We start from the raw sequence: 57671 nt of genomic DNA, 5'->3' as shown, positions 1-57671 counted from the left end.
ATTGTTTACGCGAATATTGATGATCAGCAGTTTGTCGGCAAAATTCATGCGGATTCCGATATAGCGATGGGCCAAAAGATTAAACTGAACTTTAATTTGACGAAAGCGCATTTCTTTGACCCTGCCACTGAAAGCCGCATAAGATAGAAGGGAAATTGCCGAATCAGCCTTTCCCGGCCCGGTTTCTAGCTGCCGGTAACCGCAGGGCAAATCAATTTTAAAAGACTGAAAAACGACCATTTTACTAGCAGGTAAAATGATCGTTTTTTACTTTTAGGATTAATACCCACTCTCTGCTTTACAACAGCGCTGCTCCGATTAATCCTGCGTTTCCTTTATTAATGCTTCCTTGCACTCGCCCTTTTTTATGTTCAAAAAACGGTAAGCCGAAATAGCTGTCGACCAATGCAGCAATTTCTTTCACAATCTGGGGATGGTGGTTCATCACGCCTCCCCCAAGCACAACTACATGGGGGTCCAGTAAAAGAATGAAGCTGTGGATTTTTTGTGCGATTTCCTGTTGCCATTGTTGTATAATCGGCACAACTTCTTCGTCTTGCTCATAATATTGCTGCAAAAATTGCTGTAGTGTAGTATGATTGCGGTTTGTTTTTTCCTGCAGCAGCTTTGCCAGCCAAGGCCCTGCACATTGCTCTTCAAAATACGCGCCTGTTTTAGTTAATGAAAAGCCGACTTCTCCCGGTATTCCTGCCCCCCGCAAAAATTTCCCTTCATGAATCGTGCAGCAAGCAATCCCCGTGCTGATCGTTAAATAAATTAGCGTCTCTTGCTCAAAATGCCGTATTTTATATTCGCCATTTGCCGCTGTCATCATATCTGTTTCCATATGAATCCCCGCTTTTGGATACACCGCCTGCAAACGCTGCACTAACGGAAATTGGTTCCACGGCAAGTTTTGCTGATGTACGACAATGCCGTGCTGTAAATCCAAAATTCCGGGCAATCCTACGGCAACTTTAGCCACTTCTCCTTCTTTGTTCTGTATAAGCTTATTGAATCCGTCAATCATTGCCTCAAATAAAGCTTCTGACTGCTGCGGGCTTGCAACTTCCAATTGCTCAATAATGTGCTCCGGTTTTTCCTTGCTTGAAATCCCCAATGCCAGCTTAGTACCCCCGATATCAGCGCTTAAAATCCACATCCTCATCCACCTGCTTCAAAAAGATTCCATATTTTTTCCAAACAGTATATCCCAACTTTTCGTAAAAGGCAATCAAGTCGGTCCAGTCGATAAATAATGTCGCTTTTCCGCGTTGCTGTAAATAGTACTCTGCCGCTTCGACAACCGCTCTGCCCAACCCGTATTTGCGGTACTTTTCGTCGATGCCTAATGGGCCAATGCCGCCTAAATTGTCAAATTGCTCTGCCCAATTATAATTCGGTCCTTTCCAAGCGCTTTGCTCGTCATTTATACGGCAAAAGCCAACAATCTTCCCTTCCCATTTCACGACTACATAATCCCGGCCAGTTCCCCCATGCTCGAAGTAATCATGTGCTTCAAATGTCCATCGTCCAGGGAAGGCATTTGATATAAAATCGATGAATTGCTGCTGCTCCTCTTTTTCCAGAAGAACAAACTGCACCTTGTCCTTTTCGGGAAGCGCTAAAGGTTTCGTCACTTTTCTTGTGAAATCCGCGCTCTCTACAAGCCGCCTATAGCCGAATTTCTCCGCAAACGCAATTCCAGCCTGCTCTGTCAGCGGAATTCCGCATAATAAATGCCCTAAATCCCCGCCGATTTGTATTTTCCTCACATTATTTTTTATAAGTGCCTGTTCTGCATATTCATAAAGCTCTGTCGCAATTTTTTGCTGCCGATAATCAGGGTGCACAAGCAGCATTTGAATCCAGCCATGTGCTTTGTTTAATGCAACATCATATGTATCATGCCACATTTTCGCAATGACAATGCCAACTACTCTCCCATCCACCTCTTTTACAGCACTTCCCTCCCGTAAAACATATGGAGACCGCCATATGTTTTGCTCAAGCAAACGGTCTGTCAGCAAAAAATCAGGTAAACACTGATTCCATAAATCCAAAATTTCCTCATTAAATTTCTTAGTCAATTGCTTTAGCATATCATTCCCCTCCAAACGTTTCTTCCATACGGCGAATCGGATCATCCACAATCGACATATCCCATTCAACAACATGCCCTTGCTCCAGCAACGATTGTTTTATGTCTTCATATGCCAGTTGCTGGACAGGTTTGTGCATATGCAGCGCCTGTGCAGCGATTGTGCCTGCAACTTGACCAAGCATCATGAATACAGGCTCCATGCGAATGGACCCATACGCAATATGTGAGGCGCTTAAGCAGACCGGCACGATTAAATTCGTGCATTCTTGCTGTTTTGGCAATAATGCGCGCAAATCGATTGCAAAAGGCTTCACCGGAATTTGAATGTCCCCTTCATTAACTACCCGTCCATTCAATACAACCCGGCGGCAATGGTGCGAATCCATATGAAAGGAAGCGACCGCGACCGGCTGCTCGCACACGCGATATTGAAGTGCGTTATGCTCCGTTATGCAATATTCCCCGATCATTCTGCGTGCTTCGCGAATATAAAGCTGCCTTGGCCAATGATTCGTCTCTAAAAACTCGTCCGCCGGCAAGCCCCATTGCTGCACCTCCTGTCGAACATCGGCCGGCACTGCCTCATCATTTACCAAAAAATACAAAAGCCCCGCCACATATGTTACGTGCTGCTGAAAAATTTTCTCGCGCAATGAATAGCTTCCATCTGGAAAAGCATAATTCTTGCCGATAAAATCGGTGGAAAAAGCGCCATAGTTATTTAAATCTGTTTTGCCGTTCATCAAAGGCGTATGGAGCTTCATCGCATCCCAGTGCCCCGCCTGTAAATAGCGCAGCAATAATGCATAGTGCTCTCGATTATAGCTTTCCGGTTTTGGGAAAGGAACTTTATTTTTCTTCGTTAAGCAAACCCGAAAATTATATGCCTGGATCCGTTGATCGCCCGCACCGTTTTGCTCTGTTGCAGGCTCATCGGAAATCCCATACAGCAAACCGCTTTCAGGTTCACCTTCCACAATATAAGGATCGATAAATCGTTCAAATTTATGATGCTGTGTACCGAATTGCACGCCATTATATATTTCTTTGTATACTGCGTTCGCTTCTCGTCCAACAATATACGAAACCTTTGCATTTGCCATCAGGTCCCCTTCATAGCTTGCATCGATAAATTGCTGTGCTTCGTATGTTGTGCCATCCGTCATCCTGACTTGCCGGATCGCTTTATTTTCCTTGACGACCGATTCGATGAATTGCTCTGTTTGTACATCGATCGCAAAATCCGCCAGCCATTTTTTAAAGATGCCCTCTGCTACATGGGGCTCAAAACGCACACATTTTTTCAAACCGTAATGTTTGGCAACCTCTTCGTAAAATTGCTTCGCCAAACCTCCTAAAGCTTCTTCCGCCCCCAAGTCTGTTGCCCCTAAGCCACTCGCCGTCATACCGCCGATAAAACGGCTGCACTCGGCAATACGCACATTATAGCCTTGCTTCTTTAGTGTAATCGCTGCCGTAATGCCTGCGGGTGTCGCTCCGTATACAAGTACATCCTGCTTCAAATGTAGCTTGCGCTGTGTCTTTTCCCGATAATAATAAACAGAATCCCACATTATAATGCCTCCCAGCGTTCCTTAGTCACTTGCACAACCTGTTTTACAGCTTCCGTATAATGCTTCAACGGTGCTTCCACATTTGTTTGTTGAATTAATAGTTCTACTTCTGTAAGCATATTAATGACTTCCGCCTTCGCTTCCGGATTTTTTGCTTCCACAACACGGCTTGGGAAAAAAATTGTATTGTATTTACTATGCTTCCCAAGCATTCTCTCCATTTGCCGTGCGAATTGCTGCATCTGTCCCGATAACAAATGAGGGACGGTTTCAGCATGCTCCCAAAGCGACCGTGCAAAAACAATATTGTTCAGCTGTTGATATTGCTGATATTCATAATGCTCCATATGTCGTTGTTCCTTCGCAGATTTATGCAATGGCACTACTAAGTTCACCATTCCATTGCAGCCGATTTCCCTATAGCGTTCCACATCCGCTGCAATTCGATCAAACAGCAGCGGGAACAATTCACTAAGCATAAAGTGGTCGCTGTAATATTCGAAAACCGTAATCGATCTGTCTGTTGCTTGCCGCCAATCGATCAGGCTTTTCCATGCACGCAAATCACGCTCGGATTCATAGCTTTCTGTATAATCGCGCCCCCAATAAGCGTATAGAATATCGGTTGCCCCTGCTTTCTGCTGCTTGCGTTCAAGCATTTCCCAGCTTAAACCCGCATTATAAACAATATGCTCCACTTCTACTTGCAGGCTTGCTTCCTGCAATGCCCGCTGAAGCTTTTCCGTAAAGCCAATGTAGCGTGTCAAAAATAATGCAGCTTCATCCCCCTTTGCCCCGACATCTTCCGGCCATAATGAAATGCGGCGAATGACCGCTTCACGTCTACAATAGGAAACGATGAGCCGAATGACTTCCTGCTGCGCTTGTTCATCCTGCAGAAAGTCATGATTTTTCATTGCATATGCAGCTGTAAATTCTGTTTCCTTGCCGATCAGATCATTGACCGCCCCATCTGCTGCCGTTTTCCCCGCTATTTCAATGCCTTTTGCCTTTGCGATTAAATAGCGTAAACTATGTCCGCCGAGCGTTACTTCAATTCCTCGTTTTTGAATTTCCTCCGAAAGTGCCTCTTTTACTTCATCCCACAGGAAAAACGTGAAAAACACTTCATTCAATCCATTTTTCGTCCCTACGTCGAGCATTCTTTTTAAAAATAAGATGTCGTCAATTGTCTCAAAAACATTGCCGCGGCGAGAAAATTTCGGCTTGCCTATATATGTTTCCTCTATACCTTCCGCCTCGATTTTCCGGTGCTGCTGCAAGTCGAAAAAAACGATGCCTTCCACTTTTTCGATGAAGCGATAAACTCCGTACAGCAAAGCCCGGCTAGAATTGCCTCGAATTAAATAGGAATCCTTGCAATGGATGATCTCAAAGCCGTCATCAGCTATTTCAGTGTCATTACGCTCAAATTTCACGCGCTTGCCGCCTTTGTAATATCTTTTCAGTTCATCCAATGCAAACTGCTCGATTGCATTTTTGGTGGTGAATGATGTATCCATCAGCTGATCCTCCCTGTCATTGTTTCTATTAATTTAACAAAAAGGATACCCGAAAACTGAGCATCCTTTTAATTGATTTATATTGTTACCGCTTGCTTTTTTCTATTTGATTCATATGCAGCAAGGGCGATTTCCAATGACTTCAGCCCATCATACGCGGAAATAAGCGGCTTTTCGCCCCGTTGGATTGCTTGTACAAAGTCGACGATTAAATCGAAATCTGTATCGTTTCCGCTATATAAATGTGCAATGGACTTTTCGCCTTTACTATACAAATTCAGCTTTTCATTAAACATATCCACTTTCCGTGCCGCTTTTGTACCGATCACTTCAATCGTCACATCACCCCAAGTCGGAAATTGCGGGAAGCGCGACCAGCTTGCATCATGCGAAGCGATTACGCCATTTTCAAAAACAATTGTCATAATGCCCGCATCATCCGTATTCAGCTCTGTGAAATAGCGGCTCGCAAAGGCGCTTACTTCCTTAGCCTCGCTTCCCATATACCAGCGCATAATATCCACCATATGCACCGTATGATCTAATACCGCTCCACCGCCCGCCAACTGCTCATCAATGAACCAGCCGCCTGGATTTTGTCCTCGATTTGTCGAGCGGATGGCAACAATATCGCCCAGCTCGCCTTCCGCAATCGCTTTTTTTAAATCTTGAATTGGCGCACTATAGCGTACCGGATAGGCAATGGAAAGCTGGACATCATTTTGCTCACAAACAGCAATCATTTCTTTTGCATCTGCAATCGTCGTGGCAATCGGCTTTTCGCATAAAATATGCTTTTTCGCTTTTGCGGCAGCAATAACCATTTCCTTATGCAATACATTTTCGCTGCATACTAGCACCACATCGATTGCCTCAGCTAAAAATGATTGCATATCGTCAAAAAACGGGACATGATAAAGCTCGCTTGCCTTTTGACCGCGTAAAACATCCGTGTCATATATCGCGGTTAATGTCGCCCCAGGTATTCGCTTAATCGCATCTGCATAGCTTGTCGCATGAATGTGCGCAAAACTCATTATCCCGATATTCATCGCTTCCCACCTCTTTGCAATAGCTCCCGAATTTCCTCGAGCTTATTATCATAGCTGGTATCCCACAAAACGGCATATGCCATAATCGCCTCCATATTTTTATAAAGCGTGCGATTGTTGCTTGCATCTCCCGTCATTTGCAAACTATCAAACTCCAAAATGTGCAGATGGCTGCTCCATTCAAATTCAATGCGCTCAGAACCTGTCATATATTCTAAATGCGCCATTACATTGTCGCCGAATTCACAAAGAACAATTGTATAGGATGTGTTTCCGCGCTTACTTGACCGAACTGTTAAATGATCGGCCGGGCCAAACCATTCAGCCAATGCCAGCATATCTTCTTCAATTGAAAAGCATTCCATAGTCGTCCTGCGGAAACGAATGACACCTTTTATTGCATCATGCTCCTTTAATACTTTGTGCAATTGAAGGGCAAAGGAATATGACCATAGATCAAAATAAACAAGCCCAGCCGGCGGGGCAGGCGAAAATGGATTGTAAGCCCCTAATGTGGGACGATGCAAAATTGTCACGTCATTTGGTTCATTGCCCGTTTGCGATGTAAAGTTATACAATGGCGACTGCATCAATATATGCTTCTTATGAGGTAAAACAATTTGTATCATTTAATCACCTACAGTTTAATTTCTTGTCGTGTTGCTGCGGATTCATAAATCGCGGTCAGCATTTTCATTACGGCAACACCATCCTCCACAGGGGAAATGGGCTGTTTGCCTGTTAAGCAACACTCCACAAAATGATTGATTTCGTTTGTAAACGCCCCTGTAAAATCAAAACCCGGCATATCGATTTGCGGCGTCACATTTAATATCGTTTCATGCCTTTCCTGTACAATGACAAGCTCAGGCTCAATTTCCGCGCCTCCCTTTTCACCGTAAAGCTTCACACTTACTTCATCCTGCTTTGCCTGTAATGTAAAGCTTACATCAACAAATAGCGAAGCTCCATTTTCAAACCGGATCAACGCATTGGCCAAATCCTCGACATCGTTATGTTCTGCATTGAAATCAGCCGCTTTGTAAAAGGACAAGTTTTCTATATGTGCACGATTCCCCAGTTTTTTATATGTATTCCCTGTAACGGAAATCGGTTTTGGTTTCCCCATCAAATACCAGCAAAGATCAATCATATGCACACCTAAATCCATAAGTGGGCCACCGCCCGATTTTGAAATATCGCTAAACCAGCCGCCTGGATTTCCTAAACGACGCAAGCATGATGCCTTTGCATAATAAAGCTCGCCCAATTCTTCCGCATCAATAAACTTTTTCAAAACGCCTACATTGGAAGCGAAACGACGCACATAGCCTACCTGCAAAATTTTATTCGACCTTTTCACCGCCGCTTCAATTGCATATGCTTCTTCCATCGTGATGCTTAACGGTTTTTCAAGCAGCACATGCTTGCCGCTTTCCAGTGCTTTAATTGCAAGCTCGGCATGGGAATTATTCCATGTACAAATGCTGACAGCGGCCATTTCGTCATTTGCCAGTAAATCATCCACATCCGTATATAAGTTTGCTGCTTCATATTTTTCACCCAACGTTTGGAGTCTGTGCTTGTTTTGATCACAGATTGCGGCAATTTCAACTTCCGGATTTGCAAAATACGGGCCTAAGTGGAATTCTGAAATGGAACCGCCGCCGATTACACCAACTTTCAGCATATTAGTTTCCCCCCGTATAATCGATAATTGCTGTCAGTGCCTCATCTTTTGCCAACTGTTCATAAATATTCGCCGATTGCGCAAACGGGATTTGCAGCTGCACAAAATCTGCAACATCAATCGCTTTTCTTTCTAATAAACGAATATACGCCGCCAAGTTTCGTCCTTCTGTCCATCGAACATAATGATAAGGATAATCGATAGCGTCCTTTTCGTAGCGCGCATCATAACGCCCAGGGCCCCCTGCACGGGAAATTGTAATAATGGCCTCTTTGGCGAAAAGCTGTTCACGGTTAAACTGTGGCTCTACGTCTCCGACAATGACAATCCGCCCTTGTTTGCGCACCCACTCCAAACTTCGCGCTGTCGTTTCGGAATGTTTGCCGCCCGCGCATAACAGGACTGCATCGGCACCTTGACCGTTTGTAAAAAGCTTGATATGCTGCTCCATTTCGTTCAAATCCGAAAAAGCCTCAATCCCGGCAGCATCCTTTAACATCGCTGCACGTTTCATGTTAGGCTCATAGCAAATGACGTCATAGCTTGCCGCCGCGCAAATTTTGGCAATCATTTGACCAAGCACACCAAGCCCGATAACAACTACCGACTCGCCAAATTGAAGCTGTGCCTGACGTATTGCATGTATCGCTATCGTCCCGTGTGCCGCCAATGAAGCATGCGCTAATGCCACATTCGCGGGGCATTTTGCAACAAGCGTCTCAGGCACGACCATTAGCTCCATATGGCCAACATACGGCGCACCATAGCATGCAACAATATCACCGATTCGCACATTGGCAACAGCTTCGCCAATTGCTCTTACAACTCCGACCGCACTATAACCTAGTTGTCGTACGCTATCCTTGCTTCCTTCTATCAGCAAACGCTCCGTGCCAGGAGAAACAGCTGTATATTTTGTTTCGACGAGTACACCTGCCGAAAATAATGTTGGCTGTTCAATTTCCACTATTTTTGCCGCACGATTATGTGCTTGTAGAGCTCTCATATTACTCACCTGATTTCCATTTCGATAAATTGGCTTGTACGAATGCATCATCATGTAAATGCGGATACATTTCGTACACTCGCGTAATTTCCTCCGACTGTCCTTCGCTTAGTACTTCATGTTCCGCCAAACACCAATTCCCTTTTAACAATCCTTGCCGCGCCAGTACTTCATTAATACCCGCTATGCTTCCTTTAAAGGCATGAGCCGGATCAAAAAAGGCTGCATTTGCATCAGTTACTTCAATCGCTTTTGATAGCCAACTGGAAGGCTGCTGCGCATTTTCGCGAATCGCTTTAATCTCTTCAAAATATTGTACAGCTGTTTTTGTCCAAACAGACCAATGTCCGAGCAGGCCGCCGACAATGCGTTTTTTTACTGTTTCACCATTTATCGTAAATGCATATTCAGATAATAAGTCAACGACGATGTTATCATCATTTCCTGTGTAAAGTGCAATATCATCACGGCGTTTGCTGTTGCAAACCGCACGTACGACATCCAATGTTTGATAACGGTTAAACGGGGCCATTTTAATTGCATGTACATTATCGATATTTGCCAGCTCATGCCAAAATCGATATGTAAACACACGCCCCCCAACAGAAGGCTGCAAATAAAAACCGATAACAGGGATGATTTCCGCCACTTCCCGTGTACGTTCCAGCAATTGCTCTTCCGTCAACTCCGCTAAACCGCCCATGCTTAAAAGCGCTAAATCATAGCCGAGATTTTTCAAAATCACCGCTTCCTGTACGGCTTGCTCAACAGGACCGCAAACACCGCCGATTTTAATGAAGGAATCGGGCACATTCGCTTTTGCCATTTCGTCGATCGCAAGCGCCAATACACGCTCATATAAATTAAACCGGGGATCGCGTATTTCAAATTGCGTTGTATGCACACCTACTGCCAATCCGCCTACACCGGCTTCAATATAATATTTAGTCAACGCTCGTTGGCTTGCTTCGTCCAATGACCTATCTTCATTTAATGCCAGCGGGTGTGCAGGGATGAATGCGCCATCGAATAATGCTTTCTTCACTACCTCTTTCATATTAAAACGCCCCTTTACGCTCTTGGAAGTGTGTCGGCTTATTTATCGTTTCGCCATCCGCCTGCACCCAATTTGCCACTAGATCAAGCATTTGCTCCAATGTTACGCGCGGATAGCCGAATAATTTATGTGCTTGATAGGCCGTATTTATTAATGCTGTCGGCTGCTCTTCGCCGACAATTTTCGCTTCTTTATTAAAACGTTTAGCAAATTGGTTGGCTAGCCAGCGTACCGATAATGTCTCCGGGCCTGTTACATTTAGGATTTTCACCGGCGATTCGCAATGCAGCAATGAACGGATCGCATATTCATTTGCATCCCCTTGCCAAATGACATTGACGCTTCCCATCGTGACATCTACCGGTTCGCCATTGTAAACCGATTTTGCGATTTCCAGTAGCACTCCATATCGCAATTCATTCGCATAGTTTAGTCGGAACATTAACATTTTCGTATGGAAGCGATTCGAAAAATTTGTGAAAATCCGTTCACGCCCTAATGTGGACATTGCATACTCGCCAACCGGTTCTGGCACGATATCTTCTGAACAGTTGCTTGCTGTCACTGGCGAAAACGGATAAATATTTCCAGAAGAAAAAACAACGATATTGGAATTTTTGTATTTATCAGCTACACGTCCTGGCATATACGTATTCATCGCCCATGTGACATGCTCATTGTTCACTGTTCCGAACTTGTAGCCCGCCATAAAAATGACATTGTTGACGTTCGGCAATTGCGCCAATTGTGCTTCATCCAACAGATCGCAAGTAATTGTTTCAATTCCGGCTTGCTCCAATTCTTCCTTCAGTTCCTTATTCGAAAAACGGGCTGCACCGATAATTCTTTTTTCAATTCCCGCTTCCATCGCAGCGCGTTTTGCCATTTTCGCCAATGTCGGCCCCATCTTGCCTGCGATACCTAAAATTAAAATATCTCCATCTATTTTTTTCATATCTTCCACAAGTGCTGCAGAAGGGTTTGTCATAAATTCCTCTAATTGTTCAACCGTTTGCATTAAATACACCCCTTCTAATTTGAATATTCTTACTTTTTTTCGTAAAATTATATTAGTATGAGTTTTGGAGGCATCTACATGACGAATCACAACAGAATATATACCTCTCAAAGTTTAATAGGAATTATCACTCCCGAGATTATGCTATTAAGGATTAAAGAATGTTTGCGCGGATTTCCGAATATCCAGCCCCAATACTTTATTCTTGAAGATTTTTCGCTTACAGATGAATTAAAATTATTTTTGACTCAGCATGAAATACTCGTCATTGCTGATCCTTATATTTATCAACAACTGAAAAACTATGAATCTTCATTGCATTTATATCAATTAAATACCCGCGCGATCGAGCTTTATCAGCTGTTGTTAACACATCAAATAAAACAGCAGACAAAGCAATATTGTTTTGATTTTATGCAACAGAGCGATATATTGGCCATCACTCACCAGTTTGAAGAAAAGATAGACTACGTTTTTTCCAAAGGCAAAGCGACAGAGCATATTGTCCAAAATCATATTTCCTATGCAGCACAAGGTTATTTTCCTGTGACAACGATTGCCGCCGTTTTTAAAAGGCTTTGTGAACAAAATGTCGAATGTGAATACTTGATCCCAAAGAAACAGGAAATGATTGTCGCATTTGAACGAGTTCTTCTTGCGAGTAAAAGCCGGCAAAATAAAGAAAATCAAATCGTCTATGGGATTATCCAATTCGAAACGATCAAGCCTCAAGATCAATCGAAAGTAAAACAAATTTTGCAGCAGTTCGCACAACAAATGGATGGTCATCTCATTATGCTGAACGCTTTGCAATATAGTTTTATTACGACACGCGGCCAGTTTGAACGCGAAACACTCGGATACAAACATTTGCCGCTCCTCTCGCGCTTTAAAGAAGAATTGCATATTAACTGCACAATCGGGATCGGCTTTGGCATTAACGCCTCTGATTCAGGACGCCATGCAAAACAGGCATTGTACCAAGCAAACGATAACGGTCCGAATGTTTGCTATATTGTACGCGAAGATAATCGTGTCATCGGTCCTATTGAGACAACCGTTTTTATCAATTATGAACAGTACCCTCTTGCCATTACTGATCTGCAGCTGCTCGAGCGCGCGGAAAAGGCTGGCATGTCAGCTTCATATATTTCAAAACTGATGGGACGGATTACAAAGCATCAAAAATATATTTATACAGCAGATGAATTGGCGGAAACACTGCATATTACTTTGCGCAGTGCAAACCGCATATTACTGAAATGGCTGGATGCTGGGCTAGTCGATATTATTGGGGAAGAAAAGGTAGCCCATCGAGGTCGCCCTAAGCGCATCTACTACATGCAGTTTTTGGAAGAACTCAAAAATCAGTAATCGTTTTTGCATGCTGTGTTATCTTTTCAAGCGCACCGATAATCTGAAGTGTATCCGATGGCTTAACCGGGCTGCTTTTAGTTTCGAAAAATTGCTCCATTTCATCGACAATCCGGTCATAAAAATGAAAGTCGCCTTCTTCAATCGTGCACCATTCACTCAATTCGGCTGAATGGGCAACAAATTGAAAGCTTTGGCGCTGTTGCAAAAAGCCTCGAATTGTTGAAACGGTGCGGTCTTCGAAAGTCAATGTAATGAAGTGCTCGGCATGCTGTTTGTGCACAATCGCTTCTTGTATTGATAAATTCTTTAATGCACTTATTATTTCCAATGCATGGATACCGTAATAAAAATAATCATCTTCATGGAGCATCGGGAGCGGGGCAATGATATCCACCGCTTTGATGCCCCTTTTTTTAGCTCTTTGAACACAATCGGCAAATCTTAGAGCCGAACTGCTCATTAACGGAATCCCCCGTTTTTTGGCAAGCTCGATGATTTTCAGTGCCTCGGCACCATTTTGCGCTAAAGGTTTATCGATAAAAACAGGCTTGTTCCATAAAGATAATTGCTCAAATTGTTCAAAATGCTGGTCTGCATCCACCGAAGTGATTATAAAAGCATCACAGTATTTTTCCATTTGTTCAATTGATTCCATAAAGAGCACGCCATCTTGCCTCATTTGTGTAGCGATGGAATCAATTCTTAAGCGGCTCAGCTCAAGCTGAGAGCCCCCTTTATATGCGGCAATTTGATGGCCCTTTGCGATAAGTTTTCTTGAAAAGGCAACTGCATGGGACGAATCTGTTCCAATTACGCCTATTTTCATACAATGCCCCCTTATTTAATTCCTGACATCGTAATACCTTCCGTGAAATAACGCTGGAAGAAAATGAAGATTAAAAATGTCGGGATGAACGAAATTGTAGCTCCCGCCATTTCTACACCAAAGTTTCCTTCCTTACCGAGCATCGACGCTAGACCGACTGTTACAGGGAACATCTTTTCATTTGTTAAGTAAATCAACGGCTGGAATAAATCATTCCAGTTTGCTATGAATGCGAATGTCCCTACAGTTGCGATAACCGGGAACGATAAAGGCAAAATAATTTTGAAGAAAATTTGCCAGTCATTCGCTCCGTCGATATATGCCGCTTCTTCCAAGTCTTTCGGGATTCCCTGCAAAAATTGACGGACGAGAAATACACCCATAATTGCCCAAAGTTCCGGAACGATTAATGCCCAATATGTATTAATCCAACCAAAATCGGCAAACATTATATACTTCGGAATGATGAATAATTGCTGCGGGACCATAATAACCGCCATGAAAATCCAGAATATCGCTTCTTTGCCCCAAAACTGTTTCTTTGCAAAAATATAGCCTAATAAAGCGGCAAAAAGCATTTGTGTGATTACCGGAATAATCGTAATGACAATCGAGTTCCAAATCCAGCGAATGAATATACCGTTTGTGAAAATTGTTATATAGTTTTGGATAGAAGGATTTGTCGGCAGCCAGAATAGCGGATCAACTTGTGCTTGCTTTACTTCTTTCAGCGAACCAAACACCATAATGATAAATGGCATAATGAAAACGATCGCCAAAATCGTCAATGCTGTATACGAGATTACTTTTTTCATTTGTATGCTCCTCCCCGCACCAGCTTAATAGTAATTCGGATCTTTACCAATGTATTTGCGCTGAATCAACGAAATAATCAATATGATAAAGAATAGAACATATGACAACACTGCTGCATAACTTAAATTTAAGCTTGTAAAGCCTTGGTGATATAAGTAATACACGATTGTTGTTGTAGCATAGTTCGGTCCGCCATTCGTCAATAAGAAGGCCGAATCGAAAATCTGGAATGAACCGATTGTCGTAGTAATCGCTACATAAAAGTGAATTGGCTTTAACATAGGGAATGTAACCTTCCAGAATACCTTCCAGGAATTCGCCCCATCAATGCGGGCCGCTTCGTATAGCTGACGATCGATGGATTGCAGCCCCGCATAGTAGTAAATCATCGTTGTGCCCGCCACTTTGAAAATACTTAATCCTGCCAATACAATCAACGCCTGCGAGGAGCTTGACATAAATAGCTGCGGGTCAATCCCGACAAAGCCGATCAAGTAGTTGATGAAGCCATCTTCTGTCCCGCGGAACAACCATCCCCAAATTCCCGCGATGATTACGAATGACGTAACAACAGGCAAGAAGAACAAGCCTTTGAAAAACCCTGCAAATTTGACGCCTGAGTTAATAATCAATGCCAATATCAAGCCTAGCGACATCGTTGGAATGATATAGTAGATGGAAAACTTCACTGTGTTCCATATTGCTTTCCAGGCGATTTCATCATCAAATAATGCTTTCCAATGTTTGAGTCCTACAAATTCAGGTTCCCCTATTATTTTCCAATCATGAAAAGTTAAATAAAAACTTAAAACGAACGGGTAAACCTGAAAGATGATAAAGTGAATAATGACAGGAAGCAGCACGACATAGACTAATATATTTTTGTTGAATTCACGCTTAACCCGCGCACTAAACGACTGTTTATTCGGCTGTTTAGCAGTTGTAGAGGTCATGTGCCTCACCCTTTCTGTACATTAAGTAAGGAGAGAGTCTGATCATGAAGACCAAACTCTCATTATTGATTATTTGTTAATTAGCTTATCAATCGCATCCGCTGATTTATCGGCTGCTTGTTGAGGTGATTGTTTACCTTCAAGCATTGATTGGATTTCAGCTTGGATTAAAGGCATGATATTACGGCCTTCCGGGTGAATCACACCTGGTTTTGCGTATTGAGTGTATTCTGCTAATTGTGCCATGTATGGCTGAGAATCAAAAATGTCTTTTGCCTCATCACGTGTTGGAATATATTGTGTAATATTGTTGAAAGTACGCTGGTTTTCAGTATTTGTAATATACTTCATGAATTCAGTTGCAGCCTCCGGATTTTTCGAAATCGCAGATCCTACGAACATACCGACAGTGCCGTATGTTAATTGCTCAGCATCTTTCAATGGCGGTGCAATGACAAATTCAAATGGCTTTTCCGCCAACAAACGGTTTACTGAAATACCAGAGCCGTTAACAGCCAATAGTTTGCCGCCAAAGTATAATGAATCATGGTCCAATGCAGTGATTGAATCTTGTGGAATCCAGCCTTTTGCATACATTTCATTAATTAACTCAAATGCTTTCACCGATTCTGGTTTATTGATTAAAATATTATTGTCAGCATCGATTACATTTCCTCCAGCTTGCCATAAGAATGGGTATAATGTGTTGTTTAATGAACCACCGCCAGCAAACGAGAATGCATAGTAGCCTGCTGCTTTTGCTTTTTCGGCTAAAGCTTTAAACTCATCCCAATTAGTCGGCAGGCTATTTTCGTCAACACCTAGCTCGTCTAAAATATTTTTATTATAAACTAATGATTCCGCCGTTTGTAAAATCGGCATACCGTATTGTTTGCCCTTCCAGCTTGTCGCTTCAATTGCTGTTGGCACGAAACCATTCAGTTCTTCTTCTGTTACATATGGAGAAATATCCAAAATCAGTTGTTGCTCCGCATATTGCGGCATTTGGTCAGGTATTACATAAAACACATCAGGACCTTGGCCTGCCGCTAATGCTGTCAGGATTTTTTGGTCACGGTTTGCCCATGGAATTTGTTCAAAGTTCACTTTTACGCCTGTTTCGGCTTCAAAGTTCGCCGCAAAGTCTTTCCACATATCCCCTTCACCTGTTGTACCATCTGTATATGGATGTGCCCAAACAGTAATTTCCCCTGATAAACCTGATGATCCTTCTGTGTTAGCGCTTCCATTATTAGTGGATTTGTCTGTTGAATCATCTGCATCACTTGAAGATTCTTCATTGCATGCAACCATCACTAATGAAAATGCCAAAACTAAAAATAGAAGACCAAATTTCTTGAAAAATGAATTATTCATAACATAAATCCCCCTTTTTAATTTCATCCCTTTGCCTCAAATAACAATTCTATTATTTAATTGCTATTTTTCTCAGACTACAAAAAATTGATTGTTTACTCAAGTCCTTTAAAAGACCTTAATTTAAATTGTACAATTTTTCTGATATTTTATCTTATAATGGGAATATGGAGGGATCAGTATGAATTTTTGGGAAGGTTTTCATAGCTTTGGCGTAAAGCTTCTAAAATTGATATATGCAAACTTTTTATGGCTGTTTTTTTCTATGATTGGACTCGTTGTATTTGGGTTATTTCCGGCAACGATCGCCTTGTTTACGGTAATAAGACAAATGCTTCTTGACATTGAAAAGCCGATTGCCGAAACATTTTGGACTACTTATAAAAAGGAATGGCTAAAAGGTAACGGCTATGCAGGAATTGTTTATGGGATACTTTTGATTTTGGCAGTTGATTTTTACGCTATTTATACTTTTGACTATTTACAGCCCTTATTAATTCCAACATTTATCATTGCATTTATTATATTGGGGACTTTGTTTTTCTTTTTCCCGGTATATGTGCATTTCGAGCTGAAGTTTTTTGCAATGATTAAGCAAGCTTTTTTATTTACATTGACTTCACCGCTAGTAGTATTATTAAATGCTTTTTTCCTGTTTTGTATGTATGGTGTGTTTAATTTAATGCCGGGTGCCATCCCGTTATTTGCGGGAAGTGTCATGAGCTTTTTCATTATGAAATTTTCATTGCGTGCCTTTAAAAAGGTGGAGCAGAAGAAATTATTGGAGGCAGTATCGACATGAAAGGTCTGCATGCATCACCGCTTTATGCAACTGTCGATAATCTTCCGCCGATTTACACATTTATCGGTACACATGACTTATTTTACGAAGAAGTTTGCGAGTTTACAGAAAAACTTAAATGAGCGAAAGTCCCCATTGCATTCGATATTTATGAGGGCTGTATTCATGGCTTTGATTTGCATGCATTGCCTATTTCAAAAACTGCCAAAATCCGTCTCCTGAGCATGACGGAAAAAATAATTAACGAGTCTCCCTTCATATGAGGTAGACTCGTTTTTTCAAGCTAATCCGCTATACGGGTATAATACATGATTTGGATAAATCAGTTCTCTTTGATTTTTCACAAACATGGCCCCGTCATCTTTAAAAACCCCTTCTTGAACAGGGATGCTTAACTTGTCAGGCGTAAAGCATAATTCAACTTTTTGCTTTTTAATTGGAAGGCTATTTAAAAGCTCAGTTAAATCAACTAAATTTTTTGAAATTACATCGATTAGTTGAAGGGATGACTCATATTCTTTTGCAATAACAAAAGCATGGAATTTTGGTACAAAGTAAATGTCATTTCGGTATTGTGTCAAGGCATGGAACATTACAATATTTTCATTTTGCAGCATGCTCATTTTAAGACTGATTGGCATACGATGCATCACCGCCTCATAAAATAGCTTTCTTGTATCCGCATCCATTATATTAACCTTTTTCACTTCTGCAGGCGCTATTGATAAATCTTTTGCGGCAATTGTAAAAGTCGCTTGTGTGCGTGTTTCAAATCCAAACTTCGGATAAAAACCGAGTACGGATTCATTTGCGAATAAGTAAAGAATATCCGCTTCCGTTGTGTCTTCCATCACTTTTTCCATAAGCTTTTTTGACAACCCTTGTCCTTGGAACTTTGGATGTGTCATCACTGTGCCGATTTGAACAGCTTTGACATATTGTCCATCCAAAATCATTGTTCCGCTACTGATTGATACATTCGCAACGATTTCCCCGCCAGCTTCAAATGCGTAAGGGCAGTACATATCATTCCAATAGCCCAATGCATCCCACTGTGCAAATTCAAGGCCAAATGTACTTTCGGCTAGCTTGAAAAAGCTTTGTTTTAATTTTGGATTATTGCGTATAGCATCCCCTTTTATAAAATTCATCATTTGTCCTCCGGAATCTGCATTGTGCTGTATTCAGATCTTTTGTAAATAATTTCCCCTTCGATTACCGTCAAAAGCACTTCATCTTGTTCATCCGCTATATAAAAATCCGCATCTTTGCCTTCTTCGATAGAGCCTTTCGTTTCGTAAATCCCTAATAATTTCGCACTATTTGTCGCTGTCATTTTCGCTAATGACACATCGGAAAGCTGCAGCCACCTTTTTATATTCTTCCGTGCTTCGTTCAAATTAAGCGTGCTCCCTGCAAGTGTATGTTCTCCCGCCAGCTTGCATAAGCCATTTTCCACTTGCACTTGCTGTCCGCCTAAATCATAATAACCATCTTTCAAATCAGTTGCGCGCATACTATCCGAAATCAAAATCATCCGTTCATCACCGATTACCTCATAAATATACTGTATCATCGCAGGATGGATATGATGCCCATCCGCAATAATTTCAAGCATGCAGCCGCTTTGTAATAGGGCAATCTGCAAACCGGGCTCCCGGTGGTGAATGGCGCGCATCCCATTGCAGAAATGTGTGGCATTTTGGATTAATCGCTTCCCTATCAGCATTTTAGCCTCATCATATTTTGCATCTGAATGACCAATGGAAGCTACAATATTATTTGCTTTTAAATACTTTAAAAGTGCCTGCTGTTCATCCAGTTCAGCCGCCACCGTCACCAATTTAACTGTATTTTCCGAAGCCTTCGCAATGGTCTCAAACTCTTCTACTGAAGGCTTGATGATAAATTCATCTGATTGTGCACCTTTTTGAATTGGATTGATAAAAGGGCCTTCCACATGAACCCCTGCAATTTTCGCTCCCTCCATCAAATGCCTGCTATGTACAATTGTTCGGATAACCTGTTGCAAAGAATGAACAGCAGCGGTCATCGTTGTTGCTAAAAAGCTCGTAACACCATATGGAGCAAGCACTTTGCTAATTGTGTTCAAACTTTCAACTGTGCCATCCATTACATCTGCGCCGGCCATCCCATGGATATGCTGATCTATCATTCCAGGCATTGCCTTATCGGTAGGCTTTGTTCTAAATAGGCTGCCATCTTTCGGCAACTGATCCTCTGTGCAAATAGCTGCGATTTTTTCACTTTGAATGACTAAATAATGATTTTCTTCAATGCTTTTTTCCTTTACAACTTGAACCGGCCCAATATACCATGTTTTCCCCACTTATTCTGCACCCCTTTGCTTTTCCCTCTTATCCGATTTTCATAAAAATCTTCCATACAGCAATTTTAAAGCTATGTTTCATATTTCCAATTATTAATGTATTTTTGGATTGTTTCAAGTAGCGATATGCCTCTCATGATTTTTTCACGAAAAAACGACAGCCCAAAAAATCAGACTGTCGTTTCATGATAAGAAGAAATTAACGCTTGTTTAATTCTTCCATTAAAATTTGATTTGTTAATTGCGGGTTTGCCTGACCTTTGGAAGCTTTCATAATTTGACCTAACATCGCTTTTACAGCACGGTCTTTACCAGCTTTAAAATCTTCCACGGATTTTGTGTCGTTATCAAGAACCGTTGTAACAAAACCACGGATAACTTCTGGATCGGAAATTTGGACTAAGCCCTTTTCCTTCACGATTTTCGCTGCGTCGCCGCCATTTGTCACTAACTCCGTGAATACTTTTTTTGCGATTTTTGAAGAGATCGTGCCGTCCGAAATTAACTTCACCATACTTGCCAAGTTTTCAGGCGTTAATGCTGTATTTTTCAACTCTTTTTGCTCAGCGTTCAAGTATGCGGAAATATCGCCCATCAGCCAGTTTGCCGATAATTTTGCATCGGCTCCCGAAGCCACTGTCGCATCAAAGAAGTCAGAAATCTCTTTGTTAATAACAAGGACATTTGCATCATAATCCGTTAAGCCTAATTCAGAAACATAACGTGCTTTACGAGCATCCGGTAATTCTGGAATCTCGTTACGTACGCGCTCTACCCATTCATCAGAAATCGAAAGACGCACTAAGTCCGGCTCTGGGAAGTAACGGTAATCATCTGTACCTTCTTTAACACGCATAAGAATTGTTTTACCTGTTTTCTCATCAAAACGGCGTGTTTCCTGCTCAATAACGCCACCAGCCATTAATACTTCTGCCTGGCGGATTTCTTCGTGCTCTAAACCACGACGGACAAAGTTGAATGAGTTCAAGTTTTTAAGCTCAGTTTTCGTACCGAACTCTTCTTGACCGTATGGACGGATTGAAATGTTCGCATCACAACGAAGAGAACCTTCCTCCATACGTACGTCAGAAACGCCTGTATATTGGATGATTGATTTTACTTTTTCAAGATAAGCATACGCTTCGTCCGGCGTGCGGATATCCGGCTCAGAAACAATCTCAACAAGCGGTGTTCCTTGACGGTTTAAGTCCACTAAAGAATAGCCGTCCGCATGCGTTAATTTACCAGCATCTTCTTCCATGTGAAGACGTGTAATACCGATTTTCTTTTTGTAGCCTGGTGTATCACCTTTAGCTGGAATTTCGATTTCTACCCAGCCGTTTTTACCGATTGGCTTATCAAATTGTGAAATTTGGTAAGCTTTCGGATTGTCCGGATAGAAGTAGTTTTTACGGTCGAACTTAGTTTCTTGTTCGATTTCCATGTTTAATGCTAAAGAAGCACGCATAGCGTAATCTACTACTTGTTTATTTAATACAGGTAAAACACCTGGATAACCAAGGTCGATTACTGTTGTATTTGTGTTTGGTTCCGCACCAAAGTGGTTTGGACTGCTAGAGAAGATTTTTGAGTTTGTTTTTAACTCAACGTGAATCTCCAAGCCAATGACTGTTTCAAAGTTCATTTTATTTTACCTCCCATAATGCTGGAGTTTGTTTAGCGAAATCTGTTTGTTGCTCATAAGCATAGGCCACACGGTAAAGTGTTTCTTCACCGAAATGCTTACCGATAATTTGTAAACCTAATGGTAATCCGTTTTCAAAGCCGCATGGAACTGAAATTGCCGGTACACCTGCCAAGTTGATTGGAATTGTTAAAATATCGTTTGCGTACATTGTCATTGGGTCATCAATGTTTGCGCCAATAGCGAATGCTGGTGTTGGTGCAGTTGGCCCAATGATTACATCATAGTTTTCGAACACTTTGTCATAATCGGCTTTAATTAAAGTACGTGCTTGTTGTGCTTTTTTATAGTAAGCATCATACGTACCAGCTGATAATGAATATGTTCCAAGCATGATACGACGTTTTACCTCATCGCCGAAACCTTCAGCACGAGATTGTTTGTACAGCTCTAATAAGTTTTTCGCATTTTCTGAACGGTAGCCGTAACGAATACCATCGAAACGTGAAAGATTTGAAGATGCTTCTGATGAAGAAAGAATGTAATAAGCTGCTAATGCATATTTAGAGTGTGGTAAAGATACCTCTTCTACTGTAGCACCTAAGCCTTTTAATACTTCCAATGCATCAAGCACCGACTGTTTTGCTGCTTCGCCAACACCTTCACCTAGGAATTCTTTTGGTACAGCAATTTTTAAGCCTTTAATATTACCGTCTAATGCGGCTGCATAGTTTGGTACTGGCACATCTGCAGAAGTAGAATCCATTTCGTCTACACCTGAGATTGCTTCAAGTAATAATGCATTGTCTTTTACATTGCGTGTAATTGGTCCGATTTGGTCTAAAGAAGATGCGAATGCAACTAAACCGAAACGAGATACACGACCGTATGTAGGTTTCATTCCTACAACACCACAGTAAGCTGCTGGTTGACGGATTGATCCACCCGTATCAGAACCTAATGAAAATGGTACTTCACCCGCTGCAACTGCTGCTGCAGATGCACCTGAAGAACCACCTGGTACATGCGAAAGGTTCCATGGGTTTTTAGTTGTTTTATAAGCAGAGTTTTCGTTTGAAGAACCCATTGCGAACTCATCCATGTTCAATTTACCGACTGTGATCATGCCTGCATCACGTAATTTTTTTACGATTGTTGCATCGTAAATTGGCATAAAGCCTTCCAGAATTTTAGAAGCGCAAGTTGTTTCCAAGCCTTCTGTTACGATGTTGTCTTTTACCCCGATCGGCATACCGAATAATGGACCGCGCTCCTCGAATGGAACTTTATCCAGCTCTTCTGCTTGGGCTGTTGCTTGTTCTTTATTTAAAGCTAAAAAAGCTTGTACATCGCCGTCCAACTTTTCAACGCGGGCAAATGCTTCTTTTGTTAAGTCCGCAATTGTTAGTTCGCCAGCTTTAATTGCTTGTTGTAATTGTGCCGAAGTGCGCTCAAATACTGTCATGCGATTAACCTCCTAATTACTCCATAATTGATGGTACTTTAATTTGACCAGCTTCTTGTTCTTTTACGTTCAGCATTACTTTTTCAAGAGGTAAGCCTTCTTTTGCTACGTCCTCGCGAAGTACGTTCACTAAAGGTAAAACATGTGAAGTCGGTTCAACATTTGTTGTATCTAATTCATTTAACTGCTCTGCGAAATCAGTGATTTTACCTAGTTGTTCAGCAAATTTCTCTGCTTCCTCTTCTGTAATAGCAAGGCGAGCTAAGTGTGCTACGTGTTTCACTTCTTCTTTTGAAATTTTTGCCATTTGTTACACCTCCAAAGTTCGGATCAAATACACCCCGTTTAGTCCGTATTCAGATTTTTACTGATTGCTTTTGAAAAAATCCGTGCCGTTCGCCGGGGCTTTATCTTAAGTCAAAGAATGTTTAGGACACTCGCCAACTCAACATAAACCATGCCCATAATGATACCATTTTTCAATGTAAAAATCATAGCTTTGCGAAAAAATACAGCAAACAATCCATAGTAACAGACGATTTCTCGCCAAATTAACGTGTTAATGCAGTGAAGCGAATTCGGGTTGCAATATGATACATATAATTTATTAACAAAAAATAATATATTGAATCAAAATAGCTGAATATTGTATGAAGTTATTTTTCATGCTGGACTGAAAATAAAAAAAATAGCGACCCTATTATACTAGGATCGCTTTTATATATTTTCAATTTATTCAATTATTAAAGACCTGGTAAAACACCTGAGAATAAACTTAAAATATAAACCATTCCCAGCGCCGTAACCCCTGCAATAAAGCCACCAATTGACCACGCTTTAATAGTTTCGGGAATTGTCAGTTTACCGAATTTACTAACAACCCAGAACCCTGAATCATTTGGCAATGATAAGCCGACTGCCCCGGCACATATTGCTAAGCCAAGTAAAATTGGCGAAGTTCCTAATTCATAAACCATTGGCCCCATAATCGATGATGTTGTTACTAAGGCTACTGTAGCGGAGCCTAGGGAAGCACGCAATAATTGAGCAAATAAAAAGGCTAATATTAATACAGGAATCGCTAAGCCTGTCATCGTTTCAATTAAGTAATCGCCAATACCCGATTTATTAATTACATTACCGAATGCCCCGCCGGCACCTGTTACTAATAAAATCATACCTGCCGAATTGATGGCTTCATCATAAAGTTCTGAATATGGCACTAAAATATAAGGACGCAATACAATTAACGCAACGACAACCGAAATAAATAATGCAACATTTTTATCTCCAATAAAACCTAGAATTGTCCGCAAATTGCCCTCTTCTAAAAACAAACTAGATACAGTATTTACTAGAATCAGAACAATTGGTAATGCTAATAATGCAAAAGAAAGCGTTGTTGAAATTTCCTTTTTGCCTTCCGGAATTACTCGTTCTGCTACCTCCTCTTCTTTGTCATCCACAAAGCGCTGAATTTTATTCCCTATAAATTTTCCGTATAAAGCGCCGCCAATAATAGCACCTGGTATTGCGCAAATAATGGCATAAATAATGAATAACCCTAAATCCGATCCCGTATTTTCTGCTACGACCAAGGGACCTGGGGTAGGAGGAATCATGCTGTGTGAAATAATTAAACCAATTCCGAGTGCCGTAACGAATGTAATAATAGATATACCTGTTCGTCGCGATAAACTTTTTAACACCCCACTTAAAATAACAAATGCTGCATCAAAAAATACGGGAATTGATACTAATACACCCGAGAATGTTAAGCCTACTGGTGATTTCTTCACACCAAATAAGCTTAAAATTGCACCAGCTATTTTTTCTATCGCCCCTGATGCACCAAGTAAAGAGCCAAATACAACCCCTAAACCAATTAAAATACCGACACCCGCTAGCGTATTACCAAATCCACTTGTTATAAGTGCCGGAATTTCGGCGAGCGGGAATCCGATTAATACTGCCGCTACAAAGGAAACCGCAACTAATGAAATAAATGGCTCCACATTTAATTTTAAAATTAATACAAAGAGTAAAACTAAAGACAATAAGAAAATTACAAATAACATATTCCCTGTAACCATTCGATATCCCCCTTATATTAAAGCCTGTACTACATTTTTTAATGTATCCTTCTCGCCTACATTCCCCGGAAAAATAATATATGGAATTTCCGGGAATGTACTTTGTGCATCTGTTTTCCACACTGGAATTCCGGGTGCCACTTGCCCCATAACTTCAGCTTTTATTACTTTTAATGCACTTGTGCCAACATCACTTGAAGTAATGCCCCCCTTTGCAATAACGAATTTTGGTTTCGGCTCGCAGTTAGAAACGAAACTTGTCACGGCATTTGAAATCTTCACAGACAAGGCTAGTTCTTCTTCAAAACGTTGTCCTTCAAGTTTTAAAAGTTCGCGAGTTGTATAAACACAAACAGATTGTCCCGCAGCAATCGAATTATTCACTTCTTCTTGCACACGTTGAATCTCTTCTTCAAACTTTTTTGCTTCTGTTACGAGTAAACAATTAAATTCAACAAAGTGTAAACTTTTCAGTAACTTCAGTTGCTGCAATTGCTCAGTAGTTTTTTTCACATGGGAGCCTACAACAATAATTCCTCCATTTTGTGAGGCATCTGTAATAAGCGCCTCCTTTGTTAATAACGGTTTATCTGAAATATTTCCTATCACTTTTGTAAAGCTCGCTGCCGTACGGAATAAAAACTGTTTTCCTTTTTCCATAGCTCGTATTAATGCAATCGTAAATACTTTTAAATCATTTTCCGTAAAAGCGTTGACAATGACTTTATTAAAATTCTGAACAGCCATAAGCTTGTGCTCAATTGTTTCAAAATCCATTGCACGCAATTCTTCCAGCGAAATTGCTGTAACATTTTCTGCTTTAAATTCACTTGCCGTTTTTTCTTCAATATATTTTTTTAAATTGCTCTCATTAAAACTAAACATACGGTCTTTAGCAAATTCGGTTTCTCCTGCAGGAATATATTGGTTTCCTTGCTTTACATAATGCACATCCTGTACTGTTACACGGCCGCCTTCTTTAAAAAATGGTATGAGCACTTCCCCGTCAAAATGGAAATTTTCCTTTTCTAAAGTTGTTTTAAGTGTTTCCGTCTCCAATGGATAGTGACCCCGTAATGTTGAATCAGAACGACTAATCAATATGAATTTTTCATTTCTTTCTTTAGCTATTTTTATAATTGTCCGAGCAATGTCTTCATGCACCATTTTCGTTTCGTTTTTAGAAAAGGCGCGGGAGTTCGTTAAAATAAATGTTAAATTGCGCTCATCTTCAAATAGCGCATTGAGCGATGTCTCATCCCAATTTGTAAAAACGGGCACATTATGCACAGTTTGCACACCTGTTGGATCGTCATCTAACACGATAATTTTTGTTTGAAAATGTCGCTGTGTTTCATTCCAAACGGCTTGCAACGTTGAGTCATATTCAGGTAGAGAGCCGATATACTGCTCTAATTGAATCATCATTACTTGCCTCCCTTTGGAATTTCATAATTTGCCAGCTTTTCATAGTACTGTACTAAACCGCCATGATCATCCTCGATTTTCCCATCGACCTTCAATGCTTGGAACATGCCAATTACATTCGAAGTTAAAGGCAGCGGCACACCTAATTCCCGCCCAGTTTGTTCAATGTTCAGCAAGTCTTTCAAATTAATATCAATGCGACCGCCTGCTACAAAGTTGCGATCAATCATAAGCGGCAGTTTCGCATCTAATACGGCGCTTCCTGCCAACCCATTGCGGATCGCTGCATGCAATTTATTTAAATCCACTCCGGCTTTTGAAGCTAAAACAGCCGCTTCACTAAGCGCAGCTATTGTAACATTGACTAAAATTTGGTTCGCTAGCTTTGTTGTGGAGCCACTTCCAGAATCACCGACATATACGACATCAGTCGCCATATAGTTTAGTATTCCATTTACCTTTTCAACAGCTTGTTCATTTCCGCCAACCATAATTGCCAACGTGCCATCAATTGCTTTAGGCTGGCCTCCACTTACGGGCGCATCAATATACTCAACACCCGCTGACTTTAACTTTCCATGAATTTCTTTTGTATCTACCGGTGATAATGAGCTCATATCCACGACAATTGCGCCATGTCTTAATGTAGTTTCCAATCCACCTTCGCCAAAGAGCACAGATTTGACGATTGACGCATTCGGTAACATTAAAAAAACTACATCACAGATTTGCCCAAGCTCATAAGCAGCGGCAACCGTATTCGCTCCAATAGCCTGCAGCTCCTCTACTGAAGTTTTATTTACATCACTCACATATAGTTCAATATTTCCTTTTAATAAATTTTTCGCCATTGGACTTCCCATAATTCCTAATCCAACAAAACCTACTTTCACTGCTATCGCCTCCATTTGTAATCGTTTTCATAGGTTTGATTTATCGAAATTATATACATTTTTATATATTTTGTATACATTTTTCAATAAAAATTTTTACAATTTCTAATATTCCCTTTTTATTAGTGTTTTATAGATTGTCAATACTATATTTAACTTTTCGTTGTATAATTATTTTTAGTATTGTTGCAAGGAGGGCAAGTATGCAGCACAGTAGTACGAACGCACAATTGTTGGCGTATGAAACGATTAGAGATCAAATTTTATCCGGCCAGCTTATCGGTGGTACAAAGTTAGTGGAAGATCGACTTGCTGAGGAAATTGGTGTTAGTCGCACACCGATCCGGGAAGCTATACGAAGATTGGAACAAGAGGGGCTTATTCAAAAAAAGCGTGTCTACCAGCCGAGCCGCGCAGATGTTGAGCATCTTTTTGAAATGCGTATTTTAATTGAATGCTATGCTGTAAAAAAAGCAGCAAAGTATATGACAGACGATGAACTCCTTGTTTTAAAGGAGACAATTAATCGTGCCCGCCATAGCAAGGGGGATGAGGTGGTACTAGCAAATAAAGCATTTCATGATATGATAGTCAACCAATCCCGCAACCCTATCATGATTAATCAGGTCGATAAAATGAAGGCAATCATTTACATGTTCAGCAAGGCGGTGGTCTTTAACAAGCGTCCTATGCTGATCGATGAACATGAGGAAATTTATAAGGCAATTGCGGCACGCGATGGTGAGCGGGCAAGCAAATTGATGGAACTCCATCTCCAAGCCGACTTGAAATTCACTATCGATTTACAATTTATTATTTAATTCAATAGGTTTAAAAATGCCCTTAATCGAATTCATTCATCGATTAAAGGCATTTTTTTCATCCGATCACTTCAACAGATTCATATTTACTCATAAATATGAACAAATGGCTCGTCTTCATTCGGTTCTTTAATAATCAATACTTCCGGGCCATTTACCGATGTAATACTTACCGAAATATATAGATCAAGCGGTAGATGGTTGAGCATTAAACCTGTTAAATACTGTGTAAAGCCAGTAATTTCCGCCGTTCCGTAAAATTGAATCGGAATTTCGATATCAAGCTTTTTGATTTCTTTATTTTGATAAAAGCCTGTCGCAAATACGCTCGTGAAATTCGAGAAGTACTTATCGACATCTTGTTTGAAGTTTTGGAAGTTCTTGTTCAGTTCCCTATATACATCCTCTGGCGAACTCATCGGGAATGTCACATATTTTTCATCGATTGCTTCCCATTTTTCCAATGCGGTTTTTCCTTTATCGACAAAATTATAGTCTGTATATGTGCCTGGTACGATCGCATTTCTCTCTGCCTGCTTAAACAATGCGACAACAATAGGTACATCAGCTAATTCCGGGCGTGCCCGCAGGCGATTGACTACTTCCTGCGCGATTTTCTTACCTTCTTTTTCCAATTCCTTTTCCGGGATTTTTTGCTCAAAAAACTCCCCATACTGCTCTTTTTGATAATAGTATACCGAGTTTAAAGCTAAGCCAATCGAAACACCGGCCAGCTTTACTTTGTTATCTTCTGTTTTTGTTAAATAATTCTGTTCGATAATATGCGCCAAGTAAATAGGTGCCTCTGTTGCCCGAACGGTTGGATCCATTTCCTCGCCGGTTGCTTCATCTACACTTGATGGATTTAAACCTTGGTATTCAGGTCCTTTATCTTCTGTCTGATTTGGACGGGCAAGCCAATACTTCAGCGTTGTCTCATCTAAATATTGACCTTCCTGGAAATAATAATTGTCCGTATCGAAATGTTTTTGGGAAATGCGCATTAAGCCTGTTTCGACTTCCTTCATATCGTATTTCGTATAAATATTAGAAACGACTAAGCCACGACTTGCGCTTTCTTTATATGGAATTAATGTGCGGTAAAATTTATCATTAATTTGCATATTCGGAATAATTGTTGTTTCAACAGCTTGATCCGTATCTGATTCCTGTGTCAGCTCTGTATCCGGCGTAAGGCTAGGTCCACATGCCGACAGCATAGCCGCTGCAATAATAGCAGGTATCCAGCGATAACATTTCATGAGAGCAAGTCTCCTTTACTATAGTAATTGTTCGATTAGGCGCACTTCATCCCAAATTTCAATACCTAAGCTTTGTGCCTTTTCAAGCTTCGAGCCGGCATCTTCACCAACGATTACAAGGTCCGTTTTTTTACTGACGCTTCCTGCAACCGTGCCGCCTAACTGTTCTATTTTCACCTTTGCTTCGTTACGTGTCAATTGTTGCAGTTTTCCTGTCAGCACTATCGTTTTGCCTGCAAAAGGATTTGCCCCTGCTTCCACAACAATCTTTTTGCCTTTGTATGCCATATTTAAACCGAAGCCTTTTAAACGTTCGATCAGCTGTTGCACTTGCTCATTCGCGAAGTAGGCAACAATTGATTCTGCCATTTTGTCGCCGATTTCGTGAATTTCCTTTAGTTCACCTTCTGTCGCCTTCATTAATGCATCAATTGTTTCGAAATGCGCAGCTAAAATCTTCGCAGCTTTTTCACCAACATGGCGAATGCCAAGACCGAATAGTAATCGCTCTAATGAGTTCCCCTTCGACTGTAAAAGCGCCTCCACTAAATTCGTCGCGGATTTTTGCCCCATCCGCTCCAAGTTCACCAATTGCTCCACTGTCAGGTCATATAGCCCCGCTACGTCTTGAATATAGCCTTCACGAAGTAGCTGCTCCACAACTTTCTCGCCTAAGCCATCTATATTCATCGCATTGCGGGAAACAAAATGCTTCACGCCCTCTGCAATTTGGGCGGGACATTGAGGGTTTACACAGCGTAAGGCGACATCTGTATCGATGCGCACAAGCTCTTCGCTGCAAGCTGGGCAATGTGTCGGCATTTTATACGGTATGGCATCATCCGGACGCTGCTCTACTATTACACCGATGATTTGCGGGATAATATCGCCTGCTTTCCGTACGATGACCGTGTCGCCAATGCGTATATCCTTTTCGCGAATGAGATCTTCGTTGTGCAATGACGCCCGGCTTACTGTAGTGCCCGCAACAAGGACCGGTGTTAAAATGGCTGTCGGTGTAATAACCCCTGTACGTCCTACCGTTAATTCAATATCCAGCAGCTTTGTCACGACCTCTTCAGCCGGAAATTTGTAAGCAATAGCCCATCTTGGCGATTTTGCGGTAAAGCCAAGCTCGTCTTGATGTGCATAGCGGTTCACTTTAATTACGATACCATCAATTTCATAGGATAAATTCGGGCGCGCTTCTGTCCACTTTTCTATAAACGCTAAAACGTCCTCAATTGTTTCACAGTGTTCACGCTCTTTATTTGACGGAAAACCAAGCTGCTCCAAATATTCGAGCATCTCCCAATGGCTATCAATTCCATAGCTTTCCCCGTCGCCGCCAACTGCATAAATAAATGTGGACAAATTGCGGCTTGCGGCAATCTTCGGATCTAATTGGCGTAATGATCCTGCTGCGGCATTTCGCGGATTTGCAAATAGTTCCTCGCCATTTTCCGTACGGCGTTCATTTAATCTTTCAAATGATTTTTTCGGCATATACGCTTCGCCGCGCACTTCCACTGTAATCGGCTCTTTTAAGCGTAGTGGAATCGCACGGATCGTTTTTAAATTTGCGGTAATATCTTCGCCAACCGAGCCGTCGCCACGAGTGGCACCTTGCACGAATATACCATTCTCATAGCGGAGGGAAATGGCTAATCCATCAATTTTCAGTTCACATACATACGAATAGTTTTTACCGATTGCCTGCTCAATTTTACGGTCAAAATCCCGTAAACCCTCTTCGTCAAATGCATTTGAAAGGCTAAGCATCGCCGTTTCATGCATAACCTTTTTGAAGCCTTCCAAAATAGTGCCGCCGACACGCTGCGTTGGGGAATCAGGATAAATAAACTCCGGATTTGCTTCTTCTAAAGCAATCAGTTCATGTAAAAGCTGATCATATACACTATCTTCTACAAGTGGCTTATCCAATACGTAATACGCATAACCATATTCATGAAGAAGCTTATTCAATTCCGCAATTCTTTGTTCGATTTCATTCATCAATTGTTCCTCCTAAGCTTTCGTAATCGGTGCAAACTTTGCTAGCAAACGTTTGATTCCTGTTGGTGCCGGGAATGCAATGTCAAGCTCCATGCCGTCTCCTTCACCTTTTACACTGACGACCATACCGATACCCCATTTACCGTGGGATGCCTTGTCGCCGACTTTCCAATCAAATTGATTGCCTCCTGTAGCATTTAGGCGCGAAGTTTGGGAAGCGGGGTTTTGTACACCCCCTAATGAACGCTTTGCTGCACGGTCATAGCGGTTGGACGAAAACGGCAATGAGTCGTCGCGATAGGAATTCGTCGTTGCTTTTGATACTTGCTCTAGTACTTTATCGTCGATTTCCCGTAAAAAGCGTGAAGGGGCATTGTAGCCTGTACGGCCGAAAATCGTGCGAGAGCCTGCACAAGTCAAGTAAAGACGCTGCTCTGCTCGGGTTGCACCGACATACATTAACCGCCTTTCTTCGGCCATTTCCTCCTCATTTTCAAGCGAACGTGAATGCGGGAAAATATTTTCCTCCATTCCGATTATGAAAACGACCGGAAATTCCAAACCTTTAGCAGCATGCATCGTCATTAAAATAATTGTGCCCTTCACCTTTTCTTCCTCGTCCAAGGAATCGATGTCCGCAATAAGCGCCAAGTCCGTTAAAAAGGCAACTAATGACTGGTCTTCACTACGCGCTTCAAAAGCCTGTGTTACCGTTAAAAACTCTTCAATATTTTCCAGACGGCTTTCTGCTTCAATCGATTTTTCCGCTTTCAGCATTTGGCGATAGCCTGATTGCTCAAGCACCTCTTCTACAATTTCAGTTACTGAAAGCTCATGCTGCCGCTCGCTTAACGAACGAATCATTTGATAAAACATTTCGGCGGAAGCAGCCGCTTTTCCTGTCAGCCCCATAAACACAAGCTCGCTCATCGCATCAAAAATCGAAAGGTCGCGCTCCATCGCATATGCAAGCATTTTATCGAACGATGTAGCACCGATCGCACGCTTCGGCTCATTAATAATGCGCGCAAGTGATAAATCATCATCATTGTTGGCGATTAACCGCAAATAAGCTAATAAATCCTTAATCTCTTTTCGGTCATAGAACTTTGTGCCGCCGACGATTTGGTAATTCATATTCGATTTTACAAGTATATCTTCCATCACACGGGACTGTGCATTCGTACGATAGAGAATTGCAAAATCGTCGAGCTTATAATCCTCATCCTTCATTAGCTTTTGAATGGTGCGCACGACATACTGGGCCTCGTCCTGCTCATTGCCTGCTTTATAAAGCTGCACTTTCTCGCCTTCCGGATTTTCTGTTCTCAATACTTTCTTGTAGCGATTTTTATTTTTTTCGATCACGCTGTTTGCTGCATGGAGAATATGTTTTGTTGAGCGGTAATTTTGCTCAAGCATAATGACTTTTGCATCCTTATAATCTTTTTCAAATGATAAAATATTTGTAATATCCGCTCCACGCCAGCGATAAATAGATTGATCCGAGTCCCCGACGACACAAATATTCCGGAACTTCCTTGCCAATAATTGTACTAACAAGTATTGGGATTTATTTGATATGGATAGGTAAGCCTTTGAAATGATCTCCAGCTTTTCCCCCCATTCACACCGTACGTGAGGGTTTCCCCTCATACGGCGTTCCATCAATTATGAATCTTTAAACTAATATTTTATTTCCAGCCATAACTCAAAGTTTATTTACTTTGTCTCTACCTTCATTATTTCGTAAAGACTGTCGTTTAAAAACTTTTTCGTTTGCTGTATCAGTCAACACTTTCACCACCATTTACGGTTTGGTGATTGCATTTCTTTTAGTCATACGAGAACCTGATATTATAAAATTTTGTTTTAGTTATTCATAAATTGACTAATGGCTATCCCTCCACCGCTTATTATCACGGCTTCAACGGTACTGTGCCATCACTTTCACCAACTTAAAATAAGGTTATACAAATTGTTTTCCCTTATACCTCTTCATCGAGTGCAATCTCTCCAAGTAGTTGGCTTACCACGTTCCAAGAAATCATATCTGTACATTTAATACCTTTAGGTCATTCCTCTAACCCTGTTAGCTGGATAGTGCCTGTAACACTATAAGGTGTTTCATAAAGACAAATCTTACTCCACCTCACTAACCCAACAATACGTTGGTGTACCCTTTCGAATACCTATACCTCTAGAGCCGTACATTCGGAATTTCGTCAGTAGGAAGTTTTGTTCCCTACATTCTAACCATGGGTATTTTTATAGAACCCCAGTCTATCTACCACACAAAGTGCCTCCACTCCGCTTTCCTGTAATTAGGGTGGTATTCAACTGACTTCACCGAGCTTATAACACATTCAATATTGCAATTGATTATGCTATTCGGAGGATTAGGTCGAGCCTTTCAGAGCGTTACCTCATCATTTGACTCATCTGATTTCTTAGTTCTCCTAGCAATTGCTAGTGGCTAATCTTTTCAATTAGCAACGTGTCGCACTGTCCTGGTACTCATCCACGTGTATATACTGGAATTTATTCTGGTAAAATTCCAGCACATCCGGCGCTTCCTTAAAAAGCCTGATTGTTAGCATGATTAAATCGTCAAAGTCCAGGCTTTGATTTTGTTTTAGACGTTTTTGATAGCCTTTATACACTTGTGCAACAATCTTTTCAAATGGATTATGCGGATTCATATTGGCCTCAAAGCCGTCTACTGTAATGCATTCATTTTTAGCCGAGCTGATCGTATTTAAAATCGCGCGCGGGTCATATTTTTTCGGATCGATATTATCCTGCTTTAATATATTTTTAATAACTGTCAGCTGATCCGAGCTATCTAAAATCGAGAAGCTTTTGGAATAGCCGATGCGGTCGATATTGCGGCGCAGTATACGTACACACATCGAGTGGAATGTGGAAACCCACATGCTTTCCGTCGTCCCATTCCCTAAAATCCCATCAATACGCTCGCGCATTTCTCGTGCTGCTTTATTTGTAAACGTGATGGCCAAAATTTTTGAAGGATACACTTCACGCTCTACGACTAAATACGCGATCCGATGTGTTAATACCCGTGTTTTTCCAGAGCCAGCCCCTGCCATAATAAGAAGCGGGCCTTCTGTTGTTTTCACCGCTTCCGCCTGCTGAGGGTTCATTCCCGCAATCAAGTTTTTTGCTATATGCTCCATTTTTGCACCTTCCTATCTCAAGAACGTTTGTTCCTATTATATAATACTTTTTACAGCTTGTACTGTTTTTAATGCAGCTTTTAGGTCATCATAAATAATATTGCCGACAACTACTGTATGCGCATATGCCGCCATTTCTTTTGCCTGCTCCGCAGAGGTGATGCCGCCACCGTAAAATAGTTTTGTTTCGTTGAGCACTTCAGCTGTAGCTTTTACCATCTCCACATCACCATACGCTCCGCTGTATTCTAAATAGAAAATCGGCAATTTGAAGTAATTTTCCGCCATCCTTGCATATGCAATAACATCTTCCGCTGATAAATCCGTTTTCGCATTCGTCACTTGGGCTACTTTACAATCCGGATTTAACACACAGTACCCTTCCGCAACTAGCTCTTCCCAAATTAGAATATCCCCGTATTCTTTAATCGCCTCATGATGCAAATCCTTCACCCATTTCGTATCACGACTATTCAATACAGATGGAATGAAATAATAGTCATACCCAGGCGTAATACTGTCGACATTTGAAATTTCAAGCGCAATCGGCACAGAAAAACGACGTACCCGCACTAATAGATCAAGCACGCCATCAAGCGTAATATCATCTGTGCCCCCAACTAAAATGACATCTGTGCCCGATTCGCAAATTTGCTCCAATGCCTCATCGGAAATTTCCTTTGCAGGGTCCAGCTTAAATACATGGCGCCAATTTAAATATTCCATTTGTATATCCACCTATTCTATATTTTTATATTGAGCATTCATTTATCTCTCTTTACTTTTCGACCATCTATAAGTATAACGAATTTCCCGAAAATATTAAAAGACCGAGCGAGTGAATCTGCCCAGTCTTTTAAGCTTGGTCCTATATGAATGTTTGGTGAGCTAAATTACTTCGATGTGAATGGCTTTTCATCAGGATATAGACGACCAAGCATCTCATCATAAGTGTCATTTCCGTAGTCAAAGCAACGGCGTACACGGGAAATTGTTGCTGTCGAAGCACCTGTTTCCTTTTTAATTGTTTCATACGTTTTCTTTAAACGCAGTAAATGCGCAACTTCAAAACGTTGTGCCAATGATTGGATTTCACTGATCGTGCACAAATCATCAAAAAACTTATAGCATTCCTCGATATCTTTTAACTCTAGGACCGCTTTAAATAACTGATCCGTTTGATGACCGCGAATTTTTTCAATTTGCATGTAGCCCACCATTTCCTTTCTACTCTGAATATATGACAGATGTTGCTAACCCCGGAGATGTGGGAACGAAATGAATCCATGTCTTCCCTTGCACTAATTTTACCTCTGATCCATCTTCTTCAATGGCGATTAACAAACCGTCTGCATTTTTCCATTTGATTTCGCGCACCATGCCTGCCTGAGCTATGTACGCATTTCCGCCGCCAGTGATCGTAATGTCACGGCGCCCTACATTATCAATAATCCGGTGCGGCATTTCGAAAAATAAAATATTGGCTAATTCAATTGATTCATTTGTTGCATAATCGATCGTTTCGACATTTGCTGAATAACGTTTATACTGTTTCGTCTCCGCATTGTACACATATTGACTATTAAATGAACCGCTATTATTATATTTCATCAATATTTCATTAGCCATTATTCCTATTTTAACATTATCTTCGGCTTCATAAAATGGATATGATACTTTTTTCTGATAAAGTAGTGAAGCACCTACTTTTTCTGCACCTGCTTGGACATTTTCACCGGAAATATAGGAATTATGAGGCGCTTTTCTTTCTGAAGAACGCTTGAAATAAGTCCCGTCATAATGCATTCCATTAATATTCTCCACCACTTTTTGCTCAAGCATTGATTTTGCTTCAGGGCTATAGCCATGGGCAATGTAAAATGCATCCAACCCTTTGGCAATATCGATAAAGTACGAACGGGCGCTGCGAATCGGACCGATCGATTCGGGAATTTCTGATTGATATAACGCTAAAAAACGTGTTACATCCCCTTCTGCCAACATTTCATATACTACATCCGCCTGTGCCAATCCCGACTGCGGACGAGCTTGCGGATGATTATTAATCGTAGCGAGAATTGGGCGTGCCGTAATTTCCTCCGCTACCCGTTCACCTGTAAATGGTGTGATAAATGGCAATACTTCTTCTGCATCTACTACATTGATTTCCTCTTGATCTTCAACTTGTTCTTCTATTTCTGCAACAGGCTCTTCTGATTGCTCCTTATTCGAACAGCCTGCAATAACAGCTAAACCCAATAATGCCAAAACAAATCTATGGCGTTTCTTCATGCTGATGGACTCCTCCCACTTATGGACTAACGCATAACAGCCGGTAACATAACCGTGTTTTTCATTACATCAAAAATGCCGCGTGGCGTAATTCGAATATACGGCAAATGCGTCGATTGTAAAAACAGCAATGTATAAATCGCATCTGAATGAGTGTAACCACGCTTTTTCAATGCACTTTTCAATGCAAGTTCAAGCGGAATCAATTCATTTACTGCCCCATCATATACAGCACCTGCTAACGATAAAGGTATACTTGTCACAACTTGCCCATCTTCAACAAGCACAATGCCGCCATTCATCTTCTTTAGCTCCTGAAAAGCATGCTGCATATCATGCATCGATTTCCCGATCAATATAATATCGCCCGTATTGGAGTATGATGAAGCAAAGCCTTTTACATGTGTTGCAAACCCTTTGATCATCGTATTAATGCGCCATTTCCCTTTACGATCGATGAGCATTAAATAGCTTTCATCGTGGTCTGTCGATAATATATGATGTCCATGGGATTTTACACTATACGGTTTTGTAATTACGTCATTTATCATTTCAATTCCTATAGGCATCGAAAACTGAAAATCCGTCTCATGTATATCAAAATCTATTTTTAGACTTTCAAAAATAGACAAATCCATAGGAGGGAATACCCTTTCATCTGTTCCATCACGTTTTAGCCATACACCTTTTGAAAGTACAGCTTCGGGTGCAGGGGAATACTCATCCGATAAAATATTAATATTTGCATAGCGGCCTGTAGCAATCAGCCCGTGCAGATTTGTCATATTGTAGTAGCGCGCTACATTATAGCTTGCCATATTATAAGCATCTATTGGACGAACTCCTGCTTCAAGGGCTGCACGGATGCATTTGTCGATGACGCCATCTTCATGGAAGCTTGGTGTAGAGCCATCTGTCGTCATCATTAAATGATCGAATATATCGTAGCCTTTATCGACAACCGCCTTCAAAAGATGCGGCAAATCCGGACGAATCGACGAATAACGCAATGTCACCGCATAACCATGAAGTAAACGTGCTTCAATATCCTCAATTGTCATCGATTCATGATCGCCGTCCACGCCGAACAAACGCATCTTTGCTAAAGTCTTTTCAGAAGCGCCAGGCAAATGTCCTTCTATTTTTTTCCCTTTATGCTTGGCTGCCTGAATCCAATACAGCATTTGATCATCCCCGCGCATTAGCCGCGGCCATGCTGTCAGTTCCCCGCCAAGCAATACATCATGCCGGTCAAGCCATTCCATTACCGAAGCATTCGAATAAAGCTCCCTCTCGTTTTCAAGCTCTGTTTGCGAGTCAAACCTGCTCCACCAATAAAATGAAAACGGCAGTTTGGCAAGCTCGTCCATAAAAGAAAACGCTTTCTTATTTTCGAAAAAAGAAACAAACGTCATATTATCGGAAATGAACGTTGTCGTCCCGGATTGTGCGCAAAATTCCGCAAAGCTGTGGGGATTATACAGTTGAAATGGGTGCACATGCGGTTCTATATATCCTGGTACGACTGTTTTACCTGCTACGTCGAAAACTTCCGTGCCTTCCAAATTCATAGGCATTTCCTTCCCGACATAAACAATCCTGTCATCCGAAACCCAAATGTTTCCTGTCACCCAAGCTTTAAGCACGCTATGTAAATATTTTGCGTTTTGCAACACCAGGTTCGGAGCAGCATGCCCATCGATGATACTCACTTGTTTTCGGATATTATTTATTTTCCAATTTATTTCTGGCATTTTCTGTACTCCTCTCATAAAATTCGTATCGTTTCAATAGAAAAAGCACATACTTAATTCATTATATTTTGCTTTATGTAGGCTTTTGCTACAATATTCCTTTTTGTGCATTAATCGTATCATAGCACTTTCATAAAGCAAAGTGTTTCCAAAATAATTTTGAAATTTTCTAAATAAGGAGGATTATCTAATGTTAAACCCTAATATTTCCGAATCCAATGCCTTTATACGCATGATGTGCGGTGTTGCAATGACGGCGTTTGGTATAGGAAGGATTGCTCGGGATTCGAAATGCACAACAGGCCGGATGATGATTTTAGCAGGTGCCATGAAGGTTGCAGAAGGCTATTATCAATATTGTCCGGTGACTGCCATGGTGAAATCAGAAGAGATGAATCCTATTGCCGCAGTTAACGACTGATATGTAAAAATAGCCGTCTATGACTACAACTTTTTATTGCTCCTTCCAACTTATCGACCATGTTAAATTCACTTCTTTCTTCCACAAGAAAAAAGCACTATATTTTCGTCAAGAAATATAGCGCTTTTTTCTTTTCATCATATCCTGCCAAGTATATTTATAAATTAATTTTCTTGCTTCTAAGAAATTGTAATACCAGCACTTGCAGTTCCTGATACTTCTGCAATATCAAGAATTCCTGTTCCAGAAAGCGTATAAACCATTATTAAACGGTCCCCCTGTGACACAGGGACAGGCGCAACATCCGATGAAGCGAACGATGTTTGACCTAAAGTTAAAAGTCCTGTGAATGGCGGTGCCAACACAACTCTTGCATTAGTGGCAGTGAATAGTGTGCTTCCGGCAGGTGCGCGATAAACTTGGGCAGTAACAGTGGCATTTCCAAGAATGGTAATTGCCTCAAGGGCAGTGAATGATGCGGAAATAGCTGTAATATTACCATTGCGCGGCACTGAGAATGCTTCAGTCACGATTGCCGATAAATCGATTGTATTATTTAAAATCGTCAAATCAGGAACCGCAGTACCAAATCCGATTTGGCTGCCTAAACCAACTAAACCACCAACGGCAGTTGCCAGCACAACAGGTGTAATTCCAGAGGAGAATGGAATAATTGTACCTGTATTTGTCGGTGTGCACCCAGGCCTAACAGCTCTGAATGGTCCTAGCGAAAAGCAGTCGGAACCGCATTGAGTCATGCCGCCGCAGCAACCGCTTTGCATACTATTAGAACACATACACATATTTTTTCACCTCCTTCGCAATTATTCTATTCATAAATAAATAGAATCTAAGGGCACTCAACTAGTAATTGATTTCGGAAATTCAGGTTTTGTTAACAAATTTCATCCTATACAGTAAATGCATGAAAAAAATAAAACCTCCCTTGTGTTGAGGGTGGTTTTATAGGAAAAAATTCAATATTATTAGTTTGCCTCTCTTAAAAAGCAGCATATGTTTATTTGCGGAAAAGATTGAAAAAGGAAGGGCTTCTCTGTTTTTTGCTTTTTTCCTCTAATGATTTTGTTTCTTCGTCTGTTCCCTCATTTTGCATTTCCTGCTCAGGCCGAAATTCGCTTTTTTCATCAACAACCTCATTGACCTTGATTGATTCATTTACAGTGGACGCCGGTATGTCCTCAATTTCCGATCCAGCAATATTTAAGCTGACATTATCTAAACTTTCGGATACGCTGTCAGCAATAGGTGTTATACTAACTTTTTCGGTTTCATTCTTTATGTCCGGGGAATTGTAACCTTTTCCAAAACCACTTGTTTGTATGTCTTCTTGCTTCGCAGAGCTTTTAAACTGAAAGGGTGTTGGACCAGGCATATTTTTGTTTAAACCATTATAATTATTATTTGGCTGGGTATTTACAGGCTGGAAAAAATGCTGGTTAAAATAACGCTGATCTCTCCGATTTCCGTTATCTTCAGAATGTTCAGCGGATGCTATGCCCTCGTCATTTTTTTGCAGCTGAATAACCTGATTTGTTAAATTTCGCAGCTGCATATACGATGGTTGATTGGTTACGATTGGCGGCTGATGATTAGCGGCCTCTATATTGTGAATATATTTCGCTTTATTATCTGGTTTTTTTTCCTGATTTTCTTCCCTTATAATAGGAATATTTCCGCTTAAAGCCCTTTCACCTTCACTCTTATTCAATTTATTGGAAATCGACAAAATCTCTTGGCCCATTTCTTCAATAGTTTGGTTAAGTAAAGCTATTTGTGATGCAAATTGTTTCACTTGCTCTTCGTAAATCTCATTTTGGGTATGTTGTTTTTCCTCAAGTATTCTCGTCAAACCTTCGATATATGATAATTGCAGTTTTAATGCTTCAAATTCCCTTTTCATCATTTGAAAGTCTTCATACGAAGTTCCCATTTTCAATGTCATCAATGTATTCCTGTACCCAGAAATTTTCAGTTTTAATTTTTCTATTTCTTGAAGCGTATAGGATGTAGAGTCTTCCAATGTCATTCACTCCTTCCTTTCAGTATCTCTCCCTATTTTATTGATGTTGCCTGTTGTATGTTACAACGCGTCAGATAAGCGGAAATTTTTAATTATAAAGTCACAGTAACAGGCTTTACTTTCTTACTTTTTCGGGGTGCCATAATTGTATAAATCCCTTAGCAAAACTATTTCTTTGCCTATGCACTTATATTGGACCATCATAATATACAAACGAAAGATAAAAAATATATGGAGGTGTCAATAAAATGCAGGAACAAACGCCATCCCAAGTGCAAGAGCTAATTTGTATCAATGTTGAAAAGGTTTACGACTGGGTTGTCAAAGATATGTCTTTTGAATTTTCACCATCGAGCCCTATTAGCTTCCCAGGATTGCCAGTAGATGCTATCGTTACAGGCGCGAACATTTCATGCCAAGTAGTTCCATCGGTAAATAATCCTGTTGTTATTATGAATCGTGAAAATCGCACTTTTACGATTGATGGGACATCGGTAAGTTTGCAGCAACTTACGATTCAAAAAAATTTCACTGTAACAATTTGCATCACTTTAGTGAATGGAACAACATATACAAGCAACGGCTTTGAAATTTCACGCTGCGAGCATGTTGTCATGTGTGCACCAAAAGGAACAAATGTAGATGTTACTTATACGAACCTTGATTGCTTCGTGTGCTCTACGGGCCCATTCTTCAATAATGGAGACGGCACGATCACATTTGAAAACTTATCGCTGTCAATCGCTGTTTGCCAAAGTATTAAATCCACATTCCCGGTTACTGTTGAATTTTTAGCAGACTACTGTGAACCAAGAGCAGATTTACCATTTGCTTGTTCACCAGTTTCACGTCCAAATAATTGCTCTGTAGTTTACCCATAGTATCCATTAACAGTGTTATCTCTAATTAAATCGACATATAATAAAGAAAGGGATTTACCCTTTCTTTATTTTGCTTACATAAGCAAACACAAGGGACACGAATGTATAATTATCCCCAAAAGGAGGCGTTTTATTGTCGAAAGGTTTAAACAACCTAGAAGCAAAAATCAGTCTAGTCCAAAAACAAACCCACTCCTATCTTCAAGAAATAAGGGGGCTTATCGAGCAGCTTCCTAACCTTAAAAATCCAAATGTAATTAGCTATTTCACCTCTAATTTAAATATTTCCCATAATACAGAATACGAAAGTTTATGCTTAGGTTCTTATCATATTTATAATATTGGGAACGAACCATTAATAAACCCTTATATTTGCATAAAGTTGCCCGAAGCTTCCCCCTTTTCCTTCAGCGGAAGATATGTGCACGAACAATTTCAACAAAGTCTAAAGGGACCAAATGAATGGCTGCGCTTCACAAATGATGCGGATGCAAACAAAAAGGAATACTGGCTTAAACCACTTGGTAAAACAAAAATTGAGCCGAATGAAATCGTTTCTTTTTCGAATTTCCAAATTAGATGGTTCTCAAACAAGTTTGATGGCGGAAGTATTACGGGCTTTACGTATTGTGATCAATTTCAAGATGGCATCTCTGTTGTGAATCCTATCAATTTGAGTATCATCAAGCTTGAACAGGAGGAATTGTTGTGAGTCACTTTGAGGAAGTAAAAGAAGAAGCATTGCCAATCGAAAAAATCCTGAAACATTTTATGAAACAGCAATTTTCAACTGCGGAAGAGGATCTGCAGGAAAATAATAATAGTTTTATTTTTTTGGAAAAAAGTTCATTGAATATATTACTAGCCTATTTGCTGTCGAACAAAAAAAACGAAGCATCCGAAACAGCAGATGAAAAGCTGGAATTAAAGGCTTTGGAAAAAATCAATCAAGTCATCCATGACAATGAAAAACAATTTAAAGCGATCATTAATTTATTAAAAGAAGTTACATGATGGGAGGGATTCATGTAGATATTGAAAGCATCAAAAATAAAGATACGCTCCAATTACAGCAAATCATCATTTTTTTGAAATCAGAAATAGTAAAGCATCAAAATGAAATATCCACACTTAAAAATATGGATTATTATTCAATTGTAAATAGTCTTGAACAGGAAAATAGTCAATTAATAAACGAGAAAAAAGAACTTTCATTGGAATTAAGGAAAATGAGGAAAACTTTCGAAAAAGAACTAAATGATCTTCACGAAAACATTCAATTACGCGAAAACCAAAGAATAAAGTTAATTTCCTCTATTGAAGCTTTAGTGAAAAAAAAAGTAGACTTGCAAAAGGAAAATAAAAAGTTAAAGGTAATCATTGAAAAAACAGAGAATGAATTATCTACAACTAGACTTGAAAGCCCTGAACTAATTTTACAGGATTCTATGAATACGGTCGAAAATATTGATAATACGCTATGGGAGTATATTAAGAAAAGCGGACAGCAATTGACTGCCATATATGAGGAACTGAAAAAAAACAGAAATGAAGCAATCGACATCAACGAATATTTATTAAAGGAAATTCAAAGCAAAAGCGATAAAATTGATATGCTCATGCGGGAAAACGAGGAACTAAAAGAACAGCATCAAAAAAAGCTTCCTTCACCTTTAGACAACAAAGCTGTAAAAAATACCGACATGCACTTCGATTTAGAAAACCAAATACAAAAGCTGTTCATTCAAACGATTGATTTCGAAGCACAGCTGGATGAAAAATTGCGCATACTCGATGACTTGGAATTTAAATTGCTCCAGCTCGCAAACAAAATTCGTAAGCAAGAAACAGACAACAAAAACCGCTTATGAACAAAGGCGACACATCTATGCGTGCCGCCTTTATTATTATTTAAATGTTCTCCAACCGATATCTTGACGGAAGAAGAAATTCGTCCATTGTTTTTTCGCTAGCTCGGCATATACTTTTTCCTGTGCTTCTTTTAATGTAGCGGCTTCTGCTGCAACTAAAAGCACACGCCCGCCGTTTCCAACATATTTGCCTTCCTCCAGCTTTGTGCCGGCATGGAATACAGGCAGCTCGATATCGGCAAGCTCCGGTAAAGCATTGCCTTTTTCAATGTCAGCCGGATAACCTTCCGCGGCAATTACTACACCTAATATCGCTTCGTCTTTCCATTTCAGTTCAAAAGGCTTTTCATTCATTAAGCTAAGCATAAATTCACCAAAATCAGAAGTCATACGCGGAAGCACAACTTGTGTTTCCGGATCACCGAAGCGCGCATTGAACTCGATGACTTTTGGGCCTTTTGCAGTCAGAATCAATCCAGCATATAAAATGCCTGTGAACGATGCATCTTCCGCTTCCATCGCTTTCACAGTCGGCTCTACAATTGTTTCGTATGCAACTTTTACAACATCTCCGGAAATTTGCGGTACTGGAGAATATGCACCCATGCCCCCTGTGTTCGGACCTTTGTCGCCATCATAGGCACGCTTATGATCTTGAGCGATGACCATTGGATAGATTTGCCCTTTATGTACGAAACTCATGAAGCTAAACTCTTCGCCATCGAGAAACTCTTCAACAACTACGCGAGAAGATGAATCACCAAAACGTTGATTGCCAATCATATCTTTCACTGCCTCGATTGCCTCTTGTTCAGTCAGTGCCACGATGACACCTTTACCGGCTGCTAAACCGTCCGCTTTAATTACGATAGGGGCGCCTTGTTCTTTAATATAGGCAACTGCTTTGTCTGCTTCCGTAAATGTTTCATGTGCGGCTGTCGGAATATTATATTTGTTCATAATATCTTTCGCATAAGATTTCGAGCCCTCAATTTTTGCCGCAGCTTTTGTGGGGCCGAAAATAACTAGATCTTGTTCGTTGAAATAATCGACAATTCCTTCCGCTAATGGCTGTTCCGGACCAACGAATGTTAAAGCGATATTATTTTCTTTTGCAAATTGCGCAAGTGCCGCAAAATCCAATGCATCGATTGCGATGATTTCCGCATCTTGCTTCATCCCGTCATTGCCTGGTGCAACGAATACCTTTTGTACGGATGGTGCATTATTAAATTGCTTTGCGATCGCATGCTCACGACCTCCACTACCGATTACAAGAATGTTCATATTAGCGTCTCCTTTTTTATCCGTTGATTTCCGCTGCGGGCGAATGCTTCCCCTAGGAGCCCCCGCCCTTCGCTACAATCAACTGAAGTCATTCCCTACACATGATTTAACCTAATAACTCTTTATTAATAAAAAAACGCCCGCCAAAATTTAGGCGAGCGTTTTTTCATTAATGGTCGTATGCATAGTTCTACCCGACCAAAAGTAGCGCTATGCTTGTTACAATTAATGATCATTTTTTTATCGACTATGCATCCCCCGGCCAAAGTTGATGCATTGCCAATAAAATATTTACGATGAGGACCCGGCCAAGAATCCCATTCGTCTTATTTATCCCTCTCCCGGCCAGAAAGAAGAATAAATAAAGTAATTGCAAACGCTTCTGCTAACATCCGGCCAGAACGTTAGCGAAACATTATTCTATTATAAAGCGTATTTAAAAATTTCTCTACTAAAATTGCTGTGAATGTAAAGTTTTATGCTTATTCCACAAATTAGTGTTTAAAGTGACGAACACCTGTGAACACCATTGCGATGCCGTATCTATTTGCCGCATCAATGGATTCTTGATCTTTAATCGAGCCGCCCGGTTGAATGATTGCTTTAATACCTGCTTTTGCCGCCGCCTCCACTGTATCGCCCATCGGGAAAAATGCATCAGATGCCAAAGCCGCGCCCTGTGCTTTTTCGCCTGCTTGCTCAAATGCGATTTTTGCTGCACCAACACGGTTCATTTGACCAGCGCCGACACCTAATGTCATATGTTTGTCGGTTACAACAATGGCATTGGATTTCACATGCTTCACAACTGCCCAGCCAAGTTTCAATGCTTCCCACTCTTCTTCCGTAGGTTCGCGGTCTGTTACAACTTTAATGTCCGCATTTGTAAAGCCGAAACGGTCAGGCTCTTGAACGAGTAAGCCGCCTTCAACAGATACGACATTGAATTGGTCTTGCTTTGCCTGCGCGAAATCGATCGTTAATAAGCGAATATTTTTCTTTTGCGTTAAAATTTCCAACGCTCCTTTTGTGAATGAAGGCGCAATAATGATTTCCAGGAAAATACCCGATAATTTTTCGGCAGTCGCTTGATCCACTTCCATATTCAGCGCAATAATGCCGCCAAAAATTGAAGTTGGATCTGCTTCATATGCTTTGTCGAACGCTTCTTCAATTGTTACGCCTGTGCCGACACCGCATGGGTTCATATGCTTCACAGCCACTGCTGCAGGCATTTCAAACTCCTTTACAATTTGAAGTGCTGCATTGGCATCTTGAATATTGTTGTACGATAATTCTTTGCCGTGCAGTTGTGTCGCATAGGCGATCGAGAAGTCCGAGCCTAGGCGCTTTGCATAAAATGCCGCTTTTTGGTGAGGATTTTCGCCGTAGCGCAATGTTTGCTTCAGCTCGTATGTTAACGTTAAATTTTCCGGGAAGTCTTCGCCAATTGCATTCGATAGATGATTTGAAATATATGAATCATATGCAGCTGTATGGCGGAATACTTTCGCCGCTAAACGACGACGTGTTTCAATTGTCGTTTTATTATTTGCCTTTAATTCTTCAAGAACGGTAGCGTAGTCGTTGCTATCGACGATTACTGTTACATAATCGTGGTTTTTCGCCGCTGAACGCAGCATTGTCGGCCCACCGATATCGATGTTTTCGATTGCATCAACCCAAGAAACGTCCGGCTTCGAAATCGTTTCCACAAATGGGTAAAGGTTTACACATACGATTTCGATCGGCTCAATACCGTGCTCGTGCATTTGGGCAATATGGCTCGGCTCATCGAATTTCCCAAGAAGACCGCCATGAATCATCGGGTTCAATGTTTTTACACGGCCATCTAAAATTTCCGGGAAGTTTGTTACTTCATCAACTGCTGTTACAGGTATATTGTTGTCTTGCAATAATTTTTTTGTACCGCCAGTAGAAAGCACTTCATAGCCAAGTTCTACTAATTCCTTTGCAAATTGCAAAATTCCATTTTTATCTGAAACACTAATAAGTGCACGTTTCGTCACGATTAGGTCCTCCAATTCATTCTTCCAGTGAGCATTGCCCCATACGAGCGGCTCATGCCATTTTACTTTTCAAATAGCTGCTGCAATGTTTTCGCATATAGCGCGTGCTCCAATTTATGTATACGCTCTTCTGTTGCCGTGCGATTGCCATCGATAACGTCAACTGCGCCTTGCGCGATAATTTCTCCTGTGTCCATCCCGGCATCTACGTAATGTACAGTTACACCGGTAATTTTCACACCATGATCCATTGCTTGACCGATGGCGTCTTTCCCCGGGAATGAAGGTAGCAATGATGGATGAATATTAATGATTCGATTTTCATAAGCCGTTAGAAGCGTCTCGCCGATCAGGCGCATATAACCTGCTAAAATGACCCACTCAATATTGTTTCCCGCTAATAATTCAACAATTTTTTCTTCATAGGCAGCTTTATTTTCAAAGCTTTTTGGTGTAAGCTCCACTACGGGAATCCCCAAATTTTGCGCACGTGTCACAACGTAGGCACCTGGTTTATCTGTTACAACAAGCTCGATGCTTGCATTAAGGTCTTTGCTTAAAATACTTTCAGCAAGCGCTTGAAAATTGCTGCCGCTCCCTGACGCAAAGACGGCAATTTTCGTTGTCATTATACTAAACTCCCATCATGCTCACCGTTGAAAATAACACCGTCACCTTTTACAACGCGACCGATTGTATAAGCTTTTTCGCCTTGTGACTCTACTGCTGCGATTACTTTTTCCGCTTCACTTGCAGGAACCGCAATAACAAATCCAATCCCCATATTAAATACGTTATACAGGTCTTTGTCGGCTAAATTACCTTTTTCTTTTAAAAACTCGAAAATCCGCAATACCGGCCAAGAGCCTAAATCAATTTCTGTCGCCAAACCTGCCGGCATCATGCGCGGCAAATTTTCATAGAAGCCGCCTCCTGTCACATGTGCACAGCCATGGATATCTGCTGCCTTAAGTGCTGCCAATACCGGTTTTGCATAAAGCTTCGTCGGTACTAAAAGCGCTTCGCCAATCGGGCCAAGATCTTCATAGTCATCCACTACGGAATCCACTGCGATGTCGTTGTCAGCAAATACGATTTTGCGCACCAATGAATAGCCGTTCGAGTGCACACCGCTTGAGGCCAGACCGATTAATATATCCCCATCGACAATTTTTTCGCCTGTAATAATATTGGCTTTTTCACATGCACCTACCGCAAATCCTGCTAAATCATATTCATCCTCTTCATAAAGGCCCGGCATTTCTGCAGTCTCGCCGCCTATTAAGGCTGCACCTGACTGGACACACCCGTCTGCCACCCCTTTAACAATTTGCTCGATTTTTGCCGGCTCTGCTTTCCCTACTGCGACATAGTCAAGGAAGTAAAGCGGCTCTGCGCCTTGTGCGACAATATCGTTCACACACATTGCCACACAGTCGACGCCAATTGTGTCATGCTTATCGACCATGAATGCAAGCTTCAGCTTTGTCCCGACACCATCAGTACCTGAAATAAGAACTGGCTCTTTTAAATTTAATGCAGACAAATCGAACATGCCGCCGAAGCCGCCGAATGTACCCATCACACCTAAACGATTTGTGCGCTCAACATGCGATTTCATACGTTTTACAGCTTCATAACCTGCTTCAATATTTACGCCTGCTTGTTCATATGCTTTTGACATAATGTGCTTGCTCCTCCTTCAGAAAAACATGTTTTGCGCTAAAAAGTGCGAAATAACGTCTTTTCTTATGTGGATTTCTTTGAAAAACTTATACTTTCCTATCTAGTGAATACGGAAAAAGGCGATTCGTAAAAAAGGCGAATGAACTTATCCCTCTTATTTTTTAACAGTCCTTTTCATGTGGCAGCACTGTATCCGGAAAAATTTCTGTCGGATATTTCCCAGTGAAGCATGCGACGCAAAGTCCGCCATTTTCGTCTTCAAACGGGCGATTCGTTGCACGGACCATGCCTTCAAGAGATAAAAATGTTAATGTATCTGCTTCAATTGCTTGGCGGATTTCTTCAACGCTATGGCTCGATGCGATCAGCTCTTCATGTGTCGACGTATCAATCCCATAATAGCAAGGATCTGTCATCGGCGGGGAAGAAATCACTACATGCACCTCTGCTGCCCCTGCCTCTTTTAACATGCGCACGATACGTTTCGATGTAGTGCCGCGTACAATGGAGTCATCTACCATTACGACACGCTTGCCTTTTAAAACTTGTACGACGGGAGAAAGCTTCATCTTTACACCGCGTTCGCGAAGCTCCTGTGTTGGCTGGATAAATGTCCGCCCAACATAGCGGTTTTTAATTAAACCGAGCTCGTATGGAATTCCGCTTGCTTCAGAAAAACCAATTGCTGCAGAAATAGACGAATCCGGAACACCTGTCACAACATCTGCTTCAATATGGGCACATTCTTTTGCAAGCTCTTTTCCCATGCGTTTTCGTGCCATATGGATATTGACTTCATCGATATTGGAATCAGGACGTGCAAGATACACATATTCCATTGCACACATTGTACGCTTGCCTTTTTCGACATAGCTATCGATTTCAATGCCATTATTCGAGATGATTAATAGTTCGCCTGGTTCGATTTCACGCACATATTCCGCGCCGATTAAATCAAAGGCACATGTTTCAGAAGCTACAACATACGCATCGCCCAGTTTACCTAATGACAATGGACGTAAGCCATTGCGGTCACGCGCCACAATCATTTGATCATTCGTCAGCAAAATAATAGAGAAGGCCCCTTTCAATAAGGAAAGTGCTTCTTTTACTTTTGAGCGAAACGGCGACTGCTTGGACTTTTTAATTAAATGCACAACAACCTCCGTATCAGAAGTCGAATTGAAAAGACTTCCGGAGCGCTCCAAAAACTGCTTTAAATGTGCCGCGTTTACTAAGTTTCCGTTATGCGCAATCGCCAGTGAACCAGTTGATGAGCGGAACAACAGTGGCTGAACATTCTCAAGGCCTCTACCGCTTGCAGTTGCGTATTGTGCATGGGCTATTGCAGCATGACCTACTACTTTGCGTAATTTATCTTCATTGAATACATCGTTTACAAGACCTTCGCCACGGACGGCGTTGAGCTGATTGCCGTCAGTTGTGACGATACCAGCCCCCTCCTGTCCGCGATGCTGCAATGCATGTAAGCCATAATAGCTTAAGTGGGCAGCATCTTGGTTGCCCCAAATGCCGAATACGCCGCATTCTTCATTTAAGCCTCTGATTTCAGCAAGCATGGGATTGCTCCTTTCCAGGCAGAACGGAATTCCTCCACAGTACCTTCAACAAGTACGCCAGTTTCGCCGCTGATTTTTATGTTTGCGTCTTCTGTTACTGTACCGATTTTTCGTGCATCTTTTACGATTGCTTCAAATGCAGCGGCATTTTTTTCATTTACCGTTAAGATGAAGCGAGATTGCGATTCTGCGAATAATGCTGTCGTTGCTAAGCCTGTTAAAGTTGCGTTGATGCCAAAGCCTTTACCTGCAAATGTCTTTTCCGCTAATGCGACTGCGACACCACCTTCGGAAACGTCATGGGCAGATTGTACAAGCCCTGCTTGAATCGCTTCTAATATTGCTTTTTGACGAGCTGCTTCCACTGTTAAGTCGATTGACGGTGCTTTACCTGAAATGCCGCCTTCAACTAGTTTTTGCAGTTCCGAACCGCCGAACTCTGTTTTTGTTTCACCGATTAAGTACACAATGTCGCCAGCAGCTTTTACTTCCTGTGTCGTTACATGCGCCAAGTCTTTTACTAAACCGACCATGCCGATTGTCGGTGTCGGGTAAACCGCTTCACCTGAACGCTCATTGTACATCGATACATTCCCGCCGATTACTGGCGCGTCAAGTGCAAGACAAGCTTCTGCAATTCCGTCAGCCGACTTTTGGATTTGCCAGAAAATTTCAGGTTTTTCCGGGTTTCCGAAGTTTAGGCAATCTGTAATCGCAAGCGGTTTTCCTCCAGAGCACACGATGTTGCGCGCAGCTTCAGCAACGGCAATCTTACCGCCTGTTGTCGGGTCTAAATAAATGTAGCGGGAGTTACAATCCGTTGTCATCGCCAATCCTTTATTTGTCCCGCGCACACGCAATACAGCCGCATCTGAACCCGGTGCCACTACTGTATTAGTGCGTACTTGATAATCATATTGATCATAAACCCATTCCTTAGAAGCGATTGTCGGCGCTTTTAAAAGGGCAGTCAATGTTTCTTTGTAATCTGTTACTTGCGGTTCTGCATTATCCATCGCCTGGAAATCAGCGAAATAAGCCGGTTCAGCGTCCGGCATATAGTAAACAGGTGCATCTTCAGCTAATGCATCTGCAGGCACTTCTGCAACAACCTCGCCATTGTGCAGCAGGCGAAGCATTTTATCCTCTGTAACTCGACCTACCGCTACCGCATCAAGATCATATTTTTCAAAGATTGCTTTAATTTCTTGTTCACGGCCTGCTTTTACTACGAGCAGCATACGCTCTTGCGATTCTGAAAGCATCATTTCGTAAGCTGTCATATTCGTTTCGCGTTGAGGCACTAAATCTAAATTCATCTCGACACCTGTACCAGCTTTTGAAGCCATTTCTGCAGAAGATGACGTTAATCCAGCAGCACCCATATCTTGAATTCCGACAAGGGCATCCGATTTCACTACTTCCAAACAAGCTTCAAGAAGCAATTTCTCCATGAACGGGTCGCCAACTTGTACAGCTGAGCGACTTTCTTCAGTATCCTCTGTCAATTCTTCAGATGAGAATGTTGCACCGTGAATACCGTCACGACCTGTTTTCGCACCAACGTACATCACAGTATTTCCTACACCTGCAGCAACACCTTTTTGGATATCCTTATGATCGATTAATCCGACACACATGGCATTTACTAATGGATTTCCCTCATAGCAAGGGTCGAAGCCGATTTCCCCGCCCACTGTCGGAATTCCGATACAGTTTCCATAGCCTGCGATACCTGCCACAACTTCTTCAAACAAGTATTTTCCCCGGGCTGATTTCAACTCACCAAAGCGCAATGAGTTCAGCATCGCAATCGGACGTGCGCCCATTGAGAAAACATCACGGATAATTCCGCCTACACCTGTTGCAGCGCCTTGGTATGGCTCAATTGCCGATGGATGGTTATGCGATTCCATTTTGAATACAACCGCTTGTTCGTCGCCAATATCAACAATGCCCGCTCCTTCACCAGGACCTTGCAATACTTGGGGGCCTTTTGTCGGGAATTTACGTAATACGGGCTTTGATTTTTTGTATGAGCAATGTTCGGACCACATAACAGAGAAAAGACCTGTTTCTGTCCAATTTGGAATGCGTCCCAATTTTTCAATCGCTAAATCAAATTCCGCATCTGTCATCCCCATGTCCGCATAGAGACGGTCTGCTTTAATTTGCTCGGGTGTTGGCTCGAATTTAGTTGTTGACATATTGTTCCCTCCACTGCTTCACAATTGATTTGAATAGTTTAAGACCATCTGCGCCACCAACGATTTCGTTTGCTGCACGCTCAGGGTGAGGCATCATACCAAGTACGTTCCCCCCTGTATTAATAATTCCTGCAATATCCGCTAAAGAACCGTTTGGATTTTCTCCTTCATATGTGAACACGATCTGATTGTTCGCTTGCAATGCCGCTAATGTTTCCTCGTCACAATAATAGTTTCCTTCACCATGCGCAATTGGAATATTGATCACTTCGCCCGCTTCATAAGCATTTGTAAATAATGTGTTGTTGTTTTCAACTTTCAACTGTACAGTACGGCACATGAATTTCAGGTTTTTGTTGTGGATCAACGCACCTGGCAATAGTCCTGCTTCCGTTAAAATCTGGAATCCGTTACATACACCGAGCACTGGTTTGCCGGCTGCCGCGAACTCTTTTAGAGAAGACATAATATTTGATTGGTTCGCCATTGCGCCACAGCGTAAATAGTCGCCGTAAGAGAAGCCGCCTGGAACAAGCACCCCATCAAAACCTTCTAAACTAGCAGCCGTATGCCAAACATATTCCACTTCTTCGCCTAATTCGTCTTTAATCGCATGATACATGTCGATATCACAGTTGGACCCTGGGAAAACGAGTACTGCAAATTTCATAGTATTATGCCTCCTCGATTTCATAGCGGTACTTTTCGATAACCGTATTTGTTAATACTTTTTCGCACATTTCCTTCACGATCGTATCAATATCGCGGTCTGTGTCGCCAATCGTCACTTCCAAATATTTGCCGATACGTACGTCCGATACTTCACCATAACCGATTTTTTGCAATGAACCTTGCACCGCTGAACCTTGTGGGTCTAAAATGCTTTCTTTTAATGTTACGTAAATTTTAACTTTTTTCATGAGTTATTTGCCTCCAAGTTTTTGTGAAATCACTTCTTATACTTCGGGAATACTGCCTAGATTTCGGCGGAATACGTTTTTATTAAGCTTTTGGTTTGTCTATTTGCTTCCAGCTATTTTTCTGCATAAATTGCGCCCGCTCAGGCTGTCTTTGGGGTTCAATGACTCTCTTAAACTTCTTTTCACTCCGACCAAATACAAGAGTCCTCAATTTGCTGCAATGCGGCACTCAAATCATCTGTCATAATTGTGATATGCCCCATCTTCCTGTTCACTTTTGCTTCAGTTTTACCGTAAAGGTGCACAGACCAGTCAGGGTACTTCGGAATAGAGTTTGTTAAAGATACGACATGCTGGCCTAACACATTGACCATAATCGATGATGCCCATAGCTTCGGCTTGCGTAATGGCCATCCGCAAACAGCTCGGATATGCTGTGTGAATTGTGAAATATTGCACCCTTCGATCGAGTAATGGCCGGAGTTATGTGGACGCGGTGCACATTCGTTGATGACAATACTGCCATCTTCCAACACGAACATTTCGACTGCCAGCGTACCGACTAATTGTAAGCAGTCTGCTATTTTCATTGCCGCTTCTTCAGCCAATGCTGCTGTCTTCTCTTCAATCCGCGCAGGCACAATCGTTTCATGTAGTATGTGGTTCACATGAATGTTTTCCCCTACCGGCAAGCAGTATGTCTCACCATATCCATTGCGCTGAACAATGACCGAAATTTCTTTCGCAAATGGGACAAAGCCTTCTGCAATGCATTGCGAATGTTCAAATAACTCTTTAGTTAACGACAGCTCGTCAGCCGATTTCAATAACTGCTGACCTTTCCCATCGTAGCCGCCACGCGCTGTTTTCACGATGCACGGGAACCCGATTTTTCGGATGCTTTCCTCTAGCTGCCCATATGTTGATGCGACAATATATGGCGCCACTGGACAGCCCGCTTCGACGATCATTTGTTTTTCCGTTATACGATTTTGTGTAATACGTACAAGCTCTGCCCCTTGTGGAACGTAAGCCATTTGTGTAAGACGCTTTAATCCATCGTAATCTATATTCTCAAATTCATACGTAATAACATCACTTACTTCTGCAAGCTCTTCCAATGCCGCCTCGTCATCATATGCTGCGACGATACGAATATCCGCAACTTGTCCACAAGGTGAATCCATCGTTGGCTCAAGCACGGCAATTTTGAAACCGGCTTCCCTAGCGGCAACTGCCATCATGCGACCAAGCTGACCACCGCCGATAATCCCGATTGTTTGTCCAGGGTAAATCATTTTCGTCACGTTAAGTCACCTGTACTTTCCAAAACTTGCTTTTTCGTTGTTTCACGGCGCTCTTCAAGCTTTGCGGCAAGCTCCTGATCAAAGGCGCCCAAAATTTGAGCTGCAAGCAATCCCGCATTTGTCGCGCCTGCTTTACCAATTGCAACAGTCGCTACCGGGACACCCCCAGGCATTTGGGCAATGGACAATAAAGAATCAAGACCATTTAATGCACGAGACTGAACAGGTACCCCGATTACTGGCAGTGTCGTTTTTGCTGCTACCATACCTGGTAAATGAGCTGCTCCACCAGCCCCTGCAATAATTACTTGAATACCGCGTCCACGCGCAGCATCCGCATATTCAAACATTAAATCTGGTGTGCGGTGTGCGGAAACAACCTGCTTTTCATAAGGCACTTGCAGCTCGTCCAAAATGTCACAAGCATGCTTCATCGTTTCCCAATCGCTTGAACTTCCCATAATAACGCCAATTTTCGGATTCATGAGTTTCGCTCCTTTAAACATCTTTTCCACTTGCTTATAATCAATTACGCCTCGGCGTAATTGCGTCCGGGTTTTTTGTGATAGTTCAAAAACTCCCTTTAAAAATCTGTGACATCCGCCGGGGGCTTATCTTCATTCAGCGGGGGTTTGGCACACCTGCTGAATGAAGATAAAAGTAAAAAGTCCTCAAATAAACTGCTCTCTACGCATGAGAAAGCAATCTACTTGAGGACTGAGCATTAAAAGTATATGGAGATATTTGCATTGCGATCCCCACCCTTTATTCATCATACCTGAAGTTGCTTTCCTACATAGTCCGGAATTTACGGTGCCGGGTAGAGACACTAGAGCCATATTCTCTAGCATATATGAGGGATTAAATGTTTTTCCTTTTCATATTCTAACAAGGCTTGCGTATAAAATCAACGTAAAAATGCGAACGATATTTTACAAGTTATATTAATCGTTCGGTTTTAAATTCAATTATACGCTATTCATTTGCTAATACACCTTTAAATTGAATTTTTTGGCGCAAGTAGACCGGTTCACCATTTACTTCTTCAAAAACTGGCTCTTCTCTGCGTCCCACTGCCATATATCCATCTTTTTTCATTCTTTCGAGACATTGCTCGATTGTTTCATTTTCTTCTACTTCAAACCATACTTGCTTTTTAGCCAAAAAGGTCATCCTTCCACATCATGAATTTCGCTCTAACTATACCATGTAACTTTCGCAGCTTTCTAATGGAATGATTTCTTTTTGTGAACGATTTGTCACAAATTTATAATTAATAAGAAAAAGAGCAATCAATTAAGAATCACTGTCCCTTCCAATAAGCGGTCTTAATATGGATATTTATGTTAATATAAAAAAATGGAGAGATGAATGAAAGCAATCTTTTATAAAAAACTGGGAAGGCGAGGAAGTTCTATGAAATTATTTATGAAGAAAATGAACAGAGAGATGGCTGTTAATATTCTTACTTGGAAGTACGATAAGCCATATGATTTTTACAATAACGAACTAACAGAAGAAGCGATGCAGGAAATACTCGATGGATCCTATTACGCCCTTATTGATGAAGATAAAGAATTAATTGGATTTTTTTGTGTCGGGGAAAATGCGAAAGTGCCTGTAGGAAAACGATTTGGTGTTTATAATGAAGATTTGATTGATATCGGAATTGGTATGAATCCTAACCTTACAGGAAAAGGTAATGGTTCTGGATTTTGCGCTTATATTATTAAAACTGTTGAGGAAAAGCATAATAGCAAGACAATACGATTAACTGTGGCAAAATTCAATCACAGAGCCATCCATCTATATAAAAAGCTTGGTTTTGTTTCGGAAAATGAATTTAAGACTGATTCCACAGAATTTATTACGATGGTGAAAAGAGGATAAATCAGGTGTTTTACTATAACATTGGGTTGATCTCCTACTCCGGCTCGGTCGCTTCCCGCGGATACAGCTGCAACTAACTTATTTCGGAATGCATTCTGAGTTAAGCGGATTTTCGGCTCGGTGTTCCTGCTGCTTTGCTTTCGTCGCAATGAGCATTCATTTACAATTCGCGTAGGAAGCCTGCTTGTCGCGAAAGATGAAAATGTCAGCAAGAACGCTCGTCTCCCCTTCAAGCAACTTAATTTTGCCATCCCCCACTTTTGGTGAAGAGTCGCTTTGCGGTTAAACATCCGTATATTGTCCTTTCGGAATTCTTTCTTTCTAGGCTGAAGCAACGAGCGGAAATGAAATAAGAGGAGATTTTCCGGTTAATTGCGGAAAGGGCTTCGTTTTATAGGCATATAACCGGAGACTTTCCGGTTATACAAAACATAACCCCTCATTTTTCCGTTTTTCTAGTTGATAAGCGGAATCCCTCCGTCTATTTTGGTAATTTTTTAGTTAGTTTTCTAATTAGACGGAATTACTCCCTCTATTTATCAGGAAGATGCATAATTTGGTCTTCTAGCCGATAAGTTACGAGTCCGGCTGCTATTCCAATCAGAAAAATGTTAATTGATTTTGAGGTTCCGGCAGATGAAAAATACAGATTTTCACGTGCTTTCCTTTTACACGGAGGTGTTAATGTTGAGAAAAGTTGGCGCGGTTTGCCTGGACGGGGACAACACGTTTTTATAAAGTTATCTACATTGCCAAAATCTATCGTTTCCTTAAAAACAAAAAAACCACTGAATGCTCAGTGGTTTTGCGTGTGCGAAGCGACGTCCTACTCTCACAGGGGGAAGCCCCCAACTACCATCGGCGCTAAAGAGCTTAACTTCCGTGTTCGGTATGGGAACGGGTGTGACCTCTTTGCCATCATCACTTCACTTGCACATGGATGTGCTGGCGTCTACGTTACCACAGGACGTGGTGCTTTTAGTAGACGTTCCTTGTTCGGCTTCCAATACACTAGCTTGTGTCTTGAAACCCTTAGAAAAAATTTTCATTCTTTCAAAACTGGATAAACGTTTCATTGAATAGTGCAATAAAATGTGGTTAAGTCCTCGACCGATTAGTATTCGTCAGCTGCATGCGTCACCGCACTTCCACCTCGAAC

Annotated in this window: 52 protein-coding genes, 1 rRNA gene, 2 pseudogenes and 1 riboswitch (1 of these 56 running past the window's edge); of the genes and pseudogenes, 11 read left to right on the top strand and 44 right to left on the bottom strand. The window is 41.3% G+C overall.

Annotation, left to right across the window (positions count from 1 at the left end; genetic code table 11):
• Window positions 1-147 carry the 3' portion of an ABC transporter ATP-binding protein gene (locus ACTHOQ_RS10800; RefSeq protein WP_440496124.1) on the top strand. The gene continues 951 nt to the left of window position 1, outside the view, so 147 of the gene's 1098 nt are visible here — the last part of the coding sequence; the start codon falls outside the window, past its left edge; the stop codon is at window positions 145-147.
• 151 nt (window positions 148-298) lie between these two features.
• On the opposite strand, the gene ACTHOQ_RS10795 is transcribed toward ACTHOQ_RS10800, so the two are convergent.
• The 10 genes from ACTHOQ_RS10795 to ACTHOQ_RS10750 all read right to left on the bottom strand — a co-directional run bounded on the left by ACTHOQ_RS10795 (window position 299) and on the right by ACTHOQ_RS10750 (window position 11024).
• Window positions 299-1162: an ROK family protein gene (locus ACTHOQ_RS10795; protein WP_440496123.1), complete on the bottom strand. Its 864-nt coding sequence runs from the start codon at window positions 1160-1162 to the stop codon at window positions 299-301.
• Window positions 1143-2102, bottom strand: a complete 960-nt coding sequence (locus ACTHOQ_RS10790; protein ID WP_440496121.1) for a GNAT family N-acetyltransferase — start codon at window positions 2100-2102, stop codon at window positions 1143-1145. Before ACTHOQ_RS10790 ends, ACTHOQ_RS10795 begins: the two co-directional genes overlap by 20 nt.
• Window position 2103: 1 nt before the next feature.
• Window positions 2104-3678, bottom strand: coding sequence for an FAD-dependent oxidoreductase (locus ACTHOQ_RS10785; protein ID WP_440496119.1), 1575 nt, complete (start codon window positions 3676-3678; stop codon window positions 2104-2106).
• Entirely contained in the window at window positions 3678-5201 is a 1524-nt protein-coding gene (locus ACTHOQ_RS10780; RefSeq protein ID WP_440496118.1) for a hypothetical protein, read from the bottom strand. The genes ACTHOQ_RS10785 and ACTHOQ_RS10780 overlap by 1 nt, the downstream gene beginning before the upstream one ends.
• 77 nt (window positions 5202-5278) lie before the next feature.
• Complete coding sequence (locus ACTHOQ_RS10775; protein ID WP_440496116.1) at window positions 5279-6253, bottom strand: Gfo/Idh/MocA family protein; 975 nt, start codon at window positions 6251-6253, stop codon at window positions 5279-5281.
• On the bottom strand, window positions 6250-6882 hold the full coding sequence (locus ACTHOQ_RS10770) for a peptide ABC transporter substrate-binding protein (RefSeq protein WP_440496114.1): 633 nt from the start codon (window positions 6880-6882) through the stop codon (window positions 6250-6252). The genes ACTHOQ_RS10775 and ACTHOQ_RS10770 overlap by 4 nt, the downstream gene beginning before the upstream one ends.
• Window positions 6883-6890: 8 nt before the next feature.
• Window positions 6891-7943, bottom strand: a complete 1053-nt coding sequence (locus ACTHOQ_RS10765) for a Gfo/Idh/MocA family protein (protein ID WP_440496112.1) — start codon at window positions 7941-7943, stop codon at window positions 6891-6893.
• A gap of 1 nt (window position 7944) precedes the next feature.
• Window positions 7945-8949 (bottom strand): zinc-dependent alcohol dehydrogenase, encoded by a 1005-nt coding sequence (locus ACTHOQ_RS10760; RefSeq protein ID WP_440496110.1) that lies wholly within the window; start codon window positions 8947-8949, stop codon window positions 7945-7947.
• 1 nt (window position 8950) lies between these two features.
• Complete coding sequence (locus tag ACTHOQ_RS10755) at window positions 8951-10006, bottom strand: dihydrodipicolinate synthase family protein (RefSeq protein WP_440496109.1); 1056 nt, start codon at window positions 10004-10006, stop codon at window positions 8951-8953.
• Between the two features lies 1 nt (window position 10007).
• Complete coding sequence (locus tag ACTHOQ_RS10750) at window positions 10008-11024, bottom strand: NAD-dependent epimerase/dehydratase family protein (protein WP_440496107.1); 1017 nt, start codon at window positions 11022-11024, stop codon at window positions 10008-10010.
• A 78-nt stretch (window positions 11025-11102) separates the two neighbouring features.
• Between ACTHOQ_RS10750 and ACTHOQ_RS10745 the strand changes: the two genes are divergently transcribed.
• A complete protein-coding gene (locus ACTHOQ_RS10745; RefSeq protein ID WP_440496105.1) occupies window positions 11103-12398 on the top strand; it encodes a helix-turn-helix domain-containing protein in 1296 nt (431 codons plus the stop codon).
• Here the strand turns inward: ACTHOQ_RS10745 and ACTHOQ_RS10740 are convergent.
• From ACTHOQ_RS10740 to ACTHOQ_RS10725, 4 genes are all read right to left on the bottom strand, one after another.
• Window positions 12385-13227, bottom strand: a complete 843-nt coding sequence (locus ACTHOQ_RS10740) for a Gfo/Idh/MocA family oxidoreductase (protein ID WP_440496103.1) — start codon at window positions 13225-13227, stop codon at window positions 12385-12387. The genes ACTHOQ_RS10745 and ACTHOQ_RS10740 overlap by 14 nt on opposite strands.
• An 11-nt stretch (window positions 13228-13238) precedes the next feature.
• Window positions 13239-14042 carry a carbohydrate ABC transporter permease gene (locus ACTHOQ_RS10735; RefSeq protein ID WP_440496101.1) on the bottom strand — a complete coding sequence of 268 codons (804 nt, stop codon included), beginning with the start codon at window positions 14040-14042 and terminating at the stop codon, window positions 13239-13241.
• A gap of 24 nt (window positions 14043-14066) precedes the next feature.
• Entirely contained in the window at window positions 14067-14996 is a 930-nt protein-coding gene (locus ACTHOQ_RS10730) for a carbohydrate ABC transporter permease (protein ID WP_440496099.1), read from the bottom strand.
• Between the two features lie 69 nt (window positions 14997-15065).
• Window positions 15066-16373 carry a sugar ABC transporter substrate-binding protein gene (locus tag ACTHOQ_RS10725; protein ID WP_440496097.1) on the bottom strand — a complete coding sequence of 436 codons (1308 nt, stop codon included), beginning with the start codon at window positions 16371-16373 and terminating at the stop codon, window positions 15066-15068.
• 181 nt (window positions 16374-16554) lie between these two features.
• Between ACTHOQ_RS10725 and ACTHOQ_RS10720 the strand changes: the two genes are divergently transcribed.
• Together ACTHOQ_RS10720 and ACTHOQ_RS10715 are read left to right on the top strand one after the other, a co-directional pair.
• The gene (locus tag ACTHOQ_RS10720) at window positions 16555-17175 is read left to right on the top strand and encodes a YesL family protein (protein ID WP_440496096.1); all 621 of its coding nucleotides are present in this window, start codon (window positions 16555-16557) and stop codon (window positions 17173-17175) included.
• Entirely contained in the window at window positions 17172-17297 is a 126-nt protein-coding gene (locus ACTHOQ_RS10715) for a hypothetical protein (protein ID WP_440496095.1), read from the top strand. Before ACTHOQ_RS10720 ends, ACTHOQ_RS10715 begins: the two co-directional genes overlap by 4 nt.
• Before the next feature lie 156 nt (window positions 17298-17453).
• Here ACTHOQ_RS10715 and ACTHOQ_RS10710 read toward each other — a convergent pair whose 3' ends face one another.
• The 8 genes from ACTHOQ_RS10710 to garR all read right to left on the bottom strand — a co-directional run bounded on the left by ACTHOQ_RS10710 (window position 17454) and on the right by garR (window position 27055).
• Complete coding sequence (locus tag ACTHOQ_RS10710) at window positions 17454-18326, bottom strand: GNAT family N-acetyltransferase (RefSeq protein ID WP_440496093.1); 873 nt, start codon at window positions 18324-18326, stop codon at window positions 17454-17456.
• Complete coding sequence (gene nagA / locus ACTHOQ_RS10705; protein WP_440496091.1) at window positions 18326-19525, bottom strand: N-acetylglucosamine-6-phosphate deacetylase; 1200 nt, start codon at window positions 19523-19525, stop codon at window positions 18326-18328. The genes ACTHOQ_RS10710 and nagA overlap by 1 nt, the downstream gene beginning before the upstream one ends.
• 199 nt (window positions 19526-19724) lie before the next feature.
• Window positions 19725-21170: an Asp-tRNA(Asn)/Glu-tRNA(Gln) amidotransferase subunit GatB gene (gene gatB / locus ACTHOQ_RS10700; protein ID WP_440496090.1), complete on the bottom strand. Its 1446-nt coding sequence runs from the start codon at window positions 21168-21170 to the stop codon at window positions 19725-19727.
• Between the two features lies 1 nt (window position 21171).
• Complete coding sequence (gatA, locus tag ACTHOQ_RS10695; protein WP_440496088.1) at window positions 21172-22635, bottom strand: Asp-tRNA(Asn)/Glu-tRNA(Gln) amidotransferase subunit GatA; 1464 nt, start codon at window positions 22633-22635, stop codon at window positions 21172-21174.
• 16 nt (window positions 22636-22651) lie between these two features.
• Window positions 22652-22942 carry an Asp-tRNA(Asn)/Glu-tRNA(Gln) amidotransferase subunit GatC gene (gene gatC, locus ACTHOQ_RS10690; protein WP_008408705.1) on the bottom strand — a complete coding sequence of 97 codons (291 nt, stop codon included), beginning with the start codon at window positions 22940-22942 and terminating at the stop codon, window positions 22652-22654.
• A gap of 436 nt (window positions 22943-23378) precedes the next feature.
• Complete coding sequence (locus tag ACTHOQ_RS10685; protein ID WP_440496086.1) at window positions 23379-24728, bottom strand: GntP family permease; 1350 nt, start codon at window positions 24726-24728, stop codon at window positions 23379-23381.
• A 12-nt stretch (window positions 24729-24740) separates the two neighbouring features.
• Window positions 24741-26153: a four-carbon acid sugar kinase family protein gene (locus ACTHOQ_RS10680; protein WP_440496149.1), complete on the bottom strand. Its 1413-nt coding sequence runs from the start codon at window positions 26151-26153 to the stop codon at window positions 24741-24743.
• Window positions 26154-26155: 2 nt separating this feature from the next.
• A complete protein-coding gene (gene garR, locus ACTHOQ_RS10675; protein ID WP_440496147.1) occupies window positions 26156-27055 on the bottom strand; it encodes a 2-hydroxy-3-oxopropionate reductase in 900 nt (299 codons plus the stop codon).
• A gap of 197 nt (window positions 27056-27252) precedes the next feature.
• Between garR and ACTHOQ_RS10670 the strand changes: the two genes are divergently transcribed.
• A complete protein-coding gene (locus ACTHOQ_RS10670) occupies window positions 27253-27870 on the top strand; it encodes a GntR family transcriptional regulator (protein WP_440496085.1) in 618 nt (205 codons plus the stop codon).
• An 86-nt stretch (window positions 27871-27956) separates the two neighbouring features.
• On the opposite strand, the gene ACTHOQ_RS10665 is transcribed toward ACTHOQ_RS10670, so the two are convergent.
• The 8 genes and pseudogenes from ACTHOQ_RS10665 to ACTHOQ_RS10630 all read right to left on the bottom strand — a co-directional run bounded on the left by ACTHOQ_RS10665 (window position 27957) and on the right by ACTHOQ_RS10630 (window position 38391).
• Window positions 27957-29132 (bottom strand): CamS family sex pheromone protein, encoded by a 1176-nt coding sequence (locus tag ACTHOQ_RS10665; RefSeq protein WP_440496083.1) that lies wholly within the window; start codon window positions 29130-29132, stop codon window positions 27957-27959.
• A gap of 18 nt (window positions 29133-29150) precedes the next feature.
• Window positions 29151-31148 carry an NAD-dependent DNA ligase LigA gene (gene ligA / locus ACTHOQ_RS10660; protein WP_440496081.1) on the bottom strand — a complete coding sequence of 666 codons (1998 nt, stop codon included), beginning with the start codon at window positions 31146-31148 and terminating at the stop codon, window positions 29151-29153.
• Window positions 31149-31160: 12 nt separating this feature from the next.
• A pseudogene (locus tag ACTHOQ_RS10655) lies at window positions 31161-32729 on the bottom strand (3'-5' exonuclease); the annotation flags it as partial.
• A 923-nt stretch (window positions 32730-33652) separates the two neighbouring features.
• Window positions 33653-34345 (bottom strand): annotated as a pseudogene (locus ACTHOQ_RS10650) (UvrD-helicase domain-containing protein); the annotation flags it as partial.
• 36 nt (window positions 34346-34381) lie between these two features.
• Entirely contained in the window at window positions 34382-35071 is a 690-nt protein-coding gene (pcrB, locus tag ACTHOQ_RS10645; protein ID WP_440496080.1) for a heptaprenylglyceryl phosphate synthase, read from the bottom strand.
• A gap of 167 nt (window positions 35072-35238) precedes the next feature.
• The gene (locus ACTHOQ_RS10640; protein WP_008408714.1) at window positions 35239-35553 is read right to left on the bottom strand and encodes a YerC/YecD family TrpR-related protein; all 315 of its coding nucleotides are present in this window, start codon (window positions 35551-35553) and stop codon (window positions 35239-35241) included.
• Between the two features lie 19 nt (window positions 35554-35572).
• A complete protein-coding gene (locus ACTHOQ_RS10635; protein WP_440496078.1) occupies window positions 35573-36637 on the bottom strand; it encodes a DUF3048 domain-containing protein in 1065 nt (354 codons plus the stop codon).
• A gap of 26 nt (window positions 36638-36663) precedes the next feature.
• A complete protein-coding gene (locus ACTHOQ_RS10630; RefSeq protein ID WP_440496076.1) occupies window positions 36664-38391 on the bottom strand; it encodes an adenine deaminase C-terminal domain-containing protein in 1728 nt (575 codons plus the stop codon).
• Window positions 38392-38581: 190 nt separating this feature from the next.
• On the opposite strand from ACTHOQ_RS10630, the gene ACTHOQ_RS10625 reads away from it, so the two are divergent.
• Complete coding sequence (locus ACTHOQ_RS10625) at window positions 38582-38812, top strand: YgaP-like transmembrane domain (protein ID WP_440496075.1); 231 nt, start codon at window positions 38582-38584, stop codon at window positions 38810-38812.
• Window positions 38813-38991: 179 nt separating this feature from the next.
• Here the strand turns inward: ACTHOQ_RS10625 and ACTHOQ_RS10620 are convergent, their stop codons facing one another.
• Window positions 38992-39615, bottom strand: a complete 624-nt coding sequence (locus tag ACTHOQ_RS10620; protein WP_440496073.1) for an exosporium glycoprotein BclB-related protein — start codon at window positions 39613-39615, stop codon at window positions 38992-38994.
• A gap of 215 nt (window positions 39616-39830) precedes the next feature.
• Window positions 39831-40859 carry a hypothetical protein gene (locus ACTHOQ_RS10615; RefSeq protein WP_440496072.1) on the bottom strand — a complete coding sequence of 343 codons (1029 nt, stop codon included), beginning with the start codon at window positions 40857-40859 and terminating at the stop codon, window positions 39831-39833.
• Between the two features lie 242 nt (window positions 40860-41101).
• On the opposite strand from ACTHOQ_RS10615, the gene ACTHOQ_RS10610 reads away from it, so the two are divergent.
• The 4 genes from ACTHOQ_RS10610 to ACTHOQ_RS10595 all read left to right on the top strand — a co-directional run bounded on the left by ACTHOQ_RS10610 (window position 41102) and on the right by ACTHOQ_RS10595 (window position 43605).
• Entirely contained in the window at window positions 41102-41734 is a 633-nt protein-coding gene (locus tag ACTHOQ_RS10610; RefSeq protein WP_440496070.1) for a BMQ_0737 family morphogenetic spore coat protein, read from the top strand.
• Window positions 41735-41867: 133 nt separating this feature from the next.
• Complete coding sequence (locus ACTHOQ_RS10605; protein WP_440496068.1) at window positions 41868-42446, top strand: hypothetical protein; 579 nt, start codon at window positions 41868-41870, stop codon at window positions 42444-42446.
• A complete protein-coding gene (locus ACTHOQ_RS10600) occupies window positions 42443-42748 on the top strand; it encodes a hypothetical protein (protein WP_440496067.1) in 306 nt (101 codons plus the stop codon). The genes ACTHOQ_RS10605 and ACTHOQ_RS10600 overlap by 4 nt, the downstream gene beginning before the upstream one ends.
• Entirely contained in the window at window positions 42748-43605 is an 858-nt protein-coding gene (locus ACTHOQ_RS10595) for a multidrug ABC transporter ATPase (protein WP_440496065.1), read from the top strand. The genes ACTHOQ_RS10600 and ACTHOQ_RS10595 overlap by 1 nt, the downstream gene beginning before the upstream one ends.
• 36 nt (window positions 43606-43641) lie before the next feature.
• Here ACTHOQ_RS10595 and purD read toward each other — a convergent pair whose 3' ends face one another.
• The 11 genes from purD to ACTHOQ_RS10540 all read right to left on the bottom strand — a co-directional run bounded on the left by purD (window position 43642) and on the right by ACTHOQ_RS10540 (window position 55786).
• Complete coding sequence (purD, locus tag ACTHOQ_RS10590; protein WP_440496063.1) at window positions 43642-44892, bottom strand: phosphoribosylamine--glycine ligase; 1251 nt, start codon at window positions 44890-44892, stop codon at window positions 43642-43644.
• Window positions 44893-45386: 494 nt separating this feature from the next.
• Window positions 45387-46922 (bottom strand): bifunctional phosphoribosylaminoimidazolecarboxamide formyltransferase/IMP cyclohydrolase, encoded by a 1536-nt coding sequence (gene purH / locus ACTHOQ_RS10585; protein ID WP_440496061.1) that lies wholly within the window; start codon window positions 46920-46922, stop codon window positions 45387-45389.
• A 62-nt stretch (window positions 46923-46984) separates the two neighbouring features.
• On the bottom strand, window positions 46985-47551 hold the full coding sequence (gene purN, locus ACTHOQ_RS10580; protein WP_440496059.1) for a phosphoribosylglycinamide formyltransferase: 567 nt from the start codon (window positions 47549-47551) through the stop codon (window positions 46985-46987).
• Window positions 47551-48606 carry a phosphoribosylformylglycinamidine cyclo-ligase gene (gene purM, locus ACTHOQ_RS10575; RefSeq protein WP_440496057.1) on the bottom strand — a complete coding sequence of 352 codons (1056 nt, stop codon included), beginning with the start codon at window positions 48604-48606 and terminating at the stop codon, window positions 47551-47553. Before purM ends, purN begins: the two co-directional genes overlap by 1 nt.
• Window positions 48607-48769: 163 nt before the next feature.
• Window positions 48770-50188 carry an amidophosphoribosyltransferase gene (gene purF / locus ACTHOQ_RS10570; RefSeq protein ID WP_440496056.1) on the bottom strand — a complete coding sequence of 473 codons (1419 nt, stop codon included), beginning with the start codon at window positions 50186-50188 and terminating at the stop codon, window positions 48770-48772.
• On the bottom strand, window positions 50164-52395 hold the full coding sequence (purL, locus tag ACTHOQ_RS10565; RefSeq protein WP_440496054.1) for a phosphoribosylformylglycinamidine synthase subunit PurL: 2232 nt from the start codon (window positions 52393-52395) through the stop codon (window positions 50164-50166). The genes purF and purL overlap by 25 nt, the downstream gene beginning before the upstream one ends.
• Complete coding sequence (gene purQ / locus ACTHOQ_RS10560; RefSeq protein WP_440496052.1) at window positions 52382-53065, bottom strand: phosphoribosylformylglycinamidine synthase subunit PurQ; 684 nt, start codon at window positions 53063-53065, stop codon at window positions 52382-52384. The genes purL and purQ overlap by 14 nt, the downstream gene beginning before the upstream one ends.
• 4 nt (window positions 53066-53069) lie before the next feature.
• On the bottom strand, window positions 53070-53315 hold the full coding sequence (purS, locus tag ACTHOQ_RS10555; RefSeq protein WP_440496050.1) for a phosphoribosylformylglycinamidine synthase subunit PurS: 246 nt from the start codon (window positions 53313-53315) through the stop codon (window positions 53070-53072).
• 182 nt (window positions 53316-53497) lie between these two features.
• Complete coding sequence (purK, locus tag ACTHOQ_RS10550; RefSeq protein WP_440496049.1) at window positions 53498-54622, bottom strand: 5-(carboxyamino)imidazole ribonucleotide synthase; 1125 nt, start codon at window positions 54620-54622, stop codon at window positions 53498-53500.
• Window positions 54619-55107: a 5-(carboxyamino)imidazole ribonucleotide mutase gene (gene purE, locus ACTHOQ_RS10545; protein WP_440496047.1), complete on the bottom strand. Its 489-nt coding sequence runs from the start codon at window positions 55105-55107 to the stop codon at window positions 54619-54621. Before purE ends, purK begins: the two co-directional genes overlap by 4 nt.
• Window positions 55108-55399: 292 nt before the next feature.
• Window positions 55400-55499: riboswitch (purine riboswitch) on the bottom strand.
• A gap of 98 nt (window positions 55500-55597) precedes the next feature.
• Window positions 55598-55786 (bottom strand): NETI motif-containing protein, encoded by a 189-nt coding sequence (locus ACTHOQ_RS10540; RefSeq protein ID WP_440496046.1) that lies wholly within the window; start codon window positions 55784-55786, stop codon window positions 55598-55600.
• 252 nt (window positions 55787-56038) lie between these two features.
• Between ACTHOQ_RS10540 and ACTHOQ_RS10535 the strand changes: the two genes are divergently transcribed.
• A complete protein-coding gene (locus ACTHOQ_RS10535; RefSeq protein ID WP_440496145.1) occupies window positions 56039-56512 on the top strand; it encodes a GNAT family N-acetyltransferase in 474 nt (157 codons plus the stop codon).
• A gap of 813 nt (window positions 56513-57325) precedes the next feature.
• Here the strand turns inward: ACTHOQ_RS10535 and rrf are convergent.
• Window positions 57326-57441, bottom strand: a 5S ribosomal RNA gene (gene rrf, locus ACTHOQ_RS10530).
• Window positions 57442-57671 lie beyond the last annotated feature (230 nt).

It is taken from the genome of Solibacillus silvestris, assembly GCF_051967575.1.
GTDB classification, from domain to species: Bacteria; Bacillota; Bacilli; order Bacillales_A; family Planococcaceae; genus Solibacillus; species Solibacillus silvestris_B.
Note: the sequence above shows the minus strand (reverse complement) of the source record. Positions and strands in the feature narration are given on the sequence as shown.

Bases quoted from the DNA above. Each gene is read 5' to 3' on its own strand.
- purF (WP_440496056.1), bottom strand. From the start codon at position 50,188: ATGCTTGCTGAAATCAGAGGCTTAAATGAAGAATGCGGCGTATTCGGC.
- purL (WP_440496054.1), bottom strand. From the start codon at position 52,395: ATGTCAACAACTAAATTCGAGCCAACACCCGAGCAAATTAAAGCAGAC.
- purS (WP_440496050.1), bottom strand. From the start codon at position 53,315: ATGAAAAAAGTTAAAATTTACGTAACATTAAAAGAAAGCATTTTAGAC.
- ACTHOQ_RS10680 (WP_440496149.1), bottom strand. From the start codon at position 26,153: ATGATTCAATTAGAGCAGTATATCGGCTCTCTACCTGAATATGACTCA.
- purE (WP_440496047.1), bottom strand. From the start codon at position 55,107: ATGAATCCGAAAATTGGCGTTATTATGGGAAGTTCAAGCGATTGGGAA.
- ACTHOQ_RS10750 (WP_440496107.1), bottom strand. From the start codon at position 11,024: ATGCAAACGGTTGAACAATTAGAGGAATTTATGACAAACCCTTCTGCA.
- ACTHOQ_RS10790 (WP_440496121.1), bottom strand. From the start codon at position 2,102: ATGCTAAAGCAATTGACTAAGAAATTTAATGAGGAAATTTTGGATTTA.
- ACTHOQ_RS10595 (WP_440496065.1), top strand. From the start codon at position 42,748: ATGGGAGGGATTCATGTAGATATTGAAAGCATCAAAAATAAAGATACG.
- ACTHOQ_RS10720 (WP_440496096.1), top strand. From the start codon at position 16,555: ATGAATTTTTGGGAAGGTTTTCATAGCTTTGGCGTAAAGCTTCTAAAA.
- ACTHOQ_RS10615 (WP_440496072.1), bottom strand. From the start codon at position 40,859: ATGACATTGGAAGACTCTACATCCTATACGCTTCAAGAAATAGAAAAA.
- ACTHOQ_RS10730 (WP_440496099.1), bottom strand. From the start codon at position 14,996: ATGACCTCTACAACTGCTAAACAGCCGAATAAACAGTCGTTTAGTGCG.
- ACTHOQ_RS10625 (WP_440496075.1), top strand. From the start codon at position 38,582: ATGTTAAACCCTAATATTTCCGAATCCAATGCCTTTATACGCATGATG.
- ACTHOQ_RS10710 (WP_440496093.1), bottom strand. From the start codon at position 18,326: ATGAATTTTATAAAAGGGGATGCTATACGCAATAATCCAAAATTAAAA.
- gatB (WP_440496090.1), bottom strand. From the start codon at position 21,170: ATGAACTTTGAAACAGTCATTGGCTTGGAGATTCACGTTGAGTTAAAA.
- ACTHOQ_RS10640 (WP_008408714.1), bottom strand. From the start codon at position 35,553: ATGCAAATTGAAAAAATTCGCGGTCATCAAACGGATCAGTTATTTAAA.
- ACTHOQ_RS10620 (WP_440496073.1), bottom strand. From the start codon at position 39,615: ATGTGTATGTGTTCTAATAGTATGCAAAGCGGTTGCTGCGGCGGCATG.
- purN (WP_440496059.1), bottom strand. From the start codon at position 47,551: ATGACAACGAAAATTGCCGTCTTTGCGTCAGGGAGCGGCAGCAATTTT.
- gatC (WP_008408705.1), bottom strand. From the start codon at position 22,942: ATGGCAAAAATTTCAAAAGAAGAAGTGAAACACGTAGCACACTTAGCT.
- ACTHOQ_RS10765 (WP_440496112.1), bottom strand. From the start codon at position 7,943: ATGCTGAAAGTTGGTGTAATCGGCGGCGGTTCCATTTCAGAATTCCAC.
- ACTHOQ_RS10770 (WP_440496114.1), bottom strand. From the start codon at position 6,882: ATGATACAAATTGTTTTACCTCATAAGAAGCATATATTGATGCAGTCG.
- ACTHOQ_RS10635 (WP_440496078.1), bottom strand. From the start codon at position 36,637: ATGAAGAAACGCCATAGATTTGTTTTGGCATTATTGGGTTTAGCTGTT.
- purD (WP_440496063.1), bottom strand. From the start codon at position 44,892: ATGAACATTCTTGTAATCGGTAGTGGAGGTCGTGAGCATGCGATCGCA.
- ACTHOQ_RS10775 (WP_440496116.1), bottom strand. From the start codon at position 6,253: ATGAATATCGGGATAATGAGTTTTGCGCACATTCATGCGACAAGCTAT.
- purQ (WP_440496052.1), bottom strand. From the start codon at position 53,065: ATGAAATTTGCAGTACTCGTTTTCCCAGGGTCCAACTGTGATATCGAC.
- ACTHOQ_RS10725 (WP_440496097.1), bottom strand. From the start codon at position 16,373: ATGAATAATTCATTTTTCAAGAAATTTGGTCTTCTATTTTTAGTTTTG.
- ACTHOQ_RS10630 (WP_440496076.1), bottom strand. From the start codon at position 38,391: ATGCCAGAAATAAATTGGAAAATAAATAATATCCGAAAACAAGTGAGT.
- ACTHOQ_RS10755 (WP_440496109.1), bottom strand. From the start codon at position 10,006: ATGAAAGAGGTAGTGAAGAAAGCATTATTCGATGGCGCATTCATCCCT.
- ACTHOQ_RS10670 (WP_440496085.1), top strand. From the start codon at position 27,253: ATGCAGCACAGTAGTACGAACGCACAATTGTTGGCGTATGAAACGATT.
- ligA (WP_440496081.1), bottom strand. From the start codon at position 31,148: ATGAATGAAATCGAACAAAGAATTGCGGAATTGAATAAGCTTCTTCAT.
- ACTHOQ_RS10665 (WP_440496083.1), bottom strand. From the start codon at position 29,132: ATGAAATGTTATCGCTGGATACCTGCTATTATTGCAGCGGCTATGCTG.
- gatA (WP_440496088.1), bottom strand. From the start codon at position 22,635: ATGACAGTATTTGAGCGCACTTCGGCACAATTACAACAAGCAATTAAA.
- purM (WP_440496057.1), bottom strand. From the start codon at position 48,606: ATGTCAAAAGCATATGAACAAGCAGGCGTAAATATTGAAGCAGGTTAT.
- ACTHOQ_RS10785 (WP_440496119.1), bottom strand. From the start codon at position 3,678: ATGTGGGATTCTGTTTATTATTATCGGGAAAAGACACAGCGCAAGCTA.
- ACTHOQ_RS10740 (WP_440496103.1), bottom strand. From the start codon at position 13,227: ATGAAAATAGGCGTAATTGGAACAGATTCGTCCCATGCAGTTGCCTTT.
- ACTHOQ_RS10685 (WP_440496086.1), bottom strand. From the start codon at position 24,728: ATGGTTACAGGGAATATGTTATTTGTAATTTTCTTATTGTCTTTAGTT.
- ACTHOQ_RS10610 (WP_440496070.1), top strand. From the start codon at position 41,102: ATGCAGGAACAAACGCCATCCCAAGTGCAAGAGCTAATTTGTATCAAT.
- pcrB (WP_440496080.1), bottom strand. From the start codon at position 35,071: ATGGAATATTTAAATTGGCGCCATGTATTTAAGCTGGACCCTGCAAAG.
- ACTHOQ_RS10715 (WP_440496095.1), top strand. From the start codon at position 17,172: ATGAAAGGTCTGCATGCATCACCGCTTTATGCAACTGTCGATAATCTT.
- ACTHOQ_RS10535 (WP_440496145.1), top strand. From the start codon at position 56,039: ATGAAATTATTTATGAAGAAAATGAACAGAGAGATGGCTGTTAATATT.
- ACTHOQ_RS10760 (WP_440496110.1), bottom strand. From the start codon at position 8,949: ATGAGAGCTCTACAAGCACATAATCGTGCGGCAAAAATAGTGGAAATT.
- ACTHOQ_RS10795 (WP_440496123.1), bottom strand. From the start codon at position 1,162: ATGTGGATTTTAAGCGCTGATATCGGGGGTACTAAGCTGGCATTGGGG.
- ACTHOQ_RS10745 (WP_440496105.1), top strand. From the start codon at position 11,103: ATGACGAATCACAACAGAATATATACCTCTCAAAGTTTAATAGGAATT.
- ACTHOQ_RS10780 (WP_440496118.1), bottom strand. From the start codon at position 5,201: ATGGATACATCATTCACCACCAAAAATGCAATCGAGCAGTTTGCATTG.
- ACTHOQ_RS10735 (WP_440496101.1), bottom strand. From the start codon at position 14,042: ATGAAAAAAGTAATCTCGTATACAGCATTGACGATTTTGGCGATCGTT.